A 57,671-nucleotide genomic window follows, 5' to 3' on the forward strand; every position below is an offset into this window, starting at 1 on the left:
ATTTCAGCTTGATGAGCGAGTTTTACAGCTGGATATATGCCGCCGCATTTCATTAGTTTTATATTCACTTTATCAGCTGCGTCTAATTTAATAATTTGGCGCATTTCACGAGAGCTTTTTAATCCTTCATCAATCATAAGCGGAAGGTCTGTTTTAGAACGAATGTGAGCCATTGCGTCAATATCGTCCGCGACAACAGGCTGTTCAATCCAGTCGATGTTTAAATGTCCTAATGAACGAAGTGCTGTTAATGTGTTTGCGCTATTTTTCCAGCCTTGGTTTACATCAACGCGAATCGCGATATCATTTCCTACACGTTCACGTACAGCTTCAATTCGTTTTACATCTTCTTGTACATTCGTGCCGACTTTCATTTTGAAAGATTGGTAACCTTTCTTAATCATAGAGGCAGCTTCTTCAGCCATATTTTCGGGACCTGCAATACTTAAGACGTGAGTGACAGGAAATTCTTCATGGTAGCGTCCGCCAATTAATTGATATACAGGTTGATTTAATTTTTTACCCAGTATATCAAAACAAGCGATATCAATCGCAGCTTTCGCAGTAGGAATACCGTAAATTGTATTGTCCATCATATCGTGTATTTTCTCGATATTCATTGGGTTTTGTCCGATAAGAGCAGGAGCTAGTGTATGTTTTAAAACATGGAAAGTACTTTCCCATGATTCACCTGTAACGTGATCATCGGCAACGCCTTCGCCGTAACCGATAATACCTTCATCTGTTTCCATTTTGACGATAATAGAAGGCATATCAGAATAAGAACCATAACTAATAACAAACGGATCGCGAAGCGGTAAACGAATTGCGTAAAGGTGAATAGCTGTAATTTTCATTGAATAAAGACCCCTTCCTGTTTACAATGGTTTTGTACATTTGATATAGTTGACGTTAAATAGTCGTTAATTAATGATAAGGAGTTAGAGAAAATGATGATAAAAATTGCAGTTGTCGGTTCAAAAGAGTTTATGGAGAATCTTTTACCTATTGCTCATAAACTAGAAGAGATAGAGATTGATCCATATATTTACCTTCACCCGGCAGAATCTTCTGAAATATTAAAACGTTTAAAACCTTGTGATGTTATCTTTTTCTCAGGTGCCCTACCTTATTATATGGCAAAAGAAATAAGAGAACAATTGCGAATTCCAAGTACGTACTTACAGCAAGACGAGACAACTGTCGCATCTTCACTCCTTTCTATAATATATCATCAAAGTATTCAACCTCATAAAATTTCAATTGATTTAGTAGATCGTTCGTTTATTACAAATGTGTTCCATGATATCGGTCTGAAAGAAACGCCGCAAGTGATGGATTATGAAAATATGCTATGGAGTAATGATGAAATTAAGAGAATCATTGATTTTCATTTAGCTAAATATCAATCTGGAGAGATTGATTTAGCTTTAACTAGTATTCACGCTGTCTACGACGAACTTCAAAAAATAGGTATTCCTTCAGAGCGTATGATAGATCCGACGCAATCAATTATACATGGGTTAAAAGATGCAAAAATAAAAGCTGAGTTAGCAAAAAGCCATTCAGCTACTGTTGGTGCTTGTATTATATCCTTTATAGAGTTACAAGAAAGATCGTTTGAACAATTAAATGTAATTTCAAAAGAATTACGTGGTTCATTTAAACAAGTTGATGAAATGACTTTTATTTTGTATACAACTCGTGGTGATATCGAATCGAGTACAAAAACAAATGCGATAGATCGTTTATTTACGAATATAGAAGGAGTGGTATCTATTGGATTTGGTTACGGAAAAACAGTAAATGAAGCGGAACAAAATGCAAAAATCGCTCAAGGTTTCGCAAAAAATAATCCGATAGAGCGCCGCTTTTATATACTAACAAGTGATAAAGAATTATTTGGTCCGTTCCCGAAAGAACAGAGAGTACAAAGTTTAAAAAACGATAATCCTGAATTAATGAAAATAGCGAAGGAAACGAAGCTTAGTCCTGCAAACCTGTCAAAAATTATTCAATTTAGTCAGTCGCGTCCATCATTGAAATTTACAGCGGCCGATCTTTCTGAATACTTACAAGTGACTCGGCGATCGACGGAAAGGCTGTTAAAGAAATTAGTTGATTACAGGTATGCCAATATTTGCGGCGAGGAAATGCCCTATCAACAAGGGCGCCCTCGTGCAATATATGAGCTGAATTTACCATTGTATTCGTTTCAAAAATTTTAAGCTTCTAGTTGCGCTTTTTGTTTTTTCAATAGGTCTGCTTTTTCAATATCCGATAGCTTCGTAATTGTGAAGCCAGTTATACCATAAATGATTGAAATAATAGGTACGATGAAATTCAATATAGCATAAGGAGCATATTCGAATGCGCCTACTCCAAGTGTTGCGAGTATAAATACACCACATGTATTCCAAGGTACGAAAACAGAAGTTAATGTTCCACCATCTTCTAATGCTCTGGATAAGTTTTTAGAATGTAGTCCTTTTTCTGTGTACGCATTTGCATACATTCTTGAAGGAACAACAATCGAAATATATTGTTCAGAGCAAGTAAGATTCGTTGCAAAGCAAGATGCGATAGTAGAAGCGATAAGTCCTTTTGATGATGTCGCTAATTTTAAAATTTGATTTACAATTGAGCGAAGAATGCCAGTATGTTCTAGTACTCCTCCGAAAGTCATAGCGACAATTGTCATAGAAACTGTATTCATCATCGAATCTAAGCCACCGCGGTTAAATAGTTCGTCTACTAGCTTGTTTCCAGTGTCTATGACAAATCCAGTTTGGAGTGCACCGACAGATGCTGAGACAGAACCACCTTGAATAAAGACTTGTGATAAAAATCCTAAAATAATACCTACGAGAATAGCTGGTATAGCTGGTACTTTTTTAGCGACCAATACCATAACGACTACGGGTATGATTAATAGGAAAGGCGAGATAACAAAGTTTTGTTGCAATACTTGTAACGTTTGATCGATGCTTTTTGCATCAATATTGTTATCACCGAAGCTTCTTCCTAATAAAGCATAGACGATAAGAGTAATAATTAAGCCTGGAATTGTAGTAAATAACATATGACGAATATGTGTGAATAAATCTGTATTTGTTAATCCTGCGGCTAAGTTTGTCGTGTCTGAAAGCGGTGACATTTTATCGCCGAAATAAGAACCGGAAATTATAGCGCCAGCAACCATTGGAGCTGGGATTCCCATACTTAGGCCAATTCCCATTCCTGCAACACCAATTGTTCCCATTGTAGACCAAGAGCTACCGATAGCTAATGCAACGATAGAACAAATAATTGTAATTGAAACTAAAAATAGTGATGGAGTTAAAAGTTTTAAGCCGTAATAAATCATAGTTGCGACGATTCCGCCGCCAATCCAAGCACCGATCGTTAAACCTACAAGAATAATGATAACGATAGCGGGTAATGCAAGGCGAATTCCTTTATACATCGATTCTTCAATGTCATTCCATTTGTAACCGTATCGCCAAGCGACGATAGAAGCAACGGTTGTACCGATAATAAGTGGGACGTGAGGGCTTTGTTCTAATACAACAATTGTAACCATCATAACTGCAACTGTAATGATAATAGGGATTATTGCTATGCTAAAAGGTATTTCTCTTTTCATAAACTGCCTCCTCATTATGTATGTTTGTATTTTTAGAATTGTCGCAAAATAGACGTTATTAAGTTATAATAACTAAAAATAGATGTAAGCGTCAATATAAAAACAGAAAATATCGAATGTTCTATTTGTATGGATATCTTTATAAGGTGAGTTGAAATCGGGTATTAACGGTATTAAAAAATAAATAATTGACTTTTTTCTTAAAATTCAATATGTTCATAAAAACATCTGTTTTTCATAAGTATAATTAATCTGAATGGTTTGTAATTAGGGGAAGGAGAATGAAGCTTTGAAAACATTAGAACTACAAGAGCGTTTAACTGAAATTTTTCAGCATTTACATGAAAACCCTGAAGTAAGCTGGAAGGAATATGAAACGACAGCTTATATTACTAACTTTCTAAAAGAAGAAGGAATTTCATATAAAATATTTGATGATTGCCCTGGCGTGATTGCTGAAATCGGAAGAGGGAATCCAGTTATCGCGATTCGTGCTGATATGGATGCACTATGGCAAGAAGTAGACGGAGAATTTAAAGCGAATCACTCATGCGGCCACGATGCTCATATGACGATTGTGATGGGCCTTATTTTACAATTGAAAAATATGAGATGGGATGGCGGTACTGTTAGATTTATTTTTCAGCCGGCAGAGGAAAAAGGGAATGGTTCTTTAAAGATGGTAGAGAAGGGCGCCGTGGATGATGCTGATTTCTTGTTTGGTGTTCATTTAAGACCAATTGAAGAACTGCCTTTGAAACAAGCTGCACCATCTATTCGTCACGGAGCAGCAGGATTTTTAGAAGGGACGATTCATGGAGATGATGCACACGGGGCACGCCCACATCAAGGTATAAATGCAATTGATGTCATCTCGATGATTAATATTGGATTGAAAAATATATGGCTACCGCCGCAGACGTCGTATTCTGTTAAGATGACGAGATGCCAAGCTGGTGGTGATAATCTAAATATTATTCCAGGTAACGGGCATTTTAGTTTAGATGTAAGAGCAGAAAATAACATATTACTAGATGAATTGAAGCGAAAAATAGAGCAAGTAATTCAGTCAGCTGAATCAATGGGATCTAAACTTTCTTATGAGTGGATTGATCTCGCACCAGGAGCTGAAGTGTCAGAAGAAGCTGAGCGTTTCGTGCGAAAAGGTATTCTTGAAGTATACGGGGAAGAGGGATGTGCTGGACCACTGTATACGACAGGAAGCGATGATTTCCATTACTACACAGTGAAGAGACCGCATTTAAAAGCTGTCATGCTTGGACTAGGGGCGAACTTACAACCTGGATTACACCATCCGTATATGAAGTTTGATCATAGCTGTATAATGGATGGAGTAGAAATATTGAAACAGACTGTATTGAAAGTGCTGGAAGACAGGGGCTAGAAAGCTCCTGTTTTTTGTAGGAATTTGTCGTTAAGTCGATATATTCGATTTTGCGGCGATATAATTTCACGTACCAATTAATTTGATGAAAAATTCTCCTCTAGTACATGGTGTATAATAATAAGTACCATTTGTTAATAGGAGAAAAAAATGAACGAACAATATTACGATGCTGTATTAAATATAAAAACCGTTGGTGAGCAAAAAGGGTTTAATAAATCTATGCACTATCACCGTTATGAACCGACACCGTATAGCGGGTTGGATGAGTTATTGAATCAATATGAAATAAAAAGTAGCGATCGAATTGTAGACTTTGGGTGTGGAAAAGGGAGATTGAATTTTTACATGCATCATAAGTGCGATGCATCAGCGGTTGGAATTGAAATGAATGAAGCGTTTTATAAAGAAGCAATGGAAAACCGTGAGCGTTATGCAAGGAAGGTAAGAAACAGTAAAGATAAAATTCAATTTGAATGTTGTTTAGCACAGGAATATGAGATTGATCCACGTGATAACCGGTTTTATTTCTTCAATCCATTTTCTGTCCAAGTGTTTATGAATGTAGTAAATAACATTTTGCTTTCGGTAGAGGAAATAGAGAGGAAAGTGGATATTATTTTATACTACCCTTCTGAAGATTATATTTTCTTCTTGGAGAATCAGACTGCTTTTGAATTGAAGAGAGAAGTTAGATTACCGGGTGCTTATGATAAGAATGGGAATGAGAGATTTTTAGTTTATACATTAGGATTATAAAAAAAGCAGGTGCCTTGGCACCTGCTTTTGTAAAACTCACGTCTATATAATTAGTTACGGATTAAGTAATCAAATGCACCTAAAGCTGCATTTGCACCTGAACCCATAGAGATGATGATTTGTTTGTACGGATTATTTGTACAGTCACCTGCACCAAACACTCCTGGTACGTTTGTAGCGCCGTGCTTGTCTGTTACGATTTCACCGCGAACGCGTTCAACTGTTTCACCTAACCAGTCTGTGTTTGGCACAAGACCGATTTGAACGAATACACCTTGTAATTCAACATGGTGTACTTCTTCAGTTTCACGATCGATGTAAGAAATACCGTTTACTTTGTCAGTACCAGTGATTTCTTTCGTTTGAACGTTTTTCAGAACAGTTACGTTTGGTAAGCTGTTAAGACGTTCTTGTAATACAGCATCAGCTTTTAATTCTGGCATGAATTCAAGAACAGTTACGTGCTTAACAATACCTGCTAAGTCGATAGCTGCTTCAATACCAGAGTTACCACCGCCGATAACCGCTACATCTTTTCCGATGAATAATGGACCGTCACAGTGTGGGCAGTATGCTACACCTTTGTTTTTGAACTCAGCTTCACCCGGTACGCCAACATTACGCCAGCGAGCACCTGTTGAAACGATTACGCTCTTACTTTTCAGAATAGCGCCGTTTTCAAGTTCCACTTCAATAAGTTCTTTTTTCTCTAAACGTTTCGCACGTTGTAGATTCATTACATCGATGTCGTATTCTTTTACGTGCTCTTCAAGGCTTGCTACTAGCTTAGGACCTTCAGTGCGTTTTACGCTGATGAAGTTCTCAATACCCATAGTATCCATTACTTGACCACCGAAGCGCTCAGCAACGATACCAGTGCGGATGCCTTTACGTGCTGCATAAATTGCTGCACTTGCACCAGCTGGGCCGCCACCAACAACAAGAACATCGTATGGATCTTTATCAGAAAGCTCTGATGCATCTGGACCGTTACCCATTTTAGCTAAAATTTCTTCAAGTGTCATACGACCACTTCCGAAAGATTCGCCGTTTAGGTAAACAGTTGGTACTGCCATGATGTCTTTGCTTTCTACTTCCTCTTTAAATGCAGCGCCATCAATCATAGTATGTGTAATACCAGAGTTTAGAACGCTCATTACGTTAAGAGCTTGTACAACATCAGGACAGTTATGACAACTTAGGCTGATATAAGATTCAAAATGATATTCGCCTTGAATGTTTTTGATTTGATCGATTAATTTTTGTTCAACTTTTGGAGCACGTCCACTAACTTGTAGTAAAGCTAACACTAATGAAGTAAATTCGTGTCCTAATGGAATACCAGCGAATACGACACCAGTGTCTTCGCCAGGGCGATTTACGCTAAAGCTTGGTGTTCTCTCTAGTTCAACTTTTTCTACTGTAATCTTAGATGACATAGTAGCTAATTCATCTACTAGAGCTAACATATCTTTAGATACGTTGCCTTCTCCTGCGCTTACTTTAAGTAAAATATCGTTCTCCATTAACTGAAGGTATTGGGATAGTTGTGTTTTTATATCTGCATCTAGTATCATTTTGATCGAACTCCTTAGATTTTGCCTACAAGGTCAAGGCTTGGTTTAAGTGTTGCAGAACCCTCTTGCCATTTAGCTGGACAAACTTCACCTGGGTTGTTACGTACGTATTGAGCTGCTTTAATTTTGTTAACAAGAATGCTTGCGTCACGACCGATACCGTCAGCATTGATTTCCATAGATTGGATAACGCCGTCTGGATCGATGATGAATGTACCACGAGCAGCAAGACCTTCTTCTTCAATTAAAACGTTGAAGTTGCTAGTGATTGTGCGAGTTGGGTCACCAATCATAATGTATTCGATTTTGCCAATAGTTTCTGAGCTATCATGCCAAGCTTTGTGAGTGAAGTGAGTGTCTGTAGATACAGAGTATACTTCAACACCTAAGTCTTTTAGAGTTGCATATTGGTTTTGTAAGTCTTCAAGTTCAGTTGGGCAAACGAATGTGAAGTCAGCTGGGTAGAAACAAACTACACTCCATTTTCCTTTTAAACTTTCGTCAGTAACTTGAATAAATTCTCCATTATGGTAAGCATTAGCTTTAAACGGTTTTACTTCTGTGCCGATTAATAACATATTAAAATTCCTCCTAAAGGTTGGTTTTGAGCATCGGAAATTAGTTTGCTCATAAAATATATTTTTTAATTAACTATAATAATTCTAATTCGATATTAATTATCATATAGAAGTGGTTATTTTGTCAAGAGAATAAACCAACTTTATACCAATTTAATTAATATTTATTCTCAATTAAGGTTGTTAGGGAATTAAAAGGTAATTTTTAAGTCATAAATTTTCAATGAGTGTTTGAAAGAGTAGTGTGTATGTTAGAGACATGGTGTAAGTATAAATTCTTAGGAAGGAAATATTTCTTAGAAGTTGTGGATTTGAAAAGGAACTGCTTACTTCTATTTTACAAAGAATTGTGCAATAAATAAAACAAAATGTATCGGAATCTTTGTGAACAATTATTGTCATCTTAAATATATATAATAAGAAGTATATTGCAATGAGAAATAGAAACATTGACGCTCATTTCTAACAAGATATAATAAAAGCGAGATATGTATTGCAATAGAGAAGATATAGTATAGATTGAAAAAATTTCAGTCTATTATTTTTTACGGCTTTTAGAAAACGTTTACATTTAGTGTGGAGGGGAAACCATGTCTAAGTTCACGAAGTATTTTTTAATGGAAGCTAAAGATGTGATTGCATATGTGCAAGAGAAATTACCTAAGTTCGAACATGCAAAGGGGCTAAAGTGTAAAGAAATAGGTGATGGTAATTTAAATTATGTGTTCCGCGTTTGGGATGAACAGAAGAACATTTCTGTCATTGTAAAGCAAGCTGGGGATACAGCGCGTATTTCAGATGAGTTTAAGTTGTCGACGAATCGAATTCGTATAGAATCAGATGTTTTGCGATTAGAAGGAGAGTTAGCACCTGGACTCGTGCCAAATGTATATTTGTTCGATAGTGTGATGAATTGTTGCGTGATGGAAGATTTATCAGATCACACAATATTGCGCACAGCACTCATAAATCATCAAATGTTTCCGAAGCTTGCTGAGGATTTAACTACTTTTATGGTAAACACTCTTCTATTAACATCAGATGTTGTAATGAATCATAAAGAAAAGAAGGAACTCGTGAAGAATTATATAAATCCTGAGTTATGTGAGATTACAGAGGACCTCGTATATTCAGAGCCATTCACAAATCATAATAAACGCAACGAATTGTTTCAATTAAATGAAGGATGGATTAGAGAGCATATTTATAGTGATAAAGAACTTCGTATGGAAGTAGCAAAACTTAAGTTTTCGTTTATGACGAATGCACAAGCGCTACTTCATGGTGATTTACATACTGGTTCTGTTTTTGTAAAAAGTGATTCTACAAAGGTTATTGATCCTGAATTTGCTTTTTATGGACCTATGGGATATGACGTTGGAAATATAATGGCAAATTTAATGTTTGCATGGGTGAATGCAGATGCAGTGATGCAATCTGGTATTGAGAAAGATACATATATGAACTGGATAGAATCTACCATGATAGATGTAATTGATTTATTTAAGAAGAAGTTTTTAGATGCTTGGGATATTCATGTGACAGAGATTATGGCGAAGGAAGAAGGCTTTAACCGAGTTTATTTACAATCTGTATTAGAGGATACAGCTGCAGTGACGGGTCTTGAGTTAATTCGTCGTATTGTTGGTCTAGCGAAGGTAAAGGATATTATTTGTATTGAGAATGACGCGGCGCGTGCTAGAGCGGAGCGAATTTGTCTTCAAGTAGCGAAGAAGTTTATTTTACAAGCGAATCAATATAAAACAGGTAGCAGTTTTGTAGAAACGTTAAAAAAACAGTCAATGCATAGTGCGAAATAAGGGGAGAAGATGATGGCAGAGCAATTAATACCAATTCAGTGGAAAGATGATGCTTTAGTGTTATTGGATCAAACGGTATTACCGAACGAAGTAGTCTATGAATCTTTTAAAACAGCTGAGGGTGTGTGGGATGCGATTCAAGTAATGAAAGTACGAGGAGCGCCGGCAATAGGTGTTTCAGCAGCCTACGGTGTGTATTTAGGGATAAAGGAAGTTACTAAAAGTTCGGCGGAAGAATTCATATCGGAAGTAAAAAAGGTATGTGCATACTTAGCGACATCAAGACCGACGGCAGTAAATTTATTTTGGGCGCTTGAAAGAATGGAAAGTGTAGCGAAAGAGAATGCTCACTTATCAATTGCGCAGTTGAAAGATAGATTATTAGAAGAAGCAAAAGAGATTCATAGAGAAGATGAAGAAATTAACCGTCAAATTGGAGAACATGCATTAACATTATTCCATGATGGCATGGGGGTATTAACGCATTGTAATGCAGGTGCGTTAGCAACGACTAAGTATGGTACTGCGACAGCTCCAATGTACTTAGCGAAAGAAAAAGGATGGGACTTAAAAATCTATTCGGATGAAACACGCCCTAGGTTACAAGGTTCAACGTTAACAGCATTAGAACTGCAGCGAGCGGGAATTGATGTAACGGTCATTACAGATAATATGGCGGCAATGGTCATGTCACAAGGGAAAATCGATGCAGTAATCGTTGGATGTGATCGTGTAGCAGCAAACGGGGATGTAGCAAATAAAATTGGAACATTAGGTGTTTCGATTTTGGCTAAATATTATAACATTCCGTTTTATGTAGCAGCACCAACGCCGACAATTGATTTGAAAACACTGACAGGAAAAGAAATTCCAATTGAAGAAAGGGATGCTTCTGAAGTGATCAATCGCTTCGGACAATACTCTGCTCCGCAAGAAAGTAAAGTATACAATCCGGCATTTGATGTCACGCCATCTGACAATGTAACAGCGATTATTACGGAAAAAGGAATTGTGAAAGCACCGTTTACGGAGAATTTAAAAAAGCTATTTTAGTAAGTAGATATATATAGTCAGTCATCATAAGCTTCATACTTAGGGGGATGTATATGTTATTACAAAAAGAAAGAGAAGAAATTGTAGCGTATGGAAAGAAAATGATCTCTAGTGGTTTAACAAAGGGGACGGGGGGAAATATTAGTATTTTCAATCGTGAACAAGGTCTTGTTGCAATTAGCCCAAGTGGTCTAGATTATTATGAAACGACGCCTGAAGATGTAGTTATATTGAATTTAGATGGTGAAGTGATAGAGGGAGAGAGAAAACCATCAAGTGAATTAGATATGCATCTTATCTATTATAGAAATCGTGAAGATATAAATGCGCTTGTACATACACATTCTCCTTATGCGAAGACAATCGCATCATTAGGATGGGAACTTCCTGCTGTGTCATATTTAATTGCTTTTGCAGGTCCGAATGTTCGCTGTGCACCGTATGAAACATTTGGTACGAAGCAATTAGCAGAGGCTGCTTTTGAAGGAATGATTGATCGTCGTGCAGTTTTACTTGCGAATCATGGTTTAATGGCCGGTGCGAATAATATAAAAATGGCGTTTACTATTGCAGAAGAAATAGAGTTTTGTGCTCAAATTTATTATCAAACGAAAAGTATCGGAGAACCGAAATTACTGCCAGAAGACGAGATGGAGAATTTGGCGAAGAAGTTTGAAGGGTATGGGCAGCAGTAGAATGAAATGAAAACCCCCTCAAGAAAAAATCTTGAGGGGGTTTTTCTATGCCTTCTTCAATAACAAATACATAAAGTAAGGTGCACCAATTAAAGCAACGACAATCCCTGCTGGAATACCGTTAGGTTCAACGATATTTCGTCCGATTGTGTCTGCAAATAGTAATAGCCATCCACCAATTAAAACAGCGATTGGCATGAAGATTTGATGCCTTGGACCTACTAAAGATTTCGCGATGTGAGGAGCCATTAGTCCAATAAAGCTAATGCCACCTGTTACAGAAACAGCAGCGGCAGCAAGTGCAACGGCTGCGATTAATAAGTATCTTCGCTCTTTTTCAATTTCAATTCCAACACCGATTGCTACTGGCTCGTTTAATGCTAGTATATTTAATCGATTTGCTTTATAGAAGACAAATGGGATTAATACGATTAGCCAAGGAAGCATTGCTAAAACAAATGTCCAGTCATCTCCCCAAATGTTTCCGGCAATCCATTTGGCGATAAAGTCCACTTTCATACGATCAGCGGATGAAATAAGGACAATCATTATTCCAGATAGTGCAAATGAAAAACCGATGCCGGTTAATGTTAATCGTATTGGCTGAAGGCCGGTGGATTTACTATATGAAAATACGTAAATTAGAACAGCTGTTAGAAACGCACCGATAAATCCAACAACTGGTAGTAGGTAAAGAAATGAACCTACGTCTATCGGGAAGTATAGAAAGAAAACAGAAACTGCAACACCAGCACCAGCGTTAATGCCGAGAATACCAGGTTCAGCTAAATCGTTTCGGGTAATACCTTGTAATACAGCACCTGATAAAGCGAGAGCCATACCAGCTAATAATGTAATGACGATTCTAGGTAGCCTTAAAGAATATAAAACGAATTCTTCTTTAAATGTACCTTGTCCCATAAGTGTTGGGATTAATCTGTCATAGGAGAGAGCGGCAGAACCGAGTCCCATTCCAATTACAATTGTTGTGATGGTAAGTATAAGTAATGCAAGTATGATAAGGCGTTGTTTCTTTAGAATAGATTGCATCATGAGAAAGTTCTTCCTCCTTTACGTACAATGAATAGGAAGAATGGTAATCCTACAATTGCGACGATTGCAGCAACTGGTGTTTCATACGGAGCGTTAATTGTACGTCCGATTGTATCTGCGAGCAGCATAAAGGAAGCACCAGCAATCGCTGACATTGGTATAACAAAACGGTAGTCTGGTCCAACGATTGGACGAACCATATGGGGTACCATAAGTCCGATAAATGCCATGTTTCCGACAAGTGCTACAGAAGCACCAGCAAGCAAGATAATAATGATAAATAAAATCGTTTTAATAACGATAATTTTTTGACCGAGTCCAACGGCAACTTCTTCACTGAAACTAAGAACTGTTAATTTCTTTGCAAGTAAGATAGCGATAAATATACTTATTGAAATAACCGGAATAATAATTTTTAATTGGCTCCAACTCGTTCCAATTACGCCCCCAGCCGTCCACATTGATACATCTTGTGAAATTTTAAAGTAAATGCCAACACCTTCTGAGATTGCAAGTAGAAATGCTGAAACAGCAGCACCAGCTAATACAATTCGAAGAGGGGAAAGTCCGCCCTTTTTCACCATGCCAATTCCAAATACCATAATAGCGCCAATTGCAGCACCGATAAAGCAAGCTAGTGTTAAGTAAAGGTAGCTTATAGAAGGATTGAAAGCAAGTGTTAGTGCAAGTGCGGCATTTGCGCCACCAGTTAAGCCTAGTAATCCCGGATCGGCAAGTGGGTTTCGAGTTAATCCTTGCATAATTGCACCAGAAACAGCGAGTCCAGCTCCTACAAAAATAGCAGCAACTTCACGTGGTAAACGTATTTCACGCAGGATGGATAGCTTATCTCCTTTAGCAGAGGAAGTGAGTGCTAACCATACGTCTTTTATAGAAGTATCTGCAGCACCTAATACCATTGCAAACATAAAAATAAGAAAGAATGCAATGATACTCAAAATTAATTTGTATGTAAAAGCGTTGGAACGTAGGTTGTCTTGCTCTTTTTTCATCAGTTTCACATCTTTTCTTTTCATAGAATAAAGGAAGAGGAATTCTTAAATTAAGAATTCCTCATGTTTGTGTTATTGACCAAGAAAGCTCTTCTTGAAGAAGTCTAGTTGGAAATCTAATGTAAGTGGATCATTGAAATAGAATTCCATCATGTTTGCTTCATATACACGATTATTTTTCACTGCTGGAATGTTTTTATATGATTCTGTCTCTTGGAATGAGTTATCAGTATCTTTGTTTTTACTTACGATTAAGTAATCACCAGCGAACTCAGGTAATACCTCAGTAGATAATGCGTAGTATCCTTCTTTTAAAGCTTTTTCTTTTACTTTTTCAGGCATTTTTAATTTCATTTCTTGGTAAAGAATTTCTGTTCCACGGCCCCAGTTTTCGCCATATACGTAAAGCTGTTTGTTGAAGTTTTCAACAACAGAAACTGTTGCATCTTCACCAATCTTCGCTTTAATGTCTTTTCCAGCTGTTTGTGCGCGTTTCTTGAAATCATCAACCCAAGTTTTTGCTTCTTTTTCTTTATTTAATAATTTACCGATTTCTAAGTGTTGTGTTAAGTAATCAACTTTTCCGTAAGTGTATGTTACAGTAGGAGCGATTTTCTTTAACTTATCAACATTTTTAACATTTGATAAACCAATGATTAAATCTGGATTTAATTCTGCAATCTTTTCAACATTCTCATCTGATACTTCAGCGACATTTTTCAGTTTGCTATCGAAACGTGGGTTTTGTTTAGACCATGAATCTACCCCAACAAGGTTTACACCTAATGACATTACGTTACCAGCGAATGATGATAGGACAACAACACGTTGTGGATTTGCTGGAACTTCTACTTTACCATTTTCTGATTGGTATGTAATTGTTTCTGATTTTTTACCTTTTGCGTCGTTCTTCTTGTCTGTTGAACCGTTGCTACAAGCACTCATAACAAGGACGAACAGAACTGTTAGTGAAATAAATAATTTTTTCATCGTCTTTCTCCTTTTGATAGATGATATGTGATATACAATAAATTGTTTAGCTTTAATCTTTTGAAAAGTAGTGGTAATACAAAAGTCTTATTAACAATCTTGAACTTGAGATTTTACCATATAGTATTCACCATAGTAATAGAAGAAGATATAATCTCACAGTTGCTAATAATTAACAAATTGATAATGATTATCACTATTGATTCTTTAAATACTATAATTTTATATAGGTGTATTGTCAATAGTAATTTTGATTGTAAATTTTGCGGAAACAAGTTATATTTTATTGAGAATGATAATCAATGATTAATAGCTGAGGAGTGGGCATGAATGAATCAAGAAGAATTGTTTGATGTAACCGTGATAGGCGGAGGACCTGCAGGACTTTATTCAGCGTTTTATAGTGGACTAAGAGAGATGAAAACGAAAATAATAGAGTTTCAACCACAGTTAGGTGGTAAAATACATGTTTATCCGGAGAAAATGATTTGGGATATTGGCGGATTATTACCAGTTACTGGTGAGAAATTAATTGAGCAACTTGTACAACAAGGATTAACATTTCAGCCTGAAGTTGTATTGAATACAAAAATAGAATCAATTATTCGCAATCAGGATGGCATTTTTACGTTAAAAACAAGCTCTGGGGAAGAACATTTTTCAAAAACAGTGATAGTCGCAACTGGGAGTGGTATATTGAATCCACAAAAGTTATCAATTGAAGGTGCGGAGAGATTCGAAGTCTCAAATTTAAATTATACAGTTAAATCGTTAAAACGTTTCAAAGATAAAACGGTAATTATTTCAGGTGGAGGGAACTCCGCAATTGATTGGGCGAACGAATTAGAACCAATAGCGAAAAAAGTTTATTTAACATATAGAAAAGAAGAATTATCTGGTCATGAAGCACAAGTAAAACATCTTATGAACAGTTCAGCAGAATGTTTCTTTAATACATCGATTACAAAATTAATTGCCGGTGATAACCATGAAGCGATTGAACATGTAGAATTAACAAATCATGAAACTGGAGAGGTTTCTCATTTATCTGTTGAAGAAGTTATTATTAATCATGGATATGAACGTGACATTACATTATTGGAAAATAGTGAGCTAGATGTCGCTATTGTTGATAATTATTATATTGCAGGGAATGCAAATAGTGAGTCCTCGGTAGACGGGTTATATGCCGCTGGAGATATTTTAAAGCATGACGGAAAATTACATTTAATCGCAGGAGCGTTCCAAGATGCTGGAAATGCTGTGAATAAAGCGAAACAATTTATTCAACCAGATGCAAGTGAGTACGGAATGGTTTCTTCGCATAATGAAGTATTTAAGAAGAGAAATCGAGAATTGATAAAGCAGATGATGAATTAATAAAGAAACAAGTATACCCCCATTTACTTCTCTATTCGTATGGACGAGAGAGGTAAATGGGGGTTTTCCTGTTTATTATATCTTCAATCATTATCATGACACCGGTTTCATTAGTTCATGTGGCATGAACGTTTTATTTGTAATCTCTCTAGAAAACAATGAATTTAGGATTGGTTTATGCTGTCCCTTTTTCCTGTTCATTAGGAAATGGTATATTTAGTATAGACGCAATGTATTGTTTTCCGTGTTTTCGAGCTAATGATTCTAATATTTGGCGAACGCGTTTTGTAAGATGACCTTGTTTTTTTATAGCCTCACAATATACGTCATAGAAAACGTATTTAGCCCAAAGGAAATCATCTTGTTGGAATAAGAAATGATTTTTGTACCATTCGCCAATTGTATGATAGCAATTGTTTTCATGTACTGCTGCACTTTGTGAAAGAATACGATCGGATAAAGAATTAGATAGATGAGAAATTGTGTTTTCTGTTTCAACTTGTAATGTTTTTTCTAACATTGTAATGATGTGACGAGTAGCCATATGTTAACTCTCCTTTGTGTAAATGGGTAATACCATTCTATATTTTAAAAAATACTTACTATACTATTATACAATATATGGAATGCATCTACCTGCTTTTTAATTTGTATTTACAAAATCTTTTTTATTTGTTTACAAAAATAAAGTAAGATACAGTATATATATGAAAAAATAATAAAGGAATGAACACATTGTATATAACGATAGAAGAGGCTGCGGAGTATTTGAATTTACCAAAATCTTATGTTGAAGATTTGATTCAGCAAAAGAAAGTTCGTGCGTTGTTCGATGGAGAGCAATATTTATTAAATAAAGAACAATTTAATACACATTTAGAGCAAATGGAGAAATATAAACAGTTAGTGGAAGAAATATTAAACGAACCAATTCCGGAAGATATGGATGTTAAGGACGAAGATTAAATTTATGAAAAGATCCCGTAATAAGATATGCAGGAATGTATCTTATTACGGGATCTTTTTGTATTAAGATATAAAAAATTACCGGAAACCCTAGGATTCATTTAAGCGGAGGAAGGTTTCGTAGGTATTAGTACTACATGTTAAAAGCATATTTTTTCATAGCGGGGACAAACATAGAGAACGTAACCTGTACAGATACATATACTATCAGTGCAAAAGCTTATAAATTAATGGAAGGGGTTTTCTCGTGAGTTTATTTAATTGGGATTTTTTGGAAGGTTTAATTGGATCTTATGTAAGAGTAAACAGAGGTGGACCAGAATCTCAAAAAGGAGCAATAGTATCAGTATATGCGGACTACTTCGTATTACAGAATGAAAAAGGAGAGTACCATTACTACCAGCTTCGCCATCTGAAAAGCATTACAAAAAATACGAAAGAGGGTGGGATAGGTGATTCTGTATGGCCGGAAGAAGACAGTGCAGAAGACTTTGAAACGCTACTTCAAGGCTTCAAATACCGCTGGGTAAAAATTAATCGTGGTGGTCCAGAGAAAATTGAAGGTATTTTACAAGATGTTTCTAGCGATCATGTAACGTTAATTATAAAAGAAGAAGTTGTATTAATTGCACTATCTCATATTAAAAGTGTTAATTATAATGCACCAGTAAGTGGAGAGAGCGATGAGAGTAGTGATGAGAGTAGCGATGAGAAAAGTAATGAAAACAGCAATAATTCAAGTCGAGCTCGCGCACAAAGACAATCAAGTAGAGGAAGATAATACAGAAAGGAGGATACGAATTTGAAGGGTGTAGTATGCTGTGATCAAATCAAAGGTTTAGTCGGTGAGAATGTAAAAGTAAATCTTCGCGGACCGGAAAGTCGAGTAGGTGTACTGTCAGTGTTAGGAAAAGATTACCTTACACTACAATTACCTCCTGGAGAAGTGGTGTATTATCAACTGAAACATGTGAAGAGTCTAGTCAAGAAAGTGAAAGAAGCACAAGGAGACTATGGTTCATGTTTCTACGCTGATGAAGATACTTTTTTAGATGTATTAAATGACTTGAAGTATAAGTGGATAAAGATTAATCGTGGTGGACCAGAGTGTGTGGAAGGTTTATTAAGTGATATACATGATAATTGTATTACACTAGTAAACTGTGATGAAGTCATTTATGTAATTAATTCTCATATTAAGAGTGTGAGTCAAGTAGTTAAAAGTAAAAAGAATGAAAAAGAATAATGTTTAATAAATAAGAGGGGCATTATGATTGAAAGTGAAGAACGATTTCATATTTCGCTGCAATAATTTCGCGGTATATGAAAAAGAATTCTTACTATTAAAAGACAGAACATTGCCCCTGATTATTTTTTAGAAATGGAAGACAGAAAAGTGCAATTCCATAGAAAGGAGGATATAGATGAATGAGTTAAACAAAAATATTGGAGAAAATATATACGTTAAATTAATCGGTGAAAAAAGATTTAAAGGTGTATTAATTGATGTAGGGAATGATATTGTTGTTCTTTACAATGGACAAGACTATGTATATATATCTTTATATCATATTCAATATTATAGATTTTTAAGAGAGTATGATGAAGAAATATTAAAACCAGATGTGGATTCTGTAATTAAGAGGGAATCACCTTCAATTTCTTTGAGAAAAGTATTAAGTACATCTAAAGGGATTTTTACAGAAATTTATGTGGCAGGAAATGCTCCAATACACGGTTATGTTACAAGTGTAATGAACGATTATATTGTTTTTTATAGCCCAGTTTATAGAACGGTATATATATCTTTAAAGCATTTGAAATGGTTAATTCCTTATAAAGAGAACCAAGTACCTTATTCCCTCAATAAAAATGAACTCCCCGTAAATCCATTAAATATTACTTTAGCTAGAACGTTTGAAGAACAGCTTATTAAAATGGCTGGGAGAATTATGGTGTTTGATTTAGGTGAGGAATCTAATAAAATTGGAAAAATGGCGAAAATTGATGAAGGACATATTGAAATATTAAAAGCACGTGACGCAAAAATGTACGTGAATATTCAACATGTGAAATCTGTCCATTGTCCGTAGGCTAGTTTAAAGGGCTGGCTTTTTCTTTTATATATGCGGAAGAAAAGGTCGAGCCTATTTGTTTACCGCTATTTGGGTATGAGGGGGAAAGCGAATTGAATATATAAGTATGTTACTGTTTTTTACTTATGAAGAGGTAATCTTGTACGAAATTATAAAAAATCTGTACGAGCTATCTTTTATTGTATTCAATTCATTTTTTGAGGAAGTACTGCTCAACTAATCTATTAAAGGGGTTTTGTTTGTGGAGCAGTTTCCAAATGCGTTTTCGATTACATTACTTGGCAGTGCTGGTGGGGCAGCAAAAGCAGTGTTAGCAATTTTGAATCAAGCGGTAGTAAATGAAAAAGATCCAATTTATGAAGTTATAAAGAATGTGAACTTCCATTTGGTGGATATAAAACAAAAAGATAAAAGTTATTATGATGAGTTGTTTCCAAATCTGAAAGGGCAATTTTTTTTATATGAAATAAACCTTCAAGATGTAGTCAAATTTAAACAACATTTAAAAGAAAAAAGAACGAAGGTTGTTATTGATGTTTCAGGGGCAGATACGATTAGGGTACTGAGTTGTTGTAATGACCTTGGCATTTGTTACATTAATTCGGCTTTGGAAAATGAGGCAGTAGATCAAGACGATAGTTTACTTGGTTTTCAGCTTACTGAAAGGTATACGAGGTTTGAGAAGGAGAAAGAAACATTTACAAATACAAGAGCGATTATAGGCTCAGGTATGAATCCGGGTGTTGTTCAATGGATGGTTGTTGAACTTATGAAAGAACGTCCAAATGAAAAGCCGCGAGCATGCTATATTGTAGAACATGATAATTCATTTTTGGGTGATAAAGGGCTAATAAAACCTCATACACTTTATGCATCATGGGCAGTAGAGCGTTTTCTTGATGAAGCGATATGGAGTTATCCTATGTATATGAGCCATCATCGTCCACTTTACTTTTATGAGGATGTATATGCTTCAGAGTATAAAGTGAATTTAGGTGAAAAAGAATTTTATGGTTGCTTAATGCCGCATGAAGAAGTTTTAATCTTGGGAAAATCTTTTAATATGGAAGTGGGTTTTCTTTATCGGATTAATGAGTATACAACAAACTTAATTAGACAGAACTTAGATAAAGTGGAAGATTTATGGAATTGGAATCGTAAAGTATTTAATCCAGCAGAAGATGATATTATAGGAGAAGATTTAGTCGGTGTGTTACTCGTTTATGAAAATAATGAGACATACATGTATAATGTAATGAATAGTAGCCAAGTTTTTCAAAAATATAAAACAAATGCGACGTACTTTCAAGTAGGGTGTGGAATTTATGCTGGTTTATGTAGTTTACTGTTAGATACTTTTGGACAAGGTGCTTATTATGTAGAAGAATTATTATTAAATACTGAAAGTAAGTATGGGGAATATTTAAATTTATATATGAAGGATTTTGTAGTAGGACATAATAATTTTACAGATGGATTGCTAAATGATAGGGTAAGATGGATATAAATTGTGACTGAAAAGGAAGGAGCTGTATCTCCTTCCTTTTATAGTATGAGAAGGTTACATGTTGCCCTGAAAGCAATTTCATAATTATAATTTAAAGAGATAATAGTTGAAATGTTTTTTTGGTATTGATCAAGAGGAGTTTTTATATGAACAAATACAAGAGCTTGATTTATGAAGAAAGAGAAGCTTTAAAAGTATTTATATTATTATTCTATATTATATTCTTTTTATATGATGTTATTTATTATTTCGTTTATCCTGCTATGAATATTAATGAAGCAAGGGTAGGGTGGCCAGAAGGTGGTATGGGAATAGGTGTATATATATTAGTAATATCTTTATTTCCTATTTCAATATATCTTCAAAAACAAGGTTATGTATATTTTGTAAAATATTTATTTTTAATTGGGTACATGCTTATTGATCTTATTAATAACTTAATGATTTATTTACACAGTGATCGTGTTTTTGAACAGGGAAATATGGTTGAAATATTTTTAATTTTATTTGCACCGATTTTCGTGAATAGAAAATATTTTTATTTCGTTTCCTGTAGTGTAATTGGAAAATATGTATTTTTTACTTTGATATTACAAGATGTAAAAGTTGTGATTCCGCTTGTATTATGTATATTCTTTTTCATCATTTCGCATTCTTTATTAAAGAGATTTCAATCTTATGTAAGGACAGTTGTTGAGATGATGAACAATATGAAAGAGACAGAAAATTTAGCTGTTATTGGGACTATGTCTACAACAATCGCTCATGAAATTCGAAATCCATTAACAGCTTTAAAAGGATTTACACAAATTCAAAAAGAAAGAAATCTTGAAGATACGATGAGCTATGAGATTATGCTGCAAGAAATTGAGAGAATTAATGAGTTTGTTAGTGAATTGATGTTATTAGGAAAACCGAAACCAACAAATTATGAAGGGTGTAATATACGGGAAATCCTTTTATATGTTGTACAGTTAATGGAAAGCTATGCGACTCAATATAAAGTGAAATTTCATTTGCAAGTAGATGGAAATTTACCCGTTATAAATGGTGATGATAAGCAATTAAAACAAGTGTTGTTAAACATCATCAAAAATGGAATTGAATCGATGCCAGAAGGTGGGGATATTCAGATTCACGCATATGAAAAAGTTGGAGAGAACTTGTGTATTTCTGTTGAAGATCAAGGTTTTGGGATAGAAAATGAGAAAATAGAAAAGATCGGAAAAGCTTTTTATACAACAAAAGAGAATGGTACAGGACTTGGATTAATGATTACATATAAAATTATTGAAGAACATCAAGGGAGTATCGCGATTCAAAGTAGTATGGGGGTAGGAACGAAAGTAGAAATTTATTTACCAACAGTGTAGTGCATTAGACGAAATTACTTTTCAGAAAAGTGTTCTTGTTGTGTAAATATAAACATTTTATAAAATGTTTAAAGAAGGGTTTTTTTTATAAAACACTTCGTTTATAATGGAGGAAAATATCGACATAGAGCTTTTAGCTCATGTAACGGTTCGGTAGTGTTATGAAAAGAAAAGTAGGGGTGCACGCGCATCCTTTTTTCTATGCAGATATGATGAAAGGGGTGGTATGATGGAATTAACATTGAATTCAACTGTATGTTTACACACAATTCAATTTCGAAAAGAGAGATTAAATTATATTGTAAAAGATACAATTACAGGAGAAACATATGAAATGCCGCCACTTTGGATTGATGCACTAGCAATGATGCGTGACGGTTTTTCATTAGGAGAAATTGAGGAGAAATTAAAAGAAGAGTATCCGGCAGAAGAAGTAAATATGCTAGCATTCACGAGGCAACTGTTAGAGCTAGAGCTTGTCGGAATGATAGATGGAGAAGAGATAGCTTGTACAAAGAAGAAAGATAAAGATTATTTAGCTTGGGTACGTCCAAGGGTGGAACAATTCTTTCTTAACTTAAATAAAAAATATAAAAGCAAAGGTCAAAAGTGATCTTTGCTTTTTTAGTGCAATACAAAATAGGTATTCACCCAAATAAAGATTTTCGCATATTGTAGCTTATGTAAGTAGAATGCTGCGAAGGAGTGAGTGCAGTGACAGGGAATGTATTGAATTATTATGCCGGTGGAAATACAGCTAGAGGATTTCACAGCTTATACGAAGAGAATTTGAAGGGTTTAGACAGGTTGTTTATTTTAAAGGGAGGCCCAGGAACGGGAAAATCTTCTTTAATAAAGGCAATAGGGCGTGAATGGGTCGATAAAGGGTATAATATTGAATTTTTACATTGTTCTTCTGACAATAAATCAGTTGATGGTGTGATTATTCCAAAATTAAAAGTAGGGATTGTTGACGGTACATCACCGCACGTTATTGAGCCGAAAATGCCTGGAGTTGTAGAAGAGTATATAAATTTAGGCGTTGCTTGGGATTCAGATAAATTAAGAAAGCAGAAAATAGAGATTGAACGATTTGTTTCAGAAGCAAGCAAAGCCTTTCAAGCAGCTTACGGGTGTTTTAAAGAGGCGCTAGTTATACATGATGAGTGGGAGAAAATATATATTAATAACATTGATTTTAATAAAGCAAACGAATTAACAGATCAGCTTATACAGAAATTATTTGCAGATAAAGGCGGGAAGAAATCAATTGTGAAACATCGTTTCTTAGGTGCTGCTACACCGAAGGGAGCAGTTGATTTCGTTCCTAATTTGACAGAAGGGCTTCCGCATCGCTATTTTATAAAAGGCCGCCCAGGTTCTGGGAAATCAACAATGCTTAAAAAATTAGCTAAGGAAGCAGAAGAAAAAGGTTTTGAAGTAGAAGTGTATCATTGTGGATTTGATCCAAATAGTCTCGATATGATTATCGTAAGGGAATTAGGATTTGCAATTTTTGATAGCACAGCACCGCATGAATACTTTCCGAGCCGTGAGGGGGATGAGATTATCGATATGTATGATCTCATTGTTGCACCAGGGACAGATGAAAAATATGCTAAGGAAATTCGCGACGTTTCAATTCAGTATAAAACAAAAATGAATGAGGCGATGTCTTTCTTAGCAAAGGCAAAATCAGTTCGTGATAAATTAGAACGAATTTATATTGCCGCTATGGATTTTTCAAAAGTCGATGCATATAGAGAAGAAATCCAAAAAGAGATTGAACGAATTGCAGTTACTGTAATTGAAAAGAAAAAATAGATGCTTTGTTAGGCTGTCGGGAATTTTCTGACAGCTATTTTAGTATCTGGTAAAATTAGTCTTATATTTGTCGAATTTCCAGGGAAATGATCAAAAAATGGGGAGGATATGAAATGAGAGAGAAAATTGAATTAGAACTAGAACGAATTGAAAAAGAGAATGATGTGAAAATTTTATTTGCTGTAGAATCAGGGAGCCGGGCGTGGGGATTTCCATCGAAAGATAGTGATTATGATGTTAGGTTTGTTTATATACGTCCTGTAGAGTGGTATTTATCAATTCATGATAAACGTGATGTGATTGAATACCCAATTAGTGATGATTTAGACATAAGTGGCTGGGATCTTAAAAAGGCATTGCAACTATTTGCAAAATCTAATCCAGCGTTACTCGAATGGATTAGATCACCGATTTTTTATTCGAAAAACTCTAACCTTCCAGAAGAACTTCAGCAAATGAGTGAAAAGGATTTTAATCCGAAATCAACGATATATCATTACTTACATATGGCTTCAAAAAACTATCGTGAATTTTTGCAAGGTGAGAATGTAAAGTTGAAAAAGTACTTTTACGTATTACGTCCTATTTTAGCTTGTAAATGGTTAGAGGAGAAATCGACTTTGCCTCCTGTAGAATTTGATCGATTGATTACAGAATTAATATTAGAACGTAGCGTGTTAGATGAAATTGAAAAGTTATTAATAAAGAAAAAAGCAGGTACTGAATTGGACGTTGGATTGAAAATTGAGGTGCTAAATCAATTTTTAGAAGAACAAATTGATTATTATCAGCAATACGTGAAAGGTATTGAAAAGAGATTAGGGATTGATATTGAGAGTTTGAATACATTATTTCGAAATATGTTGTTTGAAGTATATGAAAAAGAGCACAAGTGAGTTTGTGCTCTTTTTTGTGTTTTAGGAGTAAAGAAAACGGCGCTAGTTACGATTAGTCTTACGAAAGGGAGTAAATGAAAATTCACGCTGAATCTGTAATTATTCGTTATCAACTCGTTTTAATGGTTGATCTGCTGGACCTTCCATAACATCCCCATCAATTGAAAAACGGGAACCGTGACAAGGGCAATCCCACGTACAATCACCGTTATTCCATTCAACTTCACAGCCGAGGTGTGTGCAAGTTGTATCGACGATATGTAATTTTCCTTCTTTATCTTTATAAGCACCTGCTCGTTTACCGTTGACATGTACAACAGATCCTTCGCCAACTTCAAGATCTTCTGGCTTACGTAATGCGGTTTCAATTTTTCCTTCAATTAAGTGTTTAGCAACATCAATGTTCTGAGAGAGGAAAGTTTTTATATCTGGATTTGCATGAAAGCGTGATGGTGCAAACAGTTCTTTATATGGACTGTGGATTTTTAGAATGGAGTCCTTCAGTAAATGAGCTGCTGCAGTTCCAGTCGTCATTCCCCATTTACGATATCCAGTTGCCACAAATATATTTGGATTCCTTTCGTTAATATGTCCGATATAAGGAAGCTTATCTAGCGTGATTAAATCTTGTGCTGACCATCTATAGGGAACTTCATCTACTCCAAAAGTTGCTTCAGCAAAAGAATAGAGTGCTTCGTAATGAAGCATCGTATTAATTCCTTGGCCTGTTTTATGGCTCTCTCCGCCAATCAATATCAGCTTTTCTCCATTGCTTGTCGTATAACGTATGGAGCGTTTTGGATCATCGATACTTAAATACATGCCCCCTGGATAATCTGTTTTTGCTTTTATTGCGAGAGCATAGGAGCGTTCTGCGTACATTCGCGTAAAGAAAAAGCTATTAGCATCATAAAAAGGAAAATGTGAACAAGAGACAATATATTTACAAGTGATGCGATGGTCACCCTTTGTAATTACTTGTGGATAATCTCCTTTTTCCACATCAATAGCTGTTGTTTGCTCATAAACCATTCCGCCCATTTCCACAAACTTTTCTAAAAGTGTTTTTAAATAAAGGAGGGGATGGAATTGCGCTTGATTTTTCATCACAAGTGCAGATTGTACGGGAATAGGAATCGACAGAGATTGAACATAGTCACAAGGTATATTTAACTTTTGATAGGCTTCATATTCTTTCGTTAAATTTCGCAGGCCATTATTGGTAGTTGTATATAAATAAGAATCTTCATTTGTGAAATTACAGTCGATTTTATATGTTTGTACAGTCTCATTTATGAATTGTAGAGCTTTACTATTTGATTCGTAGTAAAGTTGAGCTTTTTCAACACCAAAATTGTTTATTAATTCATCATAAATGAGATCATGTTGGGCTGTTACTTTTGCGGTTGTATGCCCAGTTGTTCCATTTAAAACAGAACCAGAATCAATTAAAACGACTTTCATTCCTTCTTTAGCGAGTAAATAGGCGGTGGTAATGCCTGTAATACCAGCTCCGATAACGGCAACTTCGGTCTTTATATTTTCGGATAAATGAGGAAAAGTAGGAAATTGAGTAGATTCAATCCAATAGGATGATGGTAACTGCGGAAATGTGTCATCTGTCATTTTGAAACCTCCTAAATTAGAACAATTTTCCTTTTAATATTTCCATATTATATGGAATTCATGTATGTTGTTTTCGTAGCGTTCTATTTTTATTAAACGAAAGATAAAATTATTTTAATATAATTATTTTATTGGGGCAGTATGAAGAAGTAGGATTTATATAAAGCTAAATTCAAGTGATTCCATTTGTTGATTACATAGAGAGTTCTTGAATGAGATAGAGTCTGTGTTGTTTAAGTGGATGTGTACATATAGCGGATAAAGCCTTATGAAATCTATGCTTTTTCTTTAGTGAAATAAAGTATAATTATAAAAATATAACCAACTTTTATTACTAGGTCATAAAAGTTGTTGACAATATAGAAATTCTATTGTTATGATTCATCATGTGGAAAGGTTGATAGAGAGTAAAAAGAGAAATGTTTTTCATTGATAATAAAAGCGGAAAAATAAGTGACGATAGAGTGAGTATATTTTCCTTATGATAAATGCTTTTTGGATCACGTAGTAAAATCAATCTGGAAGCAAGAATTAATATATGCAAGTTGCGCAGGGCGCGGCATAAGAAAGGGGCAAAAGGATGAAGGAGCTTCATACGTTTGGGTGGTATGCAGCGCGTGTATCACCACATTTGCCGAAAAAAGCATTTAAACCAGTTCCTAATCGTTTATTTGGTGGACTGGCTTATTTACTTGTGGCATTGGCTGGTTTAATAACGATCGGTGTATTTGAATTGAATGTGTGGGCAAATCTAGGAATTGCAATTGTTCTTGGATTATGTTTTGCTTCACTTGGGTTTTTAGGACATGAAATTTTACATGGAACAGTTGTAAGAAAGGCATGGCTTCGTGATTTTTTAGGTGCGATAGCATTTATGCCATTATCAACTGGCCCAAAACTTTGGAGAAAGTGGCATAATGCAACGCATCATGTTCACACACAGCATGAAGAGAATGATCCAGATGCATGGCCGACATTTGAGAAACTGAAAAAGAGTAAGTTTTTGAGTTGGGTATATCGCATGCCTCTTCATGTACGTTCATTCTTTAGTTTTCTGTCACTAACAATTCAATTTACGTTACATTCGACTCGAATGTTCTTTCATTTTATAAAAGAATTTAAGTCATCCAATCAAAAATCTGTATGGCTTCAACTTCTTTTGCCCTGGACAGTTTGGATTAGTTTATTGTTTATTATGGGACCTGCAAAGTGGTTCTTTGCATACGTGATTCCGTTGTTAATTGCTAACTTTATTGTAATGGCGTATATCGCAACAAATCACCGCTTAAATCCAATTGTTCCAGTAAATGATCCGTTAGCAAACTGTTTATCAGTAACAGTGCCGCGCTGGGTAGACGTTTTACATTTCAATTTCTCATACCATACAGAACATCATCTGTTTCCTGCTATGAGTTCTAAATACTATCCATTAGTAAAAGATAAAATTAAAGAAATGTGGCCGGAACGCTATCACGAAATGCCGATGACAAAAGCATTGGCAGCACTTTGGAATACACCACGTGTGTATTATCACGGAAGTGAATTAGTTGATCCGCATAGGGAGCATTTCTATGGTTCTTTAGGAAATGGATTGGATCCTCATAATATTTCATATCGTGAGGAACATATAGAGGAAAAAGAGACTATAAAAAAAGCAAATCAATAATAGATATATTTTACGATGAAAAAGCAAGCTCTCTTAGAGCTTGCTTTTTGTTATAAAGAAACTTCTTTCTTGTTCTTTGTCTTGACGTGGACAGAGTTATTTTCTTTCCGTTGTAGTCGTTTTTCTAGAAGACTAACAAAATAAGTAAATAGAAGAACTAGTGCGAGATAGTATAGACCAACGATTATGTATGTATCTAATTGCTGGAAGTTACCTGCGGCAATTGATAAACCGGATCCCCATAATTCGGACAATCCTACATAAGCAACGAGTGAAGAATCTTTTAATCCTATGATAAACTGATTCCCTAGAGGAGGAAGAGACAGACGAAATGCTTGTGGTAATATAATCCGGCGCATCGCTAAAGGGTAAGGCATACCTAAAGAGCGAGCAGCTTCTAATTGTCCCCGGTCAACGGATTGAATTGATCCGCGGAAAATTTCAGTAATATATGCACCGTTATGAATTGCTAAAGCAATTGCTCCTGCCCAAAAAGGGGTAAAAACAACAACGGATGTAATCCCAAAATAGAGAATGGCAATTTGAACAATTAAAGGTGTACCACGAATAATGGCGATGTATACATGAGCAATACTATTTAAAACCTTATTGTTAGAGATTCGAAAGAAAGCGACTAGTAATCCAATTAGTGAACCGAGTAATAGGGATGTTAATGTTAATTGTAATGTGACAATAGTAGCCTTTAAGAGTGTGGGATAGGTAGAGATAAAAATTTCAAACATATGTGTCACCTCATATTGTATGGATTTTAGTAGGGAATGAAATGCCCCACATACAAGGTGGGGCATAATTTATGAAATCTCTAAATGGCTAATTTACTTTGTTTTTGCCTCGTCTCCAAGAATATTACGCCCAAACCATTTCTTACTAATCTTTTCATACGTGCCGTCTTTAATGATTTCATCTAGTGCTTTATTTACCTTTTCGACCATGTCTTTATTGTCTTTATGAATAGCAATTCCCATTTCATCAAGGTTTAACGGTTTTCCAGCTTCTTTTATATTTGATTTACCTTCTTTAATCATACGAAGACCAACCATTTGATCAGTAATAACTGCGTCTACACGTCCTGGTTCTAAGTCCATAAGTGCAGTAATATCACTATCATATTCTGTAATTTGATCTGTATGTTTTGCAACAAGGGTTTTGAAAGTACTTGCTTTTACAACACCTATTTTTTTCCCTTTCAAGTCCTCTGGAGAAGAGATAGATGTATTCTTTTTAGCTACAAAAATTTGTGCACCAGAGCGATAATATGGATTTGAGAAATTCACGGCTTTTAATCGTTCTTCTGTAATTGCCATACTTCCTAATATCACATCATATTTTTTTGATTGTAGACCTTGAATCAATGTTTCCCAAGGATTTGTAACAGGAACAGGTTTCATTCCCATCTTTTTCCCGAGAGCTTCACCTATTTCTACATCAAAACCGACAAGTTTCCCGTCATTTTCTTTATAGTTAAAAGGTTTGTATAAACCACTCATCGCATAACGAAATTCTTTTTGACCATTAGATGAAGTGGTAGAGCTTTCCTTACTACAGGCTCCTAGTATGAAGGATGTACATAATGTAATACTCGCAACAATGGTTAATAGTTTTCTTTTCATAAAACCCCTCCTATATATTGATCATACGGATTGTTTTCAATATGCTATGGAGATATTTTATTTGGACAATTAGTTGTGTCCCGTATGAATGAATTTCTTTATGTTTGAAACAGAAGTTACATTATAAAACGTTGCGTAAAAATTGCTTTGCCCGTTCATGCGATGGAGCGGAAAAAAATTGCGCTGGCGAAGCATCCTCTACAATTTTCCCGTCATCCATAAAGATAACGCGGTCAGCTACATCTCTTGCGAAATTCATTTCATGAGTAACAATAACCATTGTCATTCCTTCTTCAGCAAGTTCTTTCATAACTTGCAACACTTCTCCAACAAGTTCAGGGTCTAAAGCTGAGGTAGGTTCATCAAATAGCATAATTTTAGGATTCATGGCAAGAGCTCGTGCAATCGCAATTCGTTGTTTTTGACCACCGGAAAGGAGGTGGGGAGTTACATCTGCTTTATCTTGTAGGCCGACTTTTTGTAGGAGTTGATTTCCAATCTCCTTTGCATTTGCTGTCTCCAATTTTTTTACGTGAATAGGTGCTTCTATGATGTTTTCTAGTGAGGTCATATGAGGAAATAGGTTAAAGTGCTGAAAAACCATACCGACATTTTCACGGACTTTGTTTAAATTTGAATGCTTTGGATCAATTCGCTCACCTTGTAAGTGAATTTCACCTTCATCGTACATTTCTAAAAAGTTAAGACAGCGAAGTAATGTACTTTTGCCGGAACCACTGGCGCCGATTAAAACAACAACTTCTTTTTCTTTTACTTCTAAATCAATTCCTTTTAAAACATCAAGTGATCCGAATGATTTTACTAGATTTCGAACTTGAATCATACAAAACCCCCAGTCAAAAATATATTTACAAATGTTGCCCCGTATTTCTGTTATTAGTCATAAATTGTCAGAATCCTTTATTTTTTTCGGGGGATTTGATATTCAAGGGAATAATGATTTTAAAAATCCCTATATCTTTCTATAACGAAAATATGGATAATAATATATAGGCAGTACATATATTGCTTATAAAAAGGGGGAAGAAGAGATGGAAAAAGAAAGGAAAACATTTTCCTTTGGCTTACGTACACAACTTATGCTATTCACTACAGTTTTAGCTTTCATTACATATTCAACAAGCTTATTTTTTATTTACGTTATATATGATTATTTTCAAATTTATGTAAGTCGAACTGTTTATAATATTATCGTTATGTTATTAGGTGTAGTATGGTCTGGAATTTTAGCGTATGGAGCAGCAATATTTTTAATTAAACCACTTCGAAAGTTGGAGGAAGCAGCAAGGAAAGCGGCTGATGGTGATATTCGTGAAGATGTCCCGTTGCCAAAAGTAGATGATGAGATTAAATCTTTAAGTGTTGCATTTAATATGATGCTAGGGAACTTAAGGGGCATGGTAAAAAATATTGATACTACATTTTCGTATACAAATAATCAAGTTCAGCAAATTAGAAAACAAACAGGGGAAGCGACCAAGCAAGCGCAAGGTGTGTCTGAAACTCTTGCAGAGATTTCTTCCGGTGCTGAGCAATCAGCAGCGTCAATTCAGGCGATTGTTTCTGTTGTTGATACAACGACTTCTATTGCAAGTGAAGTAGAAGAAAAGGCGAAACAGTCGGATGACTTGTCTTCAGAAATGGTTCAAGCTTTAGGGCAAAGTACACGTGTCTTTAATTCCTTAATTCAAGGTATTCAAACATTGGCGAAAGAAAATGAAGATTCGATGCGAAATGTACAGCAGTTAGAAGAACGAATGAAACAAGTTGAACATATTGTTTCTGTTGTAAGTGAGATTGCTAGCCAAACGAATTTATTAGCACTCAATGCTTCTATTGAGGCAGCTCGTGCTGGTGAACACGGAAGAGGTTTTGCAGTTGTAGCAGAAGAAGTACGTAAACTTGCTGATGAAAGTGATCATTCTGCAAGAAACATATCGCAGTTATTACGGAATATGCAAGATGAAGTGCAACAAGTCGCGATGAAAATGACAGAGCAAGTGAAAAAAGCTAAAGAAGAGGCGAAACGCGGGGGAGCTACAGAATTAATTTTAAAAGAAATGTCATCAAGTATTATGGAAGTAGCAGATGCAACTAAGCAAATTAGTAGTTATATGAATGAACAAGTGAGTCACATTCATCAAACAGGAGCACAAACAAAGGCTGTAGCAGCCATCGCTGAGGAAACGTCAGCTGGTTCACAAGAAGTGGCGCGTGTGACTCTCCAACAGTCTAAAAATATGGTAATAATTGATCGATTATTAAAGGATTTAGAGAAGCAAGCAGCTGATTTGAAACAAACAATTGAACGATTTTCAATGTAAAAAGGAAGAACAGAATTCTGTTCTTCCTTTTTACGTATGGGAAGGAGGAATGCTTTGTTGAAAACGAAAAACATTACAAGGGTCATATGCTGTCTTCACTTTACGCAACCTTTGAAAATTAGAGCCATAATAACTAGTTTGCCAATTTTTTATGTCGATATCGGGCCAATTTACATAGTCTCCCAGTGTGTAAGGATCTAAGCTTTCCCGTAAATCTTTAACCCAGCGTATATTTCGGTTTTCTTCATCGTTGCATTTCCAAGAAGTAATATATTCTTGAGCAATAATTGCCTTGCGGTGGAAATAAGCTGTTTCATTCGAAGAAATATTTTCCACAGCACCTACGAGTGATTGGTGCCAAATACTCGCATCTTTATTTGGTGCATGAGAAAGAAAATGTTGCATGATTTGAATGCCTTTAAGGGGAATCGTTTTATATACATAGGAACCAGAGCGCTTAAATTTTTCAGGGATATTACCACTATTAAAGAATTGAACAGCCTTTATATAAGGAACTTCATCTATAAAGAGAGAGTGGTTACCAGTTTCAAGAAGAGGAGATAATAGAGGATAGAGTTCAGAGGGAGAGCCAACAAATTCACCTTTCACCTCGATTTTATTTCGTTGTTTGGAGAATAATTCAATTGATGAAGTGAGACGTTCATCTATATAAGGTGCCCAGTTTTGCCAAGCTTGAAATGCAGCAATAAAGTCTTCCCATTCCCATGTAAGCGAGAAAATTGAGACGTTTTTTATAGGATGGACTCGAAAAGTTAAGGAAGTAACAATCCCGAAATTCCCACCCCCACCGCCGCGGCATGCCCAAAAAAGGTTAGGGTTTTCTTGTTCATTTGCACGAATGAGTTTTGCACCAAATTTTCCGCATGCTTGTACCATTTCGACTTCTACTAATTGATCACATGTTAGTCCAAATAAGCGTGAAAGCATGCCAATGCCACCGCCGAGTGTTAACCCCACAATTCCGACACTTGCACTTGTGCCAGCTGGTATTGTAACACTATATTTCCAAAGTTCTTTATAAACAGTTCCGAGATTTGCACCAGCTTCGATTGTTGCTGTTAATTTCCTTGTACTAACCGTAATTTGCTTCATTTCACTCACATCAATAATAAGCCCGCCATTTAAAAGAGAGAAGTTTTCGTAGCTATGACGTCCACTTCTTAAGCGAAATGGTATATGCCGCTCACGTGCCCATTTTAAGGCGTTACACACATCATTTTTATTTTGACAAAAAACAATAATACAAGGGAATTTTGGAATGCTTAAATTTAAATTTATTCGGGCTATGTCATACTCAGGATCCGAGGGAACGACGATACGACCAGTTAATTTTGTTTGTTTCAATTTATATCTCCTTTCTGAAATAATATGAGCTTGTATTAGTATATGAAGAGTATATTTAACACGCATGGACGAGAAGAGGAGAAGGATTAAATTTATCCCGTTATTTGCCGAGCAGTAAGACAATCCGGCTGAAGCAAGAAGATAGGGCTGCTCGTAAAAGTCCGATTGGTAAGGGCTAATAATCAGTGGGGGATGGACAGCCCACACTGATTAAAGTTCCACTTTATCTTTGTGAGAAATAAATAAAGCATAAGAATCAGGAATCTACATAGAGTTCAATGAAAACAGTTGCAAACTATTCATATTTTGTTATGATAGTGTTACGAAAACGTTTGCATAAAAAATCCGATGGGATGCAAAAGGAGAGAATTATTATGAATAAGACATGGTGGAAAGAAGCTGTCGCTTATCAAATTTATCCACGTAGCTTTATGGATTCAAATGGTGATGGTATTGGAGATTTACAAGGTATTATTGCAAAACTGGATTATTTAAAAGATTTAGGTATAGATGTAATTTGGATTTGTCCAATGTATAAATCACCTAATGACGATAATGGTTATGATATTAGTGACTATCAAGATATTATGGATGAATTTGGTACGATGGAAGACTTTGATGCATTACTAGATGAAGTTCATAAGCGTGATATGAAGCTTATTATTGATTTAGTTATTAATCATACAAGTGATGAACATCCGTGGTTTATTGAGTCACGTTCTTCTAAAGACAATCCGAAGCGTGATTGGTATATTTGGCATGATGGTAAAGACGGCGCGGAACCAAACAATTGGGAAAGTATCTTTAATGGTTCTACATGGGAATATGATGAAGTGACAGAGCAATATTATTTACATTTATTCTCGCGTAAACAACCAGATTTAAACTGGGAGAATAAAGAAGTTCGTGAAGTTTTATATGATACTGTTAATTGGTGGCTTGATAAAGGTATTGATGGTTTCCGCGTCGATGCGATTAGCCATATAAAAAAAGAAGATGGTTTACAGGATATGCCAAACCCAAAAGGGTTAAAGTATGTGCCTTCTTTTGACAAACATATGAATGTAGATGGTATTCAGCCATTACTAGAAGAATTAAAAGAAAATACATTTGCTAAATACGATATTATGACTGTTGGAGAAGCAAATGGTGTGAAAGTTGAAGATGCTGATCTTTGGGTTGGAGAAGAGAACGGTAAATTCAATATGGTATTCCAGTTTGAGCATTTAAGCTTATGGGATGCAGAAAAGAAGAAAGATCTTGACGTTGTTGAGTTGAAAAAAGTATTAACAAAGTGGCAAAAAGGTTTAGAAAATAAGGGATGGAATGCTTTATACATTGAAAATCATGATAAGCCACGTATTGTGTCTACTTGGGGAAATGATAAAGAATATTGGCGTGAAAGTGCAACGGCTTTAGGTGCGATGTATTTCTTTATGCACGGCACACCGTTTATTTATCAAGGACAAGAAATTGGTATGACAAATGTTCAGTTCCCAAATATTGAAGATTATGATGATGTAGCAGTTAAAAATTTATATCGTGAGAAAATTGCAGAAGGAGTATCGCATCAAGATATGATGGAAATTATATGGGCTTCTTGCCGCGATAATTCACGTACACCTATGCAGTGGAGTGCTGAAAGTAATGCTGGCTTTACAACGGGAACACCTTGGTTTGGCATGAATCCAAATTATGAAGAAATTAATGTTGAAAAGCAGAAAAATGAAGAGGGATCTATTTTCAATTTCTATAAAAAAATGATTGCCTTGAAAAAAGAGAACGATGTATTAAATTATGGTACGTATGATTTACTTTTAGAAGATAATCCGCAAATTTACGCATATACTCGTACATTAAACGATGAAAAAATTATTGTTATTAGTAATATCTCGAAAGAGGAAGCAGTGTATAATGAGGAGAAATTTGCACTAGAACGCAAACGTTTGCTTTTAAATAACTATAAAGTTGCCGAGCATGATCAATTAACTACAATCACGTTAAAATCTTATGAAACAAGGGTTTATCGCATTTCATAATAAAAAAGGATGCTCTTGGAGCATCTTTTTTTATTAAAAAAAATAAATTTCTATTGCAATGTGAAAACGCTTTTATTAAAATAGATTTATGAAAACGGTTGCGTAACAAAAAAAGAAGGAATCGTTTTCATAAGAGAAACAGAAATTATAATTTAAATCATTATGTTGTTATAAATAAAGGGGAGGAAGAACAGATGAAAATTACGTCTTTTGATTTTTGGCAAAAGTTCGGGAAGGCATTATTAGTTGTTGTAGCTGTAATGCCGGCAGCGGGCTTAATGATTTCGATCGGTAAGTTAATTGGGATGTCTGCTGGGGATATTAACGCAGTTCATACAATTGCTCGAGTAATGGAAGACATCGGTTGGGCAATTATTACAAACCTACACATTTTATTCGCAGTAGCAATTGGGGGATCTTGGGCGAAGGATCGCGCAGGTGGTGCATTTGCAGCACTGTTAGCATTCGTCTTAACAAACAGAATTACAGGAGCTATTTTTGGCGTAAACGCTCAAATGTTAGCGGATTCAAAAGCGACAGTTTCTTCATCATTAGCAGGAGATTTACTTGTAAAAGATTACTTTACTTCTGTACTTGGTGCACCAGCATTAAACATGGGAGTTTTCGTAGGGATTATCACAGGTTTCCTAGGAGCTACTTTATATAACAAATACTATAACTATAATAAACTGCCACAGGCATTAGCATTCTTTAATGGAAAACGATTCGTACCATTCGTTGTAATTGTATGGTCTACAGTTACTGCGATTGTATTATCACTTGTATGGCCATTTATCCAAAGTGGATTAAATGAATTTGGTCGCTGGATTGCAGCATCTAAAGACAGTGCACCAATTGTTGCACCGTTTGTATACGGAACGTTAGAACGTTTATTATTACCGTTTGGATTACATCATATGTTAACGATTCCGATGAACTACACAGAGCTAGGCGGAACATATACGATGTTAACTGGTTCAAAAGTTGGACAAGTTGTAGCAGGACAAGACCCATTATGGCTTGCATGGATTACAGATTTAAATAACTTATTAGCAAATGGAGATACGAAAGCATATAACGATTTATTAAATAACGTTGTACCAGCTCGTTTCAAAGCTGGACAAGTTATCGGCTCAACAGCAGCGTTAATGGGGATTGCATTTGCGATGTTCCGTAATGTTGATAAGGAAAAACGTGCAAAATATAAACCAATGTTCTTATCAGCTGCATTAGCAGTATTCTTAACAGGTGTAACAGAACCAATTGAATTCATGTTCATGTTTATTGCGCCAGTATTATATGTTGTGTATGCAATTACAACAGGACTTGCATTCGCATTAGTAGATTTAATTGATTTACGTGTTCATGCATTTGGATTTATTGAGTTAATTACACGTACACCAATGATGGTCAATGCAGGATTAACAAGAGATTTAATTAACTTTGTCATTGTTTCATTAGTGTTCTTCGGTCTTAACTTTACGTTATTCAATTTCTTAATTAAAAAATTCAATTTACCAACACCAGGACGTGCAGGTAACTATATTGATAATGAAGATGAGTCATCAGAAGGAACAGGAAATGTACAAGATGGTTCATTAGCAACAAAAGTTATTGATTTATTGGGCGGAAAAGATAATATTGCTGACGTAGATGCTTGTATGACACGTTTACGTATAACAGTAAAAGATTTAGATGTTGTTGCACCAGAAGCACAATGGAAACAAAATGGTGCTTTAGGACTTATTGTTAAAGATAAAGGTGTACAAGCCGTATATGGCCCGAAAGCTGACGTATTAAAGTCAGACATTCAAGATATGTTAGGTGCGTAATAATATGAAATTGCTAACTTTAAATTGTCACTCTTGGCAAGAAGAGAATCAAATTGAAAAAATAAAGTATCTTGCTAAAGCAATTCAAGAAGAAGATTATGATGTGATCGCATTACAAGAAGTAAGTCAGTCTATACAAGCTGAAAATGTATGCGGTAACAAGAAAAAAGATAATTTTGGACTTTTACTGCTAGAAGAGTTAAGAGCATTAAACGTAAAAGAATACAATATTATTTGGGATTTCTCTCATATTGGATATGATGTGTACGAAGAAGGATTAGCAATTATAACAAAGCACAACATTGTAAAGGAAGATACGTTCTTTGTCTCAGAAAATAAGGATACAACGTATTGGAAAACACGCAAAATTGTAAGTGCAACAATTGCTTATAATGATAAGAATATAACGTTTTATTCTTGCCATCTCGGTTGGTGGAATGATGAAGAAGAATCATTCAAAGACCAAGTTGATCGTTTAATGGAGCGTGTAAATAGCAATGAACTTTCCTTCTTAATGGGTGATTTTAATAACAATGCTCGTTTGGAAGGAGAGGGTTATGAGTATACGATGCAAAAAGGTTTATATGACACATATGAACTAGCGATAGAGAAGGATGAAGGAACAACTGTCCAAGGAGAGATTGCTGGTTGGGATGAAAATAAACAAAAATTACGAATCGACCTAATATTAAGCAATCAAAGTAAAACAGTTAATTCTTCAAAAGTCATTTTTAATGGAACAAATCGAAATGTAATTTCTGATCATTTCGGTGTAGAAGTACAATTAGATATATAATAGAAGAAACCCTCACAGATAATGAAAAGCTGGGAGGGTTTTTTGATAAATACAAGTATTCCCAAGAGAAAATACTTGTATTTTTTATGACATTTCCTATATATTTGTTATTATTGAATGTAAAACTAATTTGGTCATTTTGTATGCATACTTTTTTAACTTCGTTATATAATGAAGTAAGTGAAATATTTAATGGGAAAAATAGTATGTTTTCGTTTAATCCACGATGTAGAAAGTGATATAATTGCAAAATGTATGTATCATTTTCTAAAGAAAGAAAAATATATAATTAGGTGATTGCTTATATGAAACAGATTTGGCGTATTTATAAGACAGATTTACGGAATGTAGCCAAACATTGGGCTGCAATTGTTATTGTTTTAGGGTTAATGATTTTACCATCGTTATATGCATGGTTTAACATTAAAGCTTCTTGGGATCCTTACGGAAATACGAAAGGAATCCAGATTGCAGTTTCTAACCAAGATGTTGGATCAAATTTAAGAGGGAAAGATATTAACATCGGGGAAGAAATTGTAGATTCACTTAAGAAGGACAAAAATTTCGGGTGGAAGTTTGTTGATGAAAAGCAAGCAATTTATGGAGTAGAGCGTGGAGATTATTCCGCAAGTATTACTATTCCAAAAGATTTTTCTGAAAAGATTGCAACAGTCTTGAATGAAAATCCACAGAAACCGGAAATTGATTATTACGTAAATGAAAAAGTGAATGCCATTGCACCGAAGATTACAGCTAAAGGTGCATCGGGTCTTACAGAAGAGGTTAGTAAAAACTTTGTTAAAACAGCAAACGGTGAGATTTTTAAAATCTTCAATGATCTTGGAATCGATTTAGAAACAAACTTACCAAGTATCGAGAAGGTAAAAGATCTTGTATTTAAGTTAGAAGCGCAGTTCCCAGAAATGAATACACTTATGGATAAGGCGTTAGATGATGCAACTCGAGCGGAAGATATCGTGAAAGTAGCACAAAAAGATCTACCTGTTGTAGAGAGTGTAATAAATGATGGGCAAGAAGCGTTGGCAAATTTAGATAAGTTCTTTGCGAATCAAGATCAAACGTTGAAAAATGCTCCAGGTACGATAAGAAATGATTTAGTAGTAGCAAAAGGTGTTATGGATAGTGCAGCTGCATTTACTGACTTTTTAATGAATCCGGGTGTGGATTTAGCTATTCCTGATTTGTCTGGAATGAATGGATTACCTGAATTCCCCGCGAGACCGGACCTTTCTAAGTTGAATAGTGATGGTTATAAAAACATAGCGCAAAATATTAATCAAACAGTCAATAATGTTTTAAGTTCATCCCGTGCAGGAACAGCTTATGGGAAAAGTGTTGTAAATGGATTGCAAAATGGAAAATTTGATCCAGAACAAGCAAAGAAAGATTTAAATGCTGTATCAGATCAATTGCAAGCTCGTACAGAGGGCATTGCGTATCTTATCAATGTATTTACTGAACTTCAGAAATCCGTGACGACTGATTTTGGTAAAAGCTTTTTCCAAGGACGAGTGGATCGCTTAACTAAGCTTAAAGGCGGCATGGAAAATGCGAATAACGGAATTAAAGATATTGTAAATGTTATTGGTACAGGACAAGAAGTAAAGAAAGATGTAACAGATGTAGCTAATCAAAAATTAGATGCAGCAAATGCATTAATTGATCAAGCTGAAAAAGATTACAATGAAACATTTGTAGCAGATTATCAAAAAGCAGTTAGTACAGTAGATCAAGCTAAAGTTGATGCAAATGCAGCATATGATAATGCAAAAGCAGATTACGATAAAGCGAAAAATAGTATTGAAAGTACTAAATCTAGCGTCCAAAAAGCAATGGAGGATTTACAGAATAAAGGTGTTAACGGTTTAGAAGGATCAAAAGCGGCTTTAAACAGCTTAAATGGTCAATTCCAATCTGGCATCGGTTTAATTGACGATATGATTCCAGTTCTAGAAAGCACAAATAAGGTTTTAGCAGATGTGAATAGTGATAAAAACCTTAATAATGGAATTACAAAGTTAAATAAAGCGAAAAGTAGTTTACAAAAAGGTGTAGATGCAACGAATAAGGGAATTACACTTATTAATAATGGGCAGAAGCCTACAAAAGATGTAATTGAAAGTATTAACAATGCAGCAAAAGGCGGATCAGCTCAATTAACAGATGTATTATCGACGTATGATGCAGAAATTGTACCAGGCTTCAATACAGCAATTGCTCGTACAAAAGAGATGTCGAAAAATACAACTCAAATTTTAAATGATGCAGACAAAAAGCTTCCAGATGTTAAAAAATTACTAGAAGATTCATCAAAAGGTTTAGTAGACGGTAGAAAGAAATTAGCAGACATTAAAGCTGAAATGCCGGAGACTGAGAAAAAGATTAAAGAATTAGCAGATAAAATTCGTGATTTTGAATCTGAAGAGGATATAAAAGACATCATACGCTTATTGAAAAACGATGTTGAAAAGCAAAGTGACTACTTTGCAAATCCAGTGAATTTAAAAGAGAATAAATTATTTGCAATGCCGAACTACGGTTCAGCAATGTCACCATTCTATACAGTGCTTGCATTATGGGTAGGCGCACTATTAATGGTTTCACTATTAACGGTAGAAGTACATGAAGAGGGCGCTAATTATAAGAGCCATGAAATATACTTTGGACGTTTATTAACATTCTTAACGATAGGTCTTTCACAGGCGTTTATCGTATCGATGGGGGATATATTCTTACTCGGTACGTACGTAGTCGACAAATTCTGGTTTGTGTTATTTAGTTTATTTATTGGGGGAGTATTTGTTTGTATCGTGTACTCACTCGTTTCTATTTTCGGAAACGTTGGGAAATCGATGGCGATTATTTTACTTGTACTGCAAGTAGCAGGATCGGGCGGCACGTTCCCAATTCAAATGACACCACCGTTCTTCCAAGCACTGTATCCGTTCTTACCGTTCACATATGCTATTAGTGCAATTCGTGAAACCGTAGGTGGAATGCTTTGGGATATAGTAACTAGAGATTTACTTGTGTTAAGTGCTTTCGTAGTAATCATGGTTGTGGCTGCATTATTACTGAAAAAACCAATTAACAAATCAAGTGAAAAGTTTGTTGAGAACGCAAAAGGAAGTAAAATTATTCATTAAAATAAAAGGTTCCTACCGATAGTGGTAGGAACCTTTTTGTTTAATCAAATTTTAATTTCTTTAATGCTTCTGCGAATGGATTGTTTAATGGTTCTTCTTCTTTGTTCTGTTGTTTCATATATTTTTGGACGTCACGTTTATCAGCTTTGCTGCCGGATTCTTTTTTACGTCTCTCTTGGAATGTAGAAAGTTTCTCACGATAGCCACATTTACATGCGAAAATTTGGCCTGCTCCTTCACCACGAAGTTCTAGTTTCTTTTTACACTGAGGACAGCGTGCGTTTGTAGTGCGGGATACATTTTTACGGTGACCACATTCGCGGTCTTGGCATACAAGCATTTTACCTTTTTTACCGTTTACTTCTAACATTGGTTTACCACAGTCTGGACAAGACTTCGTTGAAATGTTGTCGTGCTTATATTTTTTATCGCTTGATTTAATTTCAGTAACAATTTCCTTCGTATAGTTCTTCATTTCTGAAATAAATACTTCTTTCTTTAACTTTCCTTTAGCGATAGCTTCTAACTTTTGCTCCCATTCACCAGTTAGTGTAGGAGATTTCAGTTCTTCTGGCACTAAATCAAGTAACTGACGGCCTTTTGAAGTAATATGAATATCTTTACCACGTTTTTCAAGTAAGAATGAATTGAATAGCTTGTCGATAATATCAGCACGTGTAGCTACAGTACCTAATCCACCAGTTGATTTTAATGTATCAGCAAGTTGTTTGTTTTGCGTATCCATGTATTTTGTTGGGTTTTCCATCGCTGAAAGTAATGTTGCTTCATTAAAACGTGCAGGTGCTTTCGTTTGACCTGATGTTTGGACAATTAGTTTTACGTTTAATGTGTCGCCTTTTTCGATGTGAGGTAAGATTTGTTCTTTTACATCATCGATTGCATCATCATCTTCAAATCGATTTTCATAAACCTCTTTCCAACCAGCATGTAAAATCGTTTTTCCACGTGCGATGAACGTTTCGTCACCAATTTTCGTGCGCAATGTTAGTTGTTCATATTCAAAGGCCGGGAATAAAACAGCTAAGAAACGTTTTACAACTAAGTCATAAATTTTACGTTCTTTATCGGTGAAAGCTGAGAAGTTTACATAGCTCTCTGTTGGAATAATTGCGTGATGATCACTTACTTTACTATCATCAACAAATGATTTATTAGATTTTACAGGTTTCTGCAATACTTTATGTGCTAAAGGACGGTATTCTCCAACTCCGCAAGCCTTCAGACGCTCTGGAAGTGTTCCGACAATATCAGATGAAATATAGCGTGAATCTGTACGAGGGTACGTTAAAACTTTATGCTGTTCATATAATTTTTGCATAATGTTTAATGTTTCTTTCGCAGAGTAACCAAATATTTTATTCGCATCACGTTGTAGTTCAGTTAAATCGTAAAGACCAGGAGCGAACGATTTCTTTTGTTTTTTATCAATGTCTACAACAGTAGCATTTTCCTTACTAATTTTGTTCACGATTGCATCAGTTTTTTCTTTATTAAAGCTACGGCTATTTCCTTTTGTATCTTGCCAAGTTAGCTTTAATCTCTCAGCTGTTTGAGCTTCGATACCATAGTAAGTTTGAGCTTTGAAATGTTTGATTTCATCTTCACGGCTTGCAATCATGGCTACAGTAGGTGTTTGTACACGACCACAATTTAGTTGGGCATTAAAGCGAGTAGTTAATGCTCGAGTCGCATTAAGCCCGATATACCAGTCAGCCTCTGAACGTGCGACAGCTGAAGCGTATAGATTGTCATATGCTTTTCCTGGTTTTAAATTTGCGAAGCCATCTTTAATTGCTTTATCGGTAACAGATGAAATCCATAGACGTTTAATCGGTTTCTGCATTTTAACTTTATCGATAATCCAGCGTGCGACCAACTCTCCCTCACGACCGGCGTCAGTAGCTATAATGATTTCATTTACATCTTTTCTAAGTAGTTGGCTTTTCACAGCATTAAACTGTTTCCCTGTTTGTTTAATAACTGTTAGTTTTAAACGCTCAGGTAGCATTGGCAAATCTTCTAAATCCCATTTTTTATATTTCACATCATAGCTTTCTGGATCAGCTAATGTAACGAGATGACCTAAAGCCCAAGTAACAATATATTTACTACCTTCAAGATAGCCATTTCCTTTTTTATCACACTTCAGTACGCGAGCAATATCTCGTGCAACGGAAGGTTTTTCAGCAATTACAACGCTTTTTGACATATTAAAAACATCCTTTCAAATTTCCATACGTTAACTATAGCATACATCTTCTTGAGATTCAGTTTCGCTCCAGGTTTGAATGGGTTTTGATGAAATGAACCCAGAATTAATTATCATTTTTGGAAGACAATCAGATTCATATAAAGAGTTTGAAAAAATTGCTCCAACAATTTACGTAGAACAAGATACAAAAGACTAATGGAAAAGTAAAGAACTTGTTATTTTACTAGAATAAGAGTAGACTTTGAAGTAGATGAATAATAAACACATGGGAGTTTGTGGATGCAAACTGAGAGTATGACTACTAGTCCGTCATTGACCATTTGAACCTGTTGGATAATGCCAGCGTAGGGAGAGTGTAAAAGCACATGTTCAGGCACTTTGCGTACGCGCAAAGTGCCTTTTTGTGTATCTCCCATCACTATAGTTAGGAGATGAAAAGGATGAATAGGAAAGAAATTAGTAAAGTAGTGGATTTGGTAAGAGAGTCTAATCCGCTCGTTCATAATATTACAAATGTTGTTGTAACGAATTTTACAGCAAACGGATTGTTAGCATTAGGAGCATCGCCTGTAATGGCGTATGCAAAAGAAGAAGTAGCAGAAATGGCTAGCATTGCGGGAGCTCTTGTTTTAAATATGGGTACACTTCGTCCTGAAGAGGTAGAAGCGATGTTACTTGCTGGTAAATCGGCAAATACAAATGGTGTACCAGTATTGTTTGATCCAGTTGGGGCAGGAGCAACTTCTTATCGAACAGAAGTTGCGAGATATATTCCAGATGAAATCGATTTAGCTGTTATCCGCGGAAATGCAGCTGAAATTGCTAATGTTATTAATGAGAAATGGGAAATTAAAGGTGTAGACGCTGGTACTGGAAACGGTAATGTTGTAAATATTGCAAAACAGGCAGCGGATGAATTAAATACAGTTGCAGTAATTACTGGAGAAGAAGATGTTGTTACAGATGGAGAGCGAACTATTCTTATTCGAAATGGCCATCCTATTTTAACGAAAGTTACTGGCACAGGTTGTTTACTAACTTCTGTAATAGGAGCATTTGTAGCGGTAGAAAAGGATTATGTAAAGGCAGCAGTAGCTGCATTAACATTCTATGGAGTAGCAGCAGAAATAGCGGCTTCGAAAACAGTAGAGAATGGACCAGGAAGTTTCCAAATTGAGTTTTTAAATCAGTTAGCGAATACAACTTCAGATGATATTGAGAAGTATGGAAAGATTGAGGTTATCCAGTAAGGAGGGAAACTAGATGTCGCGTATTACAATGGATGAAATGTCTAGGTTATTACGAGTATATTTTATTATGGGAAGTAACAATTGTACGAAGGAGCCACTACAAGTATTGAGAAATGCACTAGAAGGTGGGATAACAATTTTTCAATTTCGTGAAAAGGGAGAAGGGGCTTTAGCGGGAGAGAAACGTATTGATTTTGCGAAGGAACTACAAGCGCTTTGCAAGGAGTACGGTGTACCATTCATCGTAAATGATGATGTGGAACTAGCCCTCGAGTTAGATGCAGATGGCGTGCATGTTGGACAAGATGATGAAGGAATTACATCTGTTCGTAAAAAAATGGGAGATAAAATTATTGGAGTATCTACACATACAATTGAAGAAGCACGCTGGGCGATTGAAAATGGAGCCGATTATTTAGGAGTTGGTCCAATTTTCCCGACGAGTACGAAAAAAGATACGAAAGCGGTTCAAGGAACGAAAGGTCTAAAGTATTTTAGGGAACAAGAGATTACAATACCGATCGTTGGGATTGGTGGGATTACAATTGAAAATACTGCTTCTGTTATAGAAGCGGGTGCGGATGGTGTTTCAGTTATTTCAGCGATTAGCTTAGCAGAATCTGCGTATGAAAGTACGAAGAAATTAGCTGAGGAAGTAAATAAGAGTTTGTAGAGTCGCAAAATGGGTTGTTTCGTTTATCCTGCTATTTGTGGGAGCCCTGCTGCCCGTAAAGGTCCGATTGGTGAGGGCTAATAATCAGTGAGGGATGAACAAAATCCCCACTGATTAAAGCTTCACTTTATTTAAACAAACGTTTGATTAAAAAAGCACAAACCCTTTAAAATTTTAGGTTTGTGCTTTTATTTAAAACATAATTGAAATTAAGAGCATTCCAATTCCGATAGAAGTAAAGGTTGCGATCAGGCCAGGAATCATAAAGCTATGATTTAAAACATATTTACCAATTCCTGTTGTACCAGTGCGATCAAAATTAATTGCAGCAACGATTGTCCCGTAGTTTGGAATGAAGAAGTATCCATTTACCGCAGGGAACATTGCAATAAGTAATGCCGGCGGAATACCAAGTGATAGTCCAAGTGGCACTAAAGCACGAACTGTTGCTGCTTGGCTATACAGTAAAATAGATAGAATGAATAGTGCGATAGCAAATAGCCATGGTGCACTTGTTACTAAGTGTTGAATTGATCCTTGAATTATATTTAAGTTTCCGTTGAAGAACGTATCTCCCATCCAGGCGATACCAAAAATAGCAACAACTGCTGTTGCGCCTGCTTTAAAGACGTTACCAGTTACAATGCTTTCCACATTTGGTTTACAGAAAATAATAATAAGAGCAGCAATGGTTAACATGACCATTTCAATTGTGTTTGGCATTGACAGACGAACTAATTTCCCATCAACCATCCATCCTGGACGCAGTGTTTCAAATGAACCGAGAAGTACAACAAGGAAAGTTGCGACTAGGAAAAGAATAACTGATAATTTCGCGCCTTTTGAACCTACAAATTCTTTTTTCTCTTCAAGTTTAGGAATCATTCCCTCTTTTAATCGCTTCAAGTATTCAGGGTCTTCATTTAATTCTTTTCCCATTTTACTAGCAACGAATGCAGCTACCATACAAGCGATGAAAGTAGAAGGGATACTGACTTTTAAAATATCTAACAGGGTGATTTTATAGTCGGCTAACATTGCTAAAAGTGCAACTGTTGCAGCCGATATTGGACTAGCTGTAATTGCCTGCTGGGAAGCGATAACGGCAATTGACATTGGTCGTTCAGGTCTAATTCCTGATTCACGAGATACTTCGGCGATAACGGGAAGTACAGAATAAGCGACATGACCAGTTCCTGCGCATAGCGTGAATAAATAAGTAACAATAGGAGCAAAAAATGTAATGCGCTTTGGATTTTTTCGTAATGCTTTCTCAGCAAGGTGGACGAGATAATCCATTCCTCCAGCAGCTTGCAAAGCACCGGCAGCTGTAATTACTGCTAAAATCATAAGCATGACATCAATAGGAGGAGCTGTAGGTTGTAAGTGGAAGACGAAAACAAGTATTGCCATACCAACGCCACCCATTACTCCTAGACCAACTCCGCCTAGGCGTGCACCAATAAAAATACAGAGTAGTAACGTAAGAAATTGTAGCCAAAACATGATAAACTACCTCCGAAATTCGTAAGTTAAGATATATTCGAATAGTTTAATTTGAGTGAAAATTAAATAGGTATCCGAAAGAATCCTTGATTTTTCTACATTTTTTATTATATAACACAAAAAAAGTAACATTCATGTATTTTTTGAAAGTATTTCGAAAAAATAACACATTGGAATTTTATATTTACATCTCTAAATAAGTAGACATTTTAATCCGTATGTTGTAATCTTTGAAAGAGAATAATTTAATTCTCATAGAACTCCCATATCGTTCAACTCGTTCAGCGAGAAAGGCAAACTGATGGAAACATGAGGACGCAAAACTACAGGGGCTAAGGTCGAAAGGCTATGCTAGCCAGTTACCGGACGGATAGGGTTGGTCTTGACCAATGCTTTTTTCATTGGTCTTTTTTTTATTTGCAAACAATTGAGAAATGTTATCAGTTATTAAGTGTTTATATTTTGATAGTTTTACTTGATATTAAGTTAATTAAGAAAGGTGATGTTAATGAAAAAATATTGGCATAAGCTATCTTTTCTTCAAAAAAATGTATTGTTAACGGTATTAGTTATTTTGACGCTTGTTGGTACTATGGGGGCGTTAAGTTTTAACATGTTTCAAAATAGTATGATGTCTTTATTTGAAAGACATTCTTTTGAAACAGGAGATACGGTATTACATAAATTAGATGCAGAAATAGTAAGAGATGTTGCAAAAGACCCAACGGCACAAAGAGAAAAGAGAGAGAAGTTAACAGAGCAATTAGATGAAGTAACGAAAGAATTGAACAGTGTTGGACAAACATATGTTGTTGGAGCGAAAACAAATGAAAAAGGTGAGTTACAAGTCGTCGATTTGGCTACAGGATTAGCAAATGTTGTTCAAGTAAAGCCAGGAGACTATTATAAACAACCAGATCGTTGGATGAAAGCATATGATAAAGTAATGAGCACAAAAAAAGCAAACATGACAGAAGTATATGAAGATGAATTAGGGTCATGGGTAACAATATTAGAGCCAATTAAAGATGGAGAAGAAAATATTGTCGCAATTGTTGCCGCTGATGTAGATGCTTCTATTGTTCCTAGTACAAAGAAAAAATTTATTATACAAGGTTTAATGTTTATTTGTATTTCTGTTTTAATTGCAACTGTTATTCAATTCTTGATTGTGCGTAATGCACTTGCTCCATTGCAAGATTTACGTGAAGGATTGCGTAAAGTGGGTGAGGGAGATCTAAGTATTAAATTAGAGGAAAGACCAGATGATATTGGTATTATTAATACGTATTTTAATAATACAATTGAGAAGTTTAAAGGAATTATAGATAAAGTGAAGCAGACAGCAGAACAGGTTTCCTCATCTTCACAAGAATTGTCAGCGAGTACGAAAGAGAATAGTATGGCAGTTCAAGAAATCGTAAGTTCTATGGTTGGGTTAAGAGCTGGCGCTCAGTCTCAAGAAACTTCAGTACAACAGTATTTAGGTATTGTATATGAAATGGAAGATAAGATGGAAGAGATAATGAATGCTGCAAAACAAATGGCGACAGCGTCTGAAGGTATGGAGCATCATTTAGTAGAAGGAAATGGTGTTATTGAACAGGCGATTAATCAAATGAGCATAATACAAAATGCAGTACAAGATTTATTTTCTATCATTTATTCTCTGGAAACAAGATCAAAAGAAATTAGTGATATTGTAACTGTAGTTACAGGTATTTCAAATCAAACTAATTCGCTAGCTTTAAATGTTTCTATTGAAGATTCACGTGCTGGGGTAACCGGAAGGGGATTTGCCGCTGTTGCTGATGAAGTGCGTAAATTAGCAGAGCAGACGGAAGCATCAGCAAAAGATATAGCAAAATTAATAGGGGAAACACAAGCTGAAACGGAAGAAGCTGTTGTTTCAATGCAAAAAGGTTCAAAAGAAGTAGAATCTGGAATTAAACTTGTTCAAAGTAGTGGTGCTTTCTTTGAAAAAATTTCAAAATCAGCGCAATCTGTTACAAATCAAGTTAGAGTTGTTTCTAGCAATTCAAGTGATATACTGCGAAATAGCCAAAATATGGTTCGTATTGTAAATGAACTATCACATATCGCAAATACGTATGCGAATAGTAGTAATATTGAAGAGCGTATGAAAGAACAGGAAATGTCTGTACAAGATATTGCCGAATTAGCTACTTCTTTAAGCTGGCTTTCACAGGAGTTACAAGAATTAATTGGGGAATTTAAAAGTTAAATGAAATGATATGTACGCTTTTGTTTGTTCAATAAAATAAATCATGCTACAATGAAAACGAATTAAGAACCGGGGAGCCAATTGGCTGAGAGGATGTAAGTATACATCGACCCTCAACCTGATCTGGATAATGCCAGCGTAGGGAGTTACTTTAAAGTGATGTAGCATAAGTTATTATAGAATAACTTGTATACAAGGCTTTCCTACATGGTAGGAAAGCCTTTTCTTTTTTTGAAACCATATTTTGTAAGGGGGATTTTATTATGTCACAACAAGTTACAATTTCATTTTCAGTAGTACCACAAGCGAAGAACAAAGATGTGTATTCCGTTGTTGATAAAGCAATTGAAGTTGTACAACAGTCGGGAGTTCGTTATGAAGTAGGGGCAATGGAAACAACGTTGGAAGGAGAATTAGATGTACTTCTTGACGTCATAAAACGTGCGCAACAAGCTTGCGTCGATGCTGGAGCAGAAGAAGTGATTACTTCTATTAAAATTCACTATCGTCCAAGTACGGGCGTAACGATTGACGAAAAAGTTTGGAAGTACCGTGATGAATATGCAAAACCAGAAGCGATCTAAAATAATCACAACAATTTGGCTTATCCTTCTCATTGCTATATGGGAAGGATCTGTTTCATTATTTAAAATTGAGCCGTGGATTTTACCGAAGCCGTCTGCAATTGTGCAAGAGTTAATTGGAATGAAAGATTTACTATTACCGAATACAGTGCAAACGTTACAGGAAGTAATAATTGGGTTGTTTTTTGCAATTTTACTTGGGACGAGTATTGCTATCATTATGGATGTCATCCCTTTATTTCGGATTTTAATGAATCCGTTGCTCGTTATTTCGCAAACAATTCCAATCGTTGTGCTCGCACCATTATTTATTATTTGGTTTGGATACGGAATGTTGCCAAAAGTAATGGTTGTTATTCTTGTTTGTTTCTTCCCAATTGCGCTTAGCATTTTAGAAGGTTTCCAAACGGTAGATAAAAATATGCTGAAGTTGTTACAAACGATGAAGGCGACAAAGTGGCAAATTTATCAGAAAGTAAAATTTCCAGCAGTGCTCCCGTACTTTTTCTCAGGTTTAAAAATTGCTGTTACATATAGTGTGATGGGAGCGATTATTGGGGAATGGCTTGGAGCGAGTGAAGGATTAGGGGTTATGCTCACAAGAGCGACAAAATCCTTTTTAACAGCTCGAGTATTTGGTGTTGCAGCGATTATCGTCATGGTGACATTATTCCTGTACTTTATTGTTGAATTTATGGCAAGAATAACAGCACCATGGATATACAGAAAGGGCGGCAGAAAATGAAAAAAGGTTTAAAAATTATGTTAGCTGCATTACTAGCAGTTGGTGTTGCCGGATGTAATACGGCGAAGAAAGAAGAGAATACAAGCAAAGAAAAGAAAGTGAAAGTCGTTTTAGATTGGTTCCCGAATACAAACCATACTGGTTTATACGTAGCGAAGACGAAAGATTATTATAAAAAACAAGGATTAGATGTAGAAATTATTCAACCAGGTGATAATGTTACAGCGGAACAAATGATAGCTTCAGGAAAAGCTGATTTTGCAATAAGTGCACAAGAAAATGTAACGTTAGCTCGTGTTGAAGGTATTCCTGTTGTATCTGTAGGAGCGATTATTCAGCATAATACTTCAGCTTTTGCATCACTTAAAAAAGATAATATGACGTCACCAAAAGATTTTGAAGGTAAACGTTACGGCGGCTGGGGAGGACCAGCGGAAGAGGCGACGTTAAAGACAATTATGGATAAACATCAAGCTGATTTTAATAAAGTCGAAAAAATTATTCTTGGACAAACAGACTTCTTCAAATCAATTGGCCGCGATGCAGACTTTGAATGGATTTATTACGGATGGGATGGAATTGAAGCGAAGCGTCAAGGAAAAGAGTTAAATGCAATTATGGTGAAAGACTTAGATCCAGCGCTCGATTTCTATAGTCCTGTTATTATTACAAGTGAAAAACATACGAAGCAAGATAAAGATTTTGTGAAAAAGTTCATGACTGCAACGACAGAAGGTTATGATTTTGCAATTAAAGAACCGAAAGAAGCGGCGGATATTTTAATTAAAGCTGTTCCAGATGTGAATAAAGAATTAGTACAAGAGAGCCAAAAGTGGTTAAGTACAAAGTATCAAGATGATGCAAAAGCGTGGGGAGTACAGAAGGAAGAGATTTGGACAAATTACATGAATTTCTTATATGACAACAAAGTTATTAAAAAGAAAATTGATGTAAAAGATGCTTTTACAAATGAATTCCTTCCAAGTGAAAAATGAGTGGATTACAAATAAAAGATATTGTAAAAGCTTTCGATGGAAAGAATGTATTAGAAAATATTAGTGCTTCTATACAAGAGGGAGAGTTTGTCTCTTTTGTAGGTCCGAGTGGTTGTGGGAAAAGCACATTGTTAAATATGATTGCGAGTGTTGAAGAGCCAACGAGTGGAGAAGTGTTTTATAACGAGGAGTATGTAAAAAAACAAGATGTTGTTAGTTATATGCCGCAACAAGATTTATTACTACCGTGGCGATCGGCTTTACAAAATATTGTTCTTCCATTGGAAATCGAAGGAAAGCCTAAAAAACAAAGGCTGACAGAAGGAATGGAAGCATTAAAACAGTTTGAGCTAGATGAATATGCAGACCATTATCCAGATGAGTTATCAGGTGGAATGCGTCAAAGAATTAGTTTCCTTCGCACATATTTATGTGAAAAGCCAATTATGCTACTTGATGAGCCTTTTGGAAAATTAGATGCATTTACAAAAATGGAAGTACATAGTTGGCTCTTAAATTCTTGGCATCAAGAAAAGCAGACAATTGTTATGGTTACACATGACTTAGATGAAGCAATTTTGCTTTCTGATCGCGTATTTATTTTATCTCAAAGACCGGCATCAATTGTTGGAGAGGTACAAGTGAAATTACTTAGGCCGCGAACGATGGATATGTTAACATCTCTTGAGTTAAAGAAGGATAAGGAAGAAATTTTAAGAGTATTGGCTCCTTATATGAAAAAATAGAGAAAGTCTTTTAACAGTTTTTGGTATAATTGCTGTTAAGAGGCTTTTTTATATAGGAGGAAAAAGATGAAATCTATAGGGGAAATAGTGGATTCATTAACATCAGATAAATTGGAAGAAGGAACAAAAGAAAAAGTAGAGAATAGAATATAACAGAGTGGTTTATACTCTTAATATAACAAATGTTAAAGGAGTGAAAGGATAAAATGACTTTATCAACTGTTCTTCAAATGGTTTTAGCTTGATACGGGAGAAGTCTGCCCATTTTTAAAGATTAAGCTAAATTGAAGACAGCAGGTAAAGAACCTTAATCCTTTCTTACGATAATATGTAATGGGTAAGGTGTATTCACCTTACCCATTTTTATATGTATAACTAAATAAGGCTTTATACTGTTGTTCTCTCTATTTAGCTTATGGATCATAAGAAAAGGAGAGAAAAAAATGAGTATATTAACAGTAGAAAATGTAAGTCATTCATATGGTGAGAAAACCATTTTATATAATGCGTGCTTTCGATTATTAAAGGGCGAACATGTTGGGCTAGTAGGGGAAAATGGAATTGGAAAATCCACATTATTACGCTTATTAACAGGAGAACTTATACATGATGAGGGAAACATTGAATGGTTTCCACATGTGAAGATTGGCTTTTTACAACAGCATATAGATTTACAAGAAGGCATAACAATTGAAGAATACATGCAAAGTGCGTTTTCTAACCTGTATGAGTTGGAACGTGACATGTTAAAACTTACAGAAGAGATGGCTGGAGCAGGAGAAGTAGGAAAATTGTTAGTAAGGTATGGAGAGTTACAAACTATATTGGAGAATTCTAATTTTTATCAAATTCATACAAAAATTGAGGAAGTAGCAACCGGCTTAGGCTTGTTTGAAATAGGATTGGAAAAGGATGTTTCAAAGTTAAGTGGTGGTCAGCGGACAAAGTTGTTACTTGGGAAACTCCTTTTAGAAAAAGCGGATGTTTTATTATTAGATGAGCCAACTAACTATTTAGATACAGCACATATAGAATGGTTGCAATCATATTTACGAATGTATGAAAAAGCTTATATTATCATTTCGCATGATGAAATATTTTTGAACAATATTACGAATGTTATTTATCATCTAGATGAGCGTGCAATTAAGCGCTATGTAGGCGATTATAAGAGTTTTCTGCGTAATTATGAACTGCAAAAGAAACAATTACAAGCAGCATATACGAAACAGCAAAAGGAAATTGCACATTTAGAGAGTTTTATTCAAAAAAATAAAATTCGTAAAGCGAAACAAGCGAAAAGTCGTGAAAAAGTATTAGAGAAAATGCAAAAGGTTGAAAAGGTTAATGATGTATCTCGTGCTCGTTTTGATTTTAATGTTTATACTGAGCCAGTGAGTCGTATATTACAGGTAGAGAAACTAAAAATTGGTTATGGTGAACCGTTATTTCCAGAATTGGATTTTCAAGTGAAAAAAGGGGAAAAGATTGCAATTATTGGTCATAATGGGATTGGAAAAACAACAATGTTAAAAACATTACTAGGACAAATAAAACCGTTAAGCGGTTCAGTTTCTGTTGGGGAAAGAGTAAAACCCGCTTATTTTGCACAAGAGGAATTTTCCTCAGAAATAACTGCACTAGAGAGAGTATGGGCAGGAAGACCAGACATGACAAGAAAAGAAATCCGACAAGTATTAGCAAAGTGCGGATTGAAAGAAGAACATGTATTAAAACCTATTCAGTTATTAAGTGGAGGAGAACAAACAAAAGTACGATTATGCGAACTTATCGTAACTAAAAGCAATGTTTTAATTTTAGATGAACCAACTAACCATTTGGATACAGAGACTAAGACGGCTTTACAGGAATCGTTAAAACAATATAAAGGTACGGTTTTAATTGTTTCACATGAGCCATCTTTCTATGAAGCATGGATAACGAAAATATGGAATATCGAAGAATGGAACGTTTAACAGCATGAATCAAGAAAAGGCATTAGCTCTTATGAGCTAATGCCTTTTCTTTGGTTATATTTATAATAATACTAGATGCCTTTCCCTAATAGGCTACTATCTATCTTTATTTATATATATAGATAGTTTGAAATAGAATGGAAATGATTCCTATATGTAAAGGATAATGTGATTAGTATGGGAAGACAATAGAACTTAAAGGGAATTCATGTGAAATTCAGATGAACTTCACATAAACTTCATATTAGAAACTAAATATAATTATAATAGGTTATTATAATATTCGTTTTCGATTTTTCGAAAAATTAGAAGTTTGGCGGGGGTTCTTGTGATTTCGTCATCGATTGTAATGGATTTACGAGAAGGGATATCACCATTTTTTTATGCATTAGTAATTTCATAATGATTATTAGCCTTCACCAATCGGGCGTTTACGGGCAGCCCGACTCCCACCTAACTTCTTTGCTCCAGCTGAATTTTGAGTTGGGAGTTTTACTGCCCACAAATAGCAGGATAAACTTGGGGAAATTGTATGGAGTCAATCTTGAATGACGTAGCAGGATGATGAAATTTCATGTAAAATAATAGTAAAAATATGTAAAGTAGTGGACAGTGTGGATGTGTTTTTGAACATTGCTGAGGAAAAAATTCGTCAAGCAATACGGAATGGTGATCTTGATAGTATTCCGGGAAAAGAAAAACCACTACAATTAGAAGATTTTTCAATGGTACCTCCAGAATTAAGAATGAGTTATAAAATCTTGAAAAATGCAGGAAGGATGCCACTAGAAATGGAAATACAAAAAGATATATTGAAAATAGAGGATTTAATCGCTTGCTGTTATGATGAGGCAGAGAGAAAAAAATTACAAGAAGAGTTAACGGTAAAAACGCTGCGCTTTCAGCAGGTAATGGAAAAGAGAAAGGTTAAAGATAGTTCAGCATTTCGTATGTATCAAGATAAGTATTTCGTAAATTACGTGAAGAGGGATAAGATGAGTAAATTTGAAACGATAGAAGAATTAGCGACATATATTGAAGAACAACAATTAGTACTCCTGTTTATTAAAACGGAAAATTGTGGTGTTTGTGATGTCATGTTAAGGAAAGTAAATTACGTATTAGAGAATTATGATCACGTAGAGAAAGTAGAGATATTACTACAAGACATGCAAGAGATTGCAGGGCGGTATTCAGTACTTACAGGGCCGACAGTTTTATTATTTTATAATGGGAAAGAAATTCTTCGTGAATCGCGCTTTATTTCACTTGAAAATATTGAGAGAGTACTTCAGTTGTTAGAAAAATAAGGGAGGTTTTTATATGGGGTTTGTTATAGCGGCATTACTATTTTGTGTTTTAATTTGGATGATTGCAGCATCAGTTAGATCAAATAAACGAAGAGTAAATCTTACTAAAAAGAGTAATACACATAGTACGTCTAACAGCTCATCACCATTATTTTTCTTTGCTGGATCTGATAGTGATAGTTCACATGATGGTGGCTCGCATGATTGCGGAGGATCTTTTGGCGGAGATAGTGGAGGTAGCTGCGGTGGTGGCGGGGATTGATGAGAATACGCCTTATATGGGCGTATTTCTTTTTAAACAAACGTTTGATTAGTTGGCTTACATGTGCTTAAAAACAGTTAAACAAACGTTTGATTAAATATCGTTGTCGGTACGCTTATGATTCAACTTGTACCAGAAAATATGATTGGCAGAGTAAATGGAACAATTTTATCACTGTTATGGGCGCCATGTTAATAGGAACTTCACTAGCTAGAGGATTGAAGGAAATGACTTCAGTAGTTATTGTATTTTGTATAGCGATGTCACTTGTTTTATTAACAATAGGTCCGGTTTTACGTATGCAAATAAAGAAAGTAGATGTTGTTAATCGGGAGGAAATGACGAATTCATTGGTTTCGAAATAGCTATTGTAAGGGGGCAGAACTGCTCCCTTTTTCTAGGGGAATTTTTTGACAATGAAATGTACCAACTATATACTGATGTTGTAAAAATAATTTTACAGGTTAGGAGAAACGGTGTGAAAAATCAAATCTATGAATTACGCACTGAAAATAATATTTCACAAGGTGCATTAGCTGATAAGTGTAACGTATCAAGACAGACGATAAATGCAATTGAGAATAATAAGTATGATCCAAGCTTAGCGCTAGCATTCCGGTTAGCGGAAGTATTAGGAACAACTGTCGATAAACTATTTTTGTACAAGCTGTAGAGTCTTTAATTGTACGACGTTATCGTTAAAAATAAAGGGAAAGATCCTCTTCGCGTTTGAAGAGGATCTTTTTCTTATATTGTTTTAGTTTTCGGATTAGGTGGTGTAACGGACGTATCATTTTCAGGTACTCTAGTTAATAAGAATCCACCGATAATAAATAGGACGATAATACTAAGGACACCAGCGTTCGTTTTTCCTGTTAATTGTGTTGTGACACCTACTAATACTGGACCCATAATTGCCGCGAATTTACCAAAGATATTATAAAATCCGAAGAATTCATTTGCAGATTCTTTCGGCACTAGTTTTGCGAAATAAGAACGGCTAAGTGCTTGAATCCCGCCCTGAGAAGTAGCAACCAGCATTGCTAAAATCCAGAAATCTAGTGTCGTTTTTAAGAAATAAGCATATATGCAAATAATGATATAAATAATAATACCGACATATAGCATTTTTTTACCGGTAAATGTTTCTGATAGTTTTCCATATAATAAAGCGAATGGACAAGCGACAATTTGTGTTACAAATAAGATGATTAATAGATTGGTTGCACTAATACCGAGATCTGTTCCGTAAGCAGTAGACATAGTAATAATTGTATCTACCCCGTCAATGTAGAAAAAGTAAGCTATTAGGAACATAAATACAGTTTTATATTCTTTAATATTTTTAAAAGTATCAGCAAGGCGCTTGAAGCTCATTGCAATTGGTCTTGGATGACGTTCAATATAGTGTGTTTGCTCTACATTTTTTAGCATTGGTATCGTAAATAGTCCCCACCAAAGAGCTGTTATTGCAAAGGAAATTTGACTAGCAATTCCGACCGATAGGGGGATAGTTCCTTTTTGAGCAAGAATGATAAGAGCAATACAACCGATAAAAGGAATTGTGCTCCCAATATAACCTAATGCAAAGCCTCTTGTAGAAATTCGGTCCATTCTATCTTTAGATGTAACATCTATTAAAAATGCATCATAAAAAATATTTGCTCCAGCAAAGCCGACTAATGCGAGCATATAGCATCCTAGTAATAAGTACCACTGAGATGTTGGAACAACTGCTAGCATACTTGTAAATACGATACCGAGTCCAAAGAAGAATGTGAAAAATCGTTTTTTAAATCCCTTATAATCAGCAACTGTGCCGAGAATAGGAGCGAGTATAGAAATTAAAAGTGTAGCGAACGAGTTTGCATATCCCCAATAGGCTGTTGAAGTTGCACCAGATAGTCCAGCTTCTTTTGCAGCTGCTTTAAAGTAAATTGGAAATAATGCAGTTGTAATGACGAGCGAATATACCGAGTTAGCCCAATCATATAATATCCAGCTTTTTTCTTGTCTGGACATTTTTTTCATATAATGTTCCCCCTTAA

General features: G+C 35.3%; 49 protein-coding genes, 4 pseudogenes and 3 riboswitches (1 of these 56 only partly in view). Of the genes and pseudogenes, 37 read left to right on the top strand and 16 right to left on the bottom strand.

From position 1 onward, the window contains the following. Positions 1-857, bottom strand: the 5' portion of a protein-coding gene (locus tag MHB76_RS01925) for a mandelate racemase/muconate lactonizing enzyme family protein (RefSeq protein WP_078173540.1). It extends 253 nt beyond the left edge of the window; the window shows 857 of its 1,110 coding nt (coding positions 1-857); it begins with the start codon at positions 855-857; its stop codon lies beyond the left edge, outside the window. A 93-nt stretch (positions 858-950) separates the two neighbouring features. Between MHB76_RS01925 and MHB76_RS01930 the strand changes: the two genes are divergently transcribed. Beyond that, a complete protein-coding gene (locus MHB76_RS01930) occupies positions 951-2,228 on the top strand; it encodes a transcriptional regulator (RefSeq protein ID WP_078173539.1) in 1,278 nt (425 codons plus the stop codon). Here MHB76_RS01930 and nhaC read toward each other — a convergent pair. After that, entirely contained in the window at positions 2,225-3,646 is a 1,422-nt protein-coding gene (nhaC, locus tag MHB76_RS01935; RefSeq protein ID WP_340985538.1) for a Na+/H+ antiporter NhaC, read from the bottom strand. The genes MHB76_RS01930 and nhaC overlap by 4 nt on opposite strands. A 289-nt stretch (positions 3,647-3,935) precedes the next feature. On the opposite strand from nhaC, the gene MHB76_RS01940 reads away from it, so the two are divergent. Both MHB76_RS01940 and MHB76_RS01945 read left to right on the top strand, forming a co-directional pair. Beyond that, the gene (locus tag MHB76_RS01940; RefSeq protein WP_340985539.1) at positions 3,936-5,051 is read left to right on the top strand and encodes a M20 peptidase aminoacylase family protein; all 1,116 of its coding nucleotides are present in this window, start codon (positions 3,936-3,938) and stop codon (positions 5,049-5,051) included. Positions 5,052-5,201: 150 nt separating this feature from the next. Continuing rightward, entirely contained in the window at positions 5,202-5,810 is a 609-nt protein-coding gene (locus tag MHB76_RS01945; RefSeq protein ID WP_002159465.1) for an SAM-dependent methyltransferase, read from the top strand. 50 nt (positions 5,811-5,860) lie between these two features. On the opposite strand, the gene ahpF is transcribed toward MHB76_RS01945, so the two are convergent. Both ahpF and ahpC read right to left on the bottom strand, forming a co-directional pair. Further along, positions 5,861-7,387 carry an alkyl hydroperoxide reductase subunit F gene (ahpF, locus tag MHB76_RS01950; RefSeq protein WP_078173536.1) on the bottom strand — a complete coding sequence of 509 codons (1,527 nt, stop codon included), beginning with the start codon at positions 7,385-7,387 and terminating at the stop codon, positions 5,861-5,863. 14 nt (positions 7,388-7,401) lie between these two features. Then, positions 7,402-7,965 carry an alkyl hydroperoxide reductase subunit C gene (gene ahpC, locus MHB76_RS01955; protein ID WP_002115711.1) on the bottom strand — a complete coding sequence of 188 codons (564 nt, stop codon included), beginning with the start codon at positions 7,963-7,965 and terminating at the stop codon, positions 7,402-7,404. Between the two features lie 590 nt (positions 7,966-8,555). On the opposite strand from ahpC, the gene mtnK reads away from it, so the two are divergent. The 3 genes from mtnK to MHB76_RS01970 are packed head-to-tail and all read left to right on the top strand — an operon-like array spanning position 8,556 to position 11,533. Next, on the top strand, positions 8,556-9,785 hold the full coding sequence (gene mtnK, locus MHB76_RS01960; RefSeq protein WP_002159463.1) for an S-methyl-5-thioribose kinase: 1,230 nt from the start codon (positions 8,556-8,558) through the stop codon (positions 9,783-9,785). A 12-nt stretch (positions 9,786-9,797) separates the two neighbouring features. Beyond that, entirely contained in the window at positions 9,798-10,838 is a 1,041-nt protein-coding gene (gene mtnA, locus MHB76_RS01965; RefSeq protein ID WP_078173535.1) for an S-methyl-5-thioribose-1-phosphate isomerase, read from the top strand. 53 nt (positions 10,839-10,891) lie between these two features. Further along, entirely contained in the window at positions 10,892-11,533 is a 642-nt protein-coding gene (locus MHB76_RS01970) for an L-fuculose-phosphate aldolase (protein WP_002159461.1), read from the top strand. A gap of 45 nt (positions 11,534-11,578) precedes the next feature. Here MHB76_RS01970 and MHB76_RS01975 read toward each other — a convergent pair whose 3' ends face one another. Genes MHB76_RS01975 through MHB76_RS01985 form a run of 3 tightly spaced genes read right to left on the bottom strand, consistent with a single transcriptional unit; the run spans position 11,579 to position 14,589 of the window. Continuing rightward, on the bottom strand, positions 11,579-12,586 hold the full coding sequence (locus MHB76_RS01975) for a FecCD family ABC transporter permease (protein ID WP_016103411.1): 1,008 nt from the start codon (positions 12,584-12,586) through the stop codon (positions 11,579-11,581). Beyond that, entirely contained in the window at positions 12,583-13,623 is a 1,041-nt protein-coding gene (locus tag MHB76_RS01980; protein ID WP_002139451.1) for a FecCD family ABC transporter permease, read from the bottom strand. Before MHB76_RS01980 ends, MHB76_RS01975 begins: the two co-directional genes overlap by 4 nt. A 48-nt stretch (positions 13,624-13,671) precedes the next feature. Beyond that, positions 13,672-14,589 (bottom strand): iron-hydroxamate ABC transporter substrate-binding protein, encoded by a 918-nt coding sequence (locus MHB76_RS01985; protein ID WP_002159458.1) that lies wholly within the window; start codon positions 14,587-14,589, stop codon positions 13,672-13,674. Between the two features lie 330 nt (positions 14,590-14,919). Here MHB76_RS01985 and MHB76_RS01990 point away from each other — a divergent pair, with 330 nt between their 5' ends. Beyond that, complete coding sequence (locus MHB76_RS01990) at positions 14,920-15,969, top strand: NAD(P)/FAD-dependent oxidoreductase (protein ID WP_078173534.1); 1,050 nt, start codon at positions 14,920-14,922, stop codon at positions 15,967-15,969. Between the two features lie 175 nt (positions 15,970-16,144). Here MHB76_RS01990 and MHB76_RS01995 read toward each other — a convergent pair whose 3' ends face one another. Next, positions 16,145-16,513, bottom strand: a complete 369-nt coding sequence (locus tag MHB76_RS01995; protein WP_002159456.1) for a hypothetical protein — start codon at positions 16,511-16,513, stop codon at positions 16,145-16,147. 182 nt (positions 16,514-16,695) lie between these two features. On the opposite strand from MHB76_RS01995, the gene MHB76_RS02000 reads away from it, so the two are divergent. The 9 genes from MHB76_RS02000 to MHB76_RS02040 all read left to right on the top strand — a co-directional run bounded on the left by MHB76_RS02000 (position 16,696) and on the right by MHB76_RS02040 (position 24,631). Next, complete coding sequence (locus tag MHB76_RS02000; protein ID WP_080018159.1) at positions 16,696-16,935, top strand: helix-turn-helix domain-containing protein; 240 nt, start codon at positions 16,696-16,698, stop codon at positions 16,933-16,935. Between the two features lie 247 nt (positions 16,936-17,182). Further along, positions 17,183-17,716 (top strand): spore coat protein B, encoded by a 534-nt coding sequence (locus tag MHB76_RS02005; protein WP_016103413.1) that lies wholly within the window; start codon positions 17,183-17,185, stop codon positions 17,714-17,716. A 21-nt stretch (positions 17,717-17,737) separates the two neighbouring features. Next, positions 17,738-18,181, top strand: coding sequence for a spore coat protein (locus MHB76_RS02010; RefSeq protein WP_078173532.1), 444 nt, complete (start codon positions 17,738-17,740; stop codon positions 18,179-18,181). Between the two features lie 178 nt (positions 18,182-18,359). After that, positions 18,360-19,028 carry a hypothetical protein gene (locus MHB76_RS02015; protein WP_002159453.1) on the top strand — a complete coding sequence of 223 codons (669 nt, stop codon included), beginning with the start codon at positions 18,360-18,362 and terminating at the stop codon, positions 19,026-19,028. Positions 19,029-19,272: 244 nt separating this feature from the next. Continuing rightward, positions 19,273-20,538, top strand: a complete 1,266-nt coding sequence (locus MHB76_RS02020) for a hypothetical protein (RefSeq protein ID WP_016103415.1) — start codon at positions 19,273-19,275, stop codon at positions 20,536-20,538. Positions 20,539-20,684: 146 nt separating this feature from the next. Next, entirely contained in the window at positions 20,685-21,911 is a 1,227-nt protein-coding gene (locus tag MHB76_RS02025; RefSeq protein ID WP_078173531.1) for an ATP-binding protein, read from the top strand. Positions 21,912-22,140: 229 nt separating this feature from the next. Next, complete coding sequence (locus MHB76_RS02030) at positions 22,141-22,524, top strand: hypothetical protein (protein ID WP_033710503.1); 384 nt, start codon at positions 22,141-22,143, stop codon at positions 22,522-22,524. A 92-nt stretch (positions 22,525-22,616) separates the two neighbouring features. Then, positions 22,617-23,735 (top strand): PRK06851 family protein, encoded by a 1,119-nt coding sequence (locus tag MHB76_RS02035; protein WP_078173530.1) that lies wholly within the window; start codon positions 22,617-22,619, stop codon positions 23,733-23,735. Positions 23,736-23,848: 113 nt separating this feature from the next. Then, the gene (locus MHB76_RS02040) at positions 23,849-24,631 is read left to right on the top strand and encodes a nucleotidyltransferase domain-containing protein (RefSeq protein ID WP_002159448.1); all 783 of its coding nucleotides are present in this window, start codon (positions 23,849-23,851) and stop codon (positions 24,629-24,631) included. A gap of 99 nt (positions 24,632-24,730) precedes the next feature. Here MHB76_RS02040 and MHB76_RS02045 read toward each other — a convergent pair whose 3' ends face one another. After that, complete coding sequence (locus tag MHB76_RS02045; RefSeq protein WP_002159447.1) at positions 24,731-26,257, bottom strand: FAD-dependent oxidoreductase; 1,527 nt, start codon at positions 26,255-26,257, stop codon at positions 24,731-24,733. A gap of 580 nt (positions 26,258-26,837) precedes the next feature. Between MHB76_RS02045 and MHB76_RS02050 the strand changes: the two genes are divergently transcribed. Then, positions 26,838-27,923: a fatty acid desaturase family protein gene (locus MHB76_RS02050; RefSeq protein WP_002159446.1), complete on the top strand. Its 1,086-nt coding sequence runs from the start codon at positions 26,838-26,840 to the stop codon at positions 27,921-27,923. Between the two features lie 50 nt (positions 27,924-27,973). On the opposite strand, the gene MHB76_RS02055 is transcribed toward MHB76_RS02050, so the two are convergent. The 3 genes from MHB76_RS02055 to MHB76_RS02065 form a co-directional block, all read right to left on the bottom strand. Next, positions 27,974-28,666: an amino acid ABC transporter permease gene (locus MHB76_RS02055; RefSeq protein ID WP_070169811.1), complete on the bottom strand. Its 693-nt coding sequence runs from the start codon at positions 28,664-28,666 to the stop codon at positions 27,974-27,976. A gap of 93 nt (positions 28,667-28,759) precedes the next feature. Next, entirely contained in the window at positions 28,760-29,554 is a 795-nt protein-coding gene (locus MHB76_RS02060; protein ID WP_070138681.1) for an ABC transporter substrate-binding protein, read from the bottom strand. Between the two features lie 121 nt (positions 29,555-29,675). Beyond that, on the bottom strand, positions 29,676-30,398 hold the full coding sequence (locus tag MHB76_RS02065; protein WP_002113623.1) for an amino acid ABC transporter ATP-binding protein: 723 nt from the start codon (positions 30,396-30,398) through the stop codon (positions 29,676-29,678). 373 nt (positions 30,399-30,771) lie between these two features. Between MHB76_RS02065 and MHB76_RS26240 the strand changes: the two are divergent. Both MHB76_RS26240 and MHB76_RS02070 read left to right on the top strand, forming a co-directional pair. Then, positions 30,772-30,957: pseudogene (locus MHB76_RS26240) on the top strand (HAMP domain-containing protein); the annotation flags it as partial. A 15-nt stretch (positions 30,958-30,972) separates the two neighbouring features. Then, complete coding sequence (locus MHB76_RS02070; RefSeq protein WP_445661357.1) at positions 30,973-31,899, top strand: methyl-accepting chemotaxis protein; 927 nt, start codon at positions 30,973-30,975, stop codon at positions 31,897-31,899. Positions 31,900-31,929: 30 nt separating this feature from the next. Here the strand turns inward: MHB76_RS02070 and MHB76_RS02075 are convergent, their stop codons facing one another. Continuing rightward, entirely contained in the window at positions 31,930-33,264 is a 1,335-nt protein-coding gene (locus MHB76_RS02075) for an FAD-dependent oxidoreductase (protein ID WP_078173527.1), read from the bottom strand. Positions 33,265-33,638: 374 nt separating this feature from the next. Between MHB76_RS02075 and MHB76_RS02080 the strand changes: the two genes are divergently transcribed. From MHB76_RS02080 to MHB76_RS02095, 4 genes are all read left to right on the top strand, one after another. Further along, positions 33,639-35,303: a glycoside hydrolase family 13 protein gene (locus MHB76_RS02080; protein ID WP_340985551.1), complete on the top strand. Its 1,665-nt coding sequence runs from the start codon at positions 33,639-33,641 to the stop codon at positions 35,301-35,303. Between the two features lie 194 nt (positions 35,304-35,497). Then, positions 35,498-37,135 (top strand): PTS transporter subunit IIBC, encoded by a 1,638-nt coding sequence (locus tag MHB76_RS02085; RefSeq protein ID WP_016103422.1) that lies wholly within the window; start codon positions 35,498-35,500, stop codon positions 37,133-37,135. Positions 37,136-37,139: 4 nt separating this feature from the next. Next, positions 37,140-37,931, top strand: coding sequence for an endonuclease/exonuclease/phosphatase family protein (locus MHB76_RS02090; protein WP_340985553.1), 792 nt, complete (start codon positions 37,140-37,142; stop codon positions 37,929-37,931). A gap of 305 nt (positions 37,932-38,236) precedes the next feature. Then, positions 38,237-41,098: a YhgE/Pip domain-containing protein gene (locus MHB76_RS02095; RefSeq protein WP_340985555.1), complete on the top strand. Its 2,862-nt coding sequence runs from the start codon at positions 38,237-38,239 to the stop codon at positions 41,096-41,098. Positions 41,099-41,138: 40 nt separating this feature from the next. On the opposite strand, the gene topB is transcribed toward MHB76_RS02095, so the two are convergent. Continuing rightward, positions 41,139-43,328 carry a DNA topoisomerase III gene (gene topB, locus MHB76_RS02100; RefSeq protein ID WP_340985557.1) on the bottom strand — a complete coding sequence of 730 codons (2,190 nt, stop codon included), beginning with the start codon at positions 43,326-43,328 and terminating at the stop codon, positions 41,139-41,141. Positions 43,329-43,419: 91 nt separating this feature from the next. On the opposite strand from topB, the pseudogene MHB76_RS02105 reads away from it, so the two are divergent. The 3 genes and pseudogenes from MHB76_RS02105 to thiE all read left to right on the top strand — a co-directional run. Further along, positions 43,420-43,518, top strand: a pseudogene (locus MHB76_RS02105) (ABC transporter); the annotation flags it as partial. A gap of 68 nt (positions 43,519-43,586) precedes the next feature. Beyond that, positions 43,587-43,699, top strand: a riboswitch (TPP riboswitch). A gap of 72 nt (positions 43,700-43,771) precedes the next feature. Next, on the top strand, positions 43,772-44,581 hold the full coding sequence (gene thiM, locus MHB76_RS02110) for a hydroxyethylthiazole kinase (RefSeq protein ID WP_078173522.1): 810 nt from the start codon (positions 43,772-43,774) through the stop codon (positions 44,579-44,581). Positions 44,582-44,594: 13 nt separating this feature from the next. Then, complete coding sequence (thiE, locus tag MHB76_RS02115) at positions 44,595-45,254, top strand: thiamine phosphate synthase (RefSeq protein WP_078173521.1); 660 nt, start codon at positions 44,595-44,597, stop codon at positions 45,252-45,254. A 192-nt stretch (positions 45,255-45,446) separates the two neighbouring features. On the opposite strand, the gene MHB76_RS02120 is transcribed toward thiE, so the two are convergent. Beyond that, on the bottom strand, positions 45,447-46,760 hold the full coding sequence (locus MHB76_RS02120; RefSeq protein ID WP_002113643.1) for an anaerobic C4-dicarboxylate transporter family protein: 1,314 nt from the start codon (positions 46,758-46,760) through the stop codon (positions 45,447-45,449). 282 nt (positions 46,761-47,042) lie between these two features. Next, a riboswitch (cyclic di-GMP riboswitch) is annotated at positions 47,043-47,127 on the top strand. 141 nt (positions 47,128-47,268) lie between these two features. On the opposite strand from MHB76_RS02120, the gene MHB76_RS02125 reads away from it, so the two are divergent. The 11 genes and pseudogenes from MHB76_RS02125 to MHB76_RS02175 all read left to right on the top strand — a co-directional run bounded on the left by MHB76_RS02125 (position 47,269) and on the right by MHB76_RS02175 (position 56,296). Beyond that, entirely contained in the window at positions 47,269-49,005 is a 1,737-nt protein-coding gene (locus MHB76_RS02125; protein ID WP_002159433.1) for a methyl-accepting chemotaxis protein, read from the top strand. 60 nt (positions 49,006-49,065) lie between these two features. Continuing rightward, a riboswitch (TPP riboswitch) is annotated at positions 49,066-49,167 on the top strand. Positions 49,168-49,268: 101 nt separating this feature from the next. Then, positions 49,269-49,589, top strand: coding sequence for an MTH1187 family thiamine-binding protein (locus tag MHB76_RS02130; protein WP_000082898.1), 321 nt, complete (start codon positions 49,269-49,271; stop codon positions 49,587-49,589). Next, entirely contained in the window at positions 49,561-50,334 is a 774-nt protein-coding gene (locus tag MHB76_RS02135; protein ID WP_002113653.1) for an ABC transporter permease, read from the top strand. The genes MHB76_RS02130 and MHB76_RS02135 overlap by 29 nt, the downstream gene beginning before the upstream one ends. Further along, a complete protein-coding gene (locus MHB76_RS02140) occupies positions 50,331-51,329 on the top strand; it encodes an ABC transporter substrate-binding protein (protein WP_002159432.1) in 999 nt (332 codons plus the stop codon). The genes MHB76_RS02135 and MHB76_RS02140 overlap by 4 nt, the downstream gene beginning before the upstream one ends. Continuing rightward, positions 51,326-52,075 carry an ABC transporter ATP-binding protein gene (locus MHB76_RS02145; protein WP_002159430.1) on the top strand — a complete coding sequence of 250 codons (750 nt, stop codon included), beginning with the start codon at positions 51,326-51,328 and terminating at the stop codon, positions 52,073-52,075. The genes MHB76_RS02140 and MHB76_RS02145 overlap by 4 nt, the downstream gene beginning before the upstream one ends. Before the next feature lie 443 nt (positions 52,076-52,518). Next, positions 52,519-54,051 (top strand): ABC-F family ATP-binding cassette domain-containing protein, encoded by a 1,533-nt coding sequence (locus MHB76_RS02150; RefSeq protein ID WP_340985563.1) that lies wholly within the window; start codon positions 52,519-52,521, stop codon positions 54,049-54,051. Positions 54,052-54,665: 614 nt separating this feature from the next. Beyond that, positions 54,666-55,045 (top strand): annotated as a pseudogene (locus MHB76_RS02155) (DnaJ family domain-containing protein). 1 nt (position 55,046) lies between these two features. Continuing rightward, entirely contained in the window at positions 55,047-55,361 is a 315-nt protein-coding gene (locus MHB76_RS02160) for a thioredoxin family protein (protein WP_002113668.1), read from the top strand. 13 nt (positions 55,362-55,374) lie between these two features. Continuing rightward, entirely contained in the window at positions 55,375-55,623 is a 249-nt protein-coding gene (locus tag MHB76_RS02165) for a hypothetical protein (protein WP_002113671.1), read from the top strand. Positions 55,624-55,716: 93 nt separating this feature from the next. After that, positions 55,717-55,988: pseudogene (locus tag MHB76_RS02170) on the top strand (MFS transporter); the annotation flags it as partial. Between the two features lie 56 nt (positions 55,989-56,044). Beyond that, the gene (locus MHB76_RS02175; protein WP_078173516.1) at positions 56,045-56,296 is read left to right on the top strand and encodes a helix-turn-helix transcriptional regulator; all 252 of its coding nucleotides are present in this window, start codon (positions 56,045-56,047) and stop codon (positions 56,294-56,296) included. 74 nt (positions 56,297-56,370) lie between these two features. On the opposite strand, the gene MHB76_RS02180 is transcribed toward MHB76_RS02175, so the two are convergent. After that, on the bottom strand, positions 56,371-57,654 hold the full coding sequence (locus tag MHB76_RS02180; protein ID WP_016103438.1) for an MFS transporter: 1,284 nt from the start codon (positions 57,652-57,654) through the stop codon (positions 56,371-56,373). Between the last annotated feature and the right edge of the window lie 17 nt (positions 57,655-57,671).

This window comes from Bacillus sp. FSL M7-1345 (assembly GCF_038006985.1).
Classification (GTDB): domain Bacteria; phylum Bacillota; class Bacilli; order Bacillales; family Bacillaceae_G; genus Bacillus_A; species Bacillus_A cereus_U.

Excerpts from the sequence above, each read along its gene's own strand:
- MHB76_RS01980 (WP_002139451.1), bottom strand. The coding sequence starts at position 13,623 with ATGAAAAGAAAAGATGTGAAACTGATGAAAAAAGAGCAAGACAACCTA.
- MHB76_RS02065 (WP_002113623.1), bottom strand. The coding sequence starts at position 30,398 with ATGATTCAAGTTCGAAATCTAGTAAAATCATTCGGATCACTTGATGTT.
- MHB76_RS02045 (WP_002159447.1), bottom strand. The coding sequence starts at position 26,257 with ATGACAGATGACACATTTCCGCAGTTACCATCATCCTATTGGATTGAA.
- MHB76_RS02145 (WP_002159430.1), top strand. The coding sequence starts at position 51,326 with ATGAGTGGATTACAAATAAAAGATATTGTAAAAGCTTTCGATGGAAAG.
- MHB76_RS02180 (WP_016103438.1), bottom strand. The coding sequence starts at position 57,654 with ATGAAAAAAATGTCCAGACAAGAAAAAAGCTGGATATTATATGATTGG.
- MHB76_RS01930 (WP_078173539.1), top strand. The coding sequence starts at position 951 with ATGATGATAAAAATTGCAGTTGTCGGTTCAAAAGAGTTTATGGAGAAT.
- MHB76_RS02150 (WP_340985563.1), top strand. The coding sequence starts at position 52,519 with ATGAGTATATTAACAGTAGAAAATGTAAGTCATTCATATGGTGAGAAA.
- MHB76_RS02175 (WP_078173516.1), top strand. The coding sequence starts at position 56,045 with ATGTACCAACTATATACTGATGTTGTAAAAATAATTTTACAGGTTAGG.
- MHB76_RS02055 (WP_070169811.1), bottom strand. The coding sequence starts at position 28,666 with ATGTTTGAAATTTTTATCTCTACCTATCCCACACTCTTAAAGGCTACT.
- MHB76_RS02135 (WP_002113653.1), top strand. The coding sequence starts at position 49,561 with ATGAATATGCAAAACCAGAAGCGATCTAAAATAATCACAACAATTTGG.
- thiE (WP_078173521.1), top strand. The coding sequence starts at position 44,595 with ATGTCGCGTATTACAATGGATGAAATGTCTAGGTTATTACGAGTATAT.
- MHB76_RS01970 (WP_002159461.1), top strand. The coding sequence starts at position 10,892 with ATGTTATTACAAAAAGAAAGAGAAGAAATTGTAGCGTATGGAAAGAAA.
- MHB76_RS01945 (WP_002159465.1), top strand. The coding sequence starts at position 5,202 with ATGAACGAACAATATTACGATGCTGTATTAAATATAAAAACCGTTGGT.
- thiM (WP_078173522.1), top strand. The coding sequence starts at position 43,772 with ATGAATAGGAAAGAAATTAGTAAAGTAGTGGATTTGGTAAGAGAGTCT.
- MHB76_RS02090 (WP_340985553.1), top strand. The coding sequence starts at position 37,140 with ATGAAATTGCTAACTTTAAATTGTCACTCTTGGCAAGAAGAGAATCAA.
- MHB76_RS02120 (WP_002113643.1), bottom strand. The coding sequence starts at position 46,760 with ATGTTTTGGCTACAATTTCTTACGTTACTACTCTGTATTTTTATTGGT.
- MHB76_RS01985 (WP_002159458.1), bottom strand. The coding sequence starts at position 14,589 with ATGAAAAAATTATTTATTTCACTAACAGTTCTGTTCGTCCTTGTTATG.
- MHB76_RS02000 (WP_080018159.1), top strand. The coding sequence starts at position 16,696 with ATGAACACATTGTATATAACGATAGAAGAGGCTGCGGAGTATTTGAAT.
- ahpF (WP_078173536.1), bottom strand. The coding sequence starts at position 7,387 with ATGATACTAGATGCAGATATAAAAACACAACTATCCCAATACCTTCAG.
- ahpC (WP_002115711.1), bottom strand. The coding sequence starts at position 7,965 with ATGTTATTAATCGGCACAGAAGTAAAACCGTTTAAAGCTAATGCTTAC.
- MHB76_RS02015 (WP_002159453.1), top strand. The coding sequence starts at position 18,360 with ATGAATGAGTTAAACAAAAATATTGGAGAAAATATATACGTTAAATTA.
- mtnA (WP_078173535.1), top strand. The coding sequence starts at position 9,798 with ATGGCAGAGCAATTAATACCAATTCAGTGGAAAGATGATGCTTTAGTG.
- mtnK (WP_002159463.1), top strand. The coding sequence starts at position 8,556 with ATGTCTAAGTTCACGAAGTATTTTTTAATGGAAGCTAAAGATGTGATT.
- topB (WP_340985557.1), bottom strand. The coding sequence starts at position 43,328 with ATGTCAAAAAGCGTTGTAATTGCTGAAAAACCTTCCGTTGCACGAGAT.
- nhaC (WP_340985538.1), bottom strand. The coding sequence starts at position 3,646 with ATGAAAAGAGAAATACCTTTTAGCATAGCAATAATCCCTATTATCATT.
- MHB76_RS02030 (WP_033710503.1), top strand. The coding sequence starts at position 22,141 with ATGGAATTAACATTGAATTCAACTGTATGTTTACACACAATTCAATTT.
- MHB76_RS01995 (WP_002159456.1), bottom strand. The coding sequence starts at position 16,513 with ATGGCTACTCGTCACATCATTACAATGTTAGAAAAAACATTACAAGTT.
- MHB76_RS02095 (WP_340985555.1), top strand. The coding sequence starts at position 38,237 with ATGAAACAGATTTGGCGTATTTATAAGACAGATTTACGGAATGTAGCC.
- MHB76_RS02140 (WP_002159432.1), top strand. The coding sequence starts at position 50,331 with ATGAAAAAAGGTTTAAAAATTATGTTAGCTGCATTACTAGCAGTTGGT.
- MHB76_RS02025 (WP_078173531.1), top strand. The coding sequence starts at position 20,685 with ATGAACAAATACAAGAGCTTGATTTATGAAGAAAGAGAAGCTTTAAAA.
- MHB76_RS01990 (WP_078173534.1), top strand. The coding sequence starts at position 14,920 with ATGAATCAAGAAGAATTGTTTGATGTAACCGTGATAGGCGGAGGACCT.
- MHB76_RS02050 (WP_002159446.1), top strand. The coding sequence starts at position 26,838 with ATGAAGGAGCTTCATACGTTTGGGTGGTATGCAGCGCGTGTATCACCA.
- MHB76_RS02165 (WP_002113671.1), top strand. The coding sequence starts at position 55,375 with ATGGGGTTTGTTATAGCGGCATTACTATTTTGTGTTTTAATTTGGATG.
- MHB76_RS02070 (WP_445661357.1), top strand. The coding sequence starts at position 30,973 with ATGGTAAAAAATATTGATACTACATTTTCGTATACAAATAATCAAGTT.
- MHB76_RS02085 (WP_016103422.1), top strand. The coding sequence starts at position 35,498 with ATGAAAATTACGTCTTTTGATTTTTGGCAAAAGTTCGGGAAGGCATTA.
- MHB76_RS02125 (WP_002159433.1), top strand. The coding sequence starts at position 47,269 with ATGAAAAAATATTGGCATAAGCTATCTTTTCTTCAAAAAAATGTATTG.
- MHB76_RS01975 (WP_016103411.1), bottom strand. The coding sequence starts at position 12,586 with ATGATGCAATCTATTCTAAAGAAACAACGCCTTATCATACTTGCATTA.
- MHB76_RS02130 (WP_000082898.1), top strand. The coding sequence starts at position 49,269 with ATGTCACAACAAGTTACAATTTCATTTTCAGTAGTACCACAAGCGAAG.
- MHB76_RS02040 (WP_002159448.1), top strand. The coding sequence starts at position 23,849 with ATGAGAGAGAAAATTGAATTAGAACTAGAACGAATTGAAAAAGAGAAT.
- MHB76_RS02160 (WP_002113668.1), top strand. The coding sequence starts at position 55,047 with ATGAGTAAATTTGAAACGATAGAAGAATTAGCGACATATATTGAAGAA.
- MHB76_RS02080 (WP_340985551.1), top strand. The coding sequence starts at position 33,639 with ATGAATAAGACATGGTGGAAAGAAGCTGTCGCTTATCAAATTTATCCA.
- MHB76_RS02060 (WP_070138681.1), bottom strand. The coding sequence starts at position 29,554 with ATGAAAAGAAAACTATTAACCATTGTTGCGAGTATTACATTATGTACA.